Consider the following 56,036-nt stretch of genomic DNA (forward strand, 5'->3'; position numbering starts at 1 on the left):
AAATGGGGTGAGCGTTGAACCTGTACCAGCCGCCGCCAAAGTTGATGCTTGAATATTGGCACCTAAATCAACATTAAGATTACTGCTATTATTATTCACTGTACAAGGTGAAGCAACGACTACCCCCGTAATATTAATATTTGTTGGATCTGCCTGAGAAATATCAATCCCAAAAACCATACCCAAGGGTACTAACATGGCCCATACCATCAATTTTTTCATCGCAACACCTTTAATATTTAAAAAAAACCCATTAGACACCAAACAAGCAACCTACTACCGTCAGTTATAATACACAGTAATCGTAAGGGAAGAATTAAACACCCCTAAAGCAGCCACACTCTTAATCCAAGACAACTCAGCGGCAAATGGAATATCTATAGAGTTATTTACTGAAAGGTCAGCAAAGCTATTGATATCACCATATTGTATATAGGAATCAGTCATGATATTTTTAATCTTGATCCCTAATCCATTCCTCATATCCAACGTATCCGCACCAAATTTATCTGCAGGCGAACTATAAATAGCTGTTAATTTAAATGGCGAGCTACAATCTTTTGTCACCGTTGCTTTAAAATTACTGGATTTGGCAAGCTGCCCAACCTGTACGTTTTCCGGCACCACAATAGTGCCAAAATTAATATCACTTGGCGTAACTGAAACAGTTGTATTACAATTTATAAATCTGACATTACGCATACCGGAGATATTATATATGAAATTTGAGTTTGGATTTGTATTTAATCCACCAGCGCCGTCGATTTGGAAAACGGGAAGATAATTATCCGCTCCGTAGTAATCACCAAATAAATCACCCACCTTCGAAATGTATACATAATAATTCCACGTAAAGGTTACGGATGCATTATCCCTACACCAATCCGCCCCCTGATTGCAATAAGGGACAATGACATTTGGAATTATCATACGGTAGTTATTCATATCGATAGTCTGGCCATTAGCCACAATTCCTATGGATATCCCATATCCACGTTGAAAGCTAGCATATGGATTAAGATAGGTATATACGTTCTCAGCCTCCGCTTCTAGCCCACCATTCCCTGCCTGGTCTTTCCAACATTTAACAGTCATGGTCCTATTTTCTGAACGCCAAATTACTGTACCGTTGGGTGCTGATTTGGGTACGGAAGCAGAGGTAAGATTATCGGTTAAATAGGCATTTCCATCAGTTGCATTTTTACAAGCTAACGCATAGGCATTATTTGCTGTAAACAGCCCAATAACCAATAAACCAAGTAGCTTGAACACCAGCCTGCATCGAATAATCTTTGAAATTAGCTTATTAATTCTCATCATTTTACTCCAGAAATCCATAATGAAACGTCGTGTCGATTTTTTAAATCAATGACACATTCCATTCGTTGTCTGAATACCGGTATCTGTTGATTGTGTTGTCAGGGAGTATTTCACCTGACACTGTTGCGAATTCTCATTACCCCATTTGGCGATCAATATGCCACTGGCCGCTAAACCGGTCAGATACACTTGCCCACTGTCACCAACGATAAACGCCTGGCTATTTTTCTGCGCAGGATCGGTGAGCGTCGCGCCAAATGGCAGCGGTGCTCCTTCATGTAATATCGTCATCAGTGCACGCTGGCCGACGTTGGCGTTAAAGCTCGCCCGTACCACGGCACCGCGCGTGGGAACCACGTTTTCGCTGGTCAGAGCCAGATCTACGTCTTCGGGCAGCGTTTCGGTATTTAACTGCACCTGATTTTTGCGATAAGGCGAGGCATAAGGCACCACGGCATAACCCCGCCAATCGGTTTTCACCCCGGTCTGGTTGCTGACACCGACGCCAACCGCTCCCGGTGCCTGCACCAGCGCAATGGTTTCACCCAGTGATTGCCCCAGCGTCACGCCATTTTCATGTACCACCACCCCGCCCTGCACGCCATAATTCAGCCGTTGGCTGTTTTGGTCGTAGGCATAGCCGCCATTGACTTCACCATAGGTGCCACGGTAGTCGGCATTCATATTGGCGCTATTGCCAACCCCCTGGCTGCCATAACCTTCCTGTACACTCCAGCTCAGGTTGTGGTCTGCCAGCGCTGAACCATTCAAGCCCAGGGTATTCGTCGTTCCCCCTTTCTGGCTGGTATTCATGCTGTAGGTGGCATAGCTATTGTTTAACCAGCGGGACAACGGCACGCTGATATTAAAAGCGAACATCTGATCGCGATCGTAGATCCGCCCACTGCTGCTACTGCTGCCGTTGTTATCACTGTAATTGCTGCCCGCCGTCGAATTTACGTTGTAGCTATAATTCAGCCCGTAGCTGATTCCATTCCAGCTGTTGTTATAGCCCACACCAGCGGACTTCATGTTGCGGCCACTGTTCCAGTAATCTTCACTCACCAGGCTTATCGATAGCGATCCGGCGTCCTGCCACAGGTTTTGGTTTATGGTCAGTTCAGCACGGTTACGCCTGCGCTCGGTCAGCGGGCTGCTGTTGCCATCACGATAGGTATCCAGCACTTCCTGCATGCTGTAATAACCCGCCGTAGAATAGCGGTAACCGGCAATCGCGAAGTTGGTGCCGGTCTGCACCAAGTTCTTGCTGTAACGAATGCGCCAAGACTGGCCGCTATCTTTCGCCAACTCCTGCATAGTGGCCCAGGCTTGGGTAACATCCACAGAGAGCGCACCAAAGTCACCGAGGTTATTCCCCATCCCCATCGCTAACGACTGATATTGGCTGGCAAATTGCCCACCGCCGTAGCCGGTAAAACCAAACGGCAGGCCATAAATGGCGGTGCCCTGGCTAAACGGCGTTTTGTCTACATCGCTATCGTAGGAACGATACTGCCCGCCGGTCAGGGAAAATTTTAAACGCCCTTCGCGCTGCAAAACCGGTAGTGACGCATAAGGAATAACCAGTTGCTGTTCACTACCGTCGGCTTCTTTAATGGTGACGTACAGGTCACCGCTACCGCCGGTTGGGTACATATCGGTAATTTCAAAAGCACCCGGCGGCACATAGCTCTGATAAATCATATAGCCGTTCTGACGGATGATGACCTGTGCATTGCTACGCGCGATCCCACGGACAACCGGCGCATAACCCTTCATGCTGTCCGGCATCATATCGTCATCCGAGGCTAGCTGTGCGCCGCGGAACGGGATGCTGTCAAACACCTCTGATGGCGAACTGCTGTCACCCAGCGTCAGCTGGCTTTTCAGCGCCAGAATATTGCGTTGGGCATAGGTATAGACGGAGCTGAACTTATCCTGAGCATTGTTGCTGCTGTTGTAAGTCGAGTAATTACGCAACCGCCAGGCCCCAAAGTTTATGCCCGGGCGCAGGTTGACATATTGACTGCTGCTATCGCGCGCGTTGTTGTTACGCGCGTAGTTATTGGCACCGGACATACTGTAGTTCAGCAAAAATGCCGCAATGCCATCGTCCCACATGTCGGGAGAGACATAACCCCGTGCTGCCTGCGATACAGCCGCCTGGGGGATACTGATCAACAGTTGCTGCGCACCGAAGCGTAGCTCCGCACTGGCCTGCGGAATTGCGCTTAGATCGGCACATTTCCCCTCCCCCAACCCTGGGAATAGCTTGGTTTTTATGCCCATCGCCTCCAGGTCTTTAGTGCTCAGGCAAGGTTGCAGATCCTTTTTATCCGCAGAGATAATAAAGTCGACATCACGTGTATCTACCCTGTCGTTATTCATGTAAATATCAACATGGTAGGTTCCTGGCGCCTGGCTCCCGCTGTCTTCGTACACCGACAGGTCTGTCTTGCCCTGCTGTGGATTATCAACCTGCAGCAGTTCAGGATTAAAGTAGTCACGTGCCATAACGCTAAAAGTAAGACCGCTCGTTAACAAGGTAATCAACCAGGCCAGTTGGCTAAGGCGCGGGGTCTTGCGCCCTATTTTTTTGTGTTGTGTGCTGTTCATCCGTTACTGCTCCAAAACGTCAAGGCCCGATGATTGATGTGTTCCTACTGCCCTGTAAGAACGCTTGCTTGCACGGTCTTACAGTCCGCCGGTATGGAGCGCACCAGTTCCGCCGTAATCGCTGATAATTTTCCAGGTCACGCTGCCGTTGGTCGCCCCCGCAGGCAGGGCAAAGCTGGCTCTGCCCATTGGCGCTACATAGGTCGCACTCGTCACTTCTTTACCTGCCAACGTTACCTGTTGAAAATTCATGTAAAAGGGGGTTGGATTAGTTACTTGTAACTGATTACCAACGCGCTGCCATTTCAGGTTTTGTGCAACCTCTTCAGGGATCCCTTTCAAACCTTGAGGGCGGTAAATCAGTTTTAGGCGTGCCTTTACCGCCACCTGTAAGGTGTTCTTGCCTTCTTGTTTCTCCGAAGACGGGATGGATTTAATGTTTATCCAATAAAGAGATTCTTTGTCTCCGGCTAAATTTCCGCCGGCACGTATCACCCGTAGGATATTTTGCTGCCCGCCCTCAAGACGGAATAAAGGCGGTGTGATCATAAAGGGGGCTTTCTCAGCACCACCGTCAGTGACATCGACCCAGGACTGGATCAAATATGGCACTTTGTCCGGATTGTTGACGCTCAGTGAAGACTCCTTTTTTGCCCCATCATAGATCAGCCTGGTGCCACCAATAATAACGCCAGCTTGTGCAAACGAAGCAGTCACAAATAAAGTAACGGCCAGTGTGGTAGGTAATAATTTCATTTTATAGATCCACGTAAATATTAAGAAGAACGGTTCAGCGGCTAATGCCGCTGAACCGGATATTCATCACCGTGGGTTAGGCACCCTGGAGAGAAATATTAGTTGTAGATAACAGAGAAGCTGGCTACAGAGTTTGCCGGACCAGCATTAACGGTATCTGACGTAGCAATGTAGCGTGCTACGAAGCCCAGGCTGTTAACCGCAGTACCAGCAACCAGCGGGTAAGACGTTGATGCAGTGAACAATGGCAGAACCGCATCTGACGCATCAGACAACTGGATACCAACGCCGGTAGCCACACCAGTTTCCTGAGTCAGCTGCAGCACGTTATTGTCGCCAGCATCAGCGGTACCATCAAACTTGACCGCAGCTTTGGTCACAGAATCCGGGCAGTTTTGCAATTGCAGGATGAACTTCGTTGCTGCAGTAGTTGAGCCCGCGCCAGTGAAGGCTGTTTTAGCAACTTGACCCAGGGTCACGTCCAGCGGGCTACTTACGTTATTCACTACTTCGCAAGCGGAATCGATGATTTCGCCTTTGAAATTAACTTGACCATCAGCAGCCATTACAGAAGCAGCAGACAGAATGGCAGCGGAAACGATAGCAGCAGCAATAAGATTCTTTTTCATAAAAATATTCCTTAATAATAAAATGTTCGCCAATAAATGAAAACAATCTCACTGCCAATTTTGAAAGTGGGTAGTCATTCACCTGGCTTTTCCATGATTGATATTTTTTTACAGCCAACCAGCAAGCGCCCTCTCAGCAATAAATCGAAACCTAATAACATAACCACGGTAACAATATTATGGTCATCGCAAGATGTTTCTCGTTTTACTTAGCAAGCTCTTACCTGTTGCTGCGTATTATCCATAGCATCAAAAGCATCTCAACCTATTTCAGGTGCAAATGTAGTATAAGAATCCACTATTGGACTTTGAAGTTTATTTTATTACCTAGCCACACCAGCAATAATAAGACAAATACACCGAGCCTAAATAATTGCATTACGCTTCAAGGTTATATCAATGAAAATAACAAGGCAGGCCGACAGGAAAAGTAATTAATGAAAAGTTTATAAGATGTTAAATTATATCATGGAGTCTGGGAATCGACTTGAATTGCCCTTGCTAATGTTTTATTCCTACCGGCCAGGAATAGTCGCTCCGCTCCCTTTGCCGTCAATCTGCCTGATAACGGCAGGCCGGATCGGCCCGGAAAGGATCGTTATGCAGAGCATAAGCCAAACAACGCAGTCCTCCCCGGCAGTTGGTTCGATAAAGGCAAGACTGACATTCTGGCGGCGCGCTAAATCCTCTAAGCTGGCGTAACCGTGGGGCTTGATGATAGATCTCCGCCAGCGGGCGTTGCCAGAGGTTGCCGACGTTAATCGGCATTCTACGGCAAGGCAATATGCTACCGTCCGGCATAATAGTGATCAGCTCCGCGCCTGCGCTGCATCGGTAAGGCTGGCTCCCGGCTTCCTGAAACTGTAAGGCACGGATCATGGCAATCTCGGTCTGGTTTCCCGCTTTGGCCTGAAGGCATTCTTTGGCCAATGCCATTTGCTGGAAGTAGTCTGAGCTTTGCTGCACATCCAGGGTTAATGGCGCATCACGGTGGTCGGTGGGGATCAGGCGATCGGACCATAAGCGGTTTACTTTCGCCTCATAAGCCAGTTCGGCAACCTGCATAAACTCCTGGCTGTTCTGGCTGTGGGCAGTGAAAGACCAAAGCACCCGCACTCCGGCATCGGCCAAATGCCTGGTGGCCTTCAGCACCTGCTGAAAATGCCCGCGCCCACGGATCGCGTCATGGGTCTGTTCTGTGCCTTCCACACTAAGTTGAACAAACTTCACTTTTAGCCTGGCGAATCTTGCAGCCCATTGTTCGTCAATAGCGGAACCATTGCTCAAAATGGCTAACGACGGTGCACTTGGCTGAGCCGCCAAATACTCGAGCAGCGCCGGAAAGTCTGGGTGTGAACAGGGTTCCCCGCCGGTTAACGTCACTTGCAGCGGTATCGGATTGCCGCCCCCTACCTGCCGATGCAGTTCAAAAATCTGCTGCGCAATCTGCTTCATGCTGGAGAGATCCGGGCCATGGTGGCGATAGCTTTCCTGATAGCAGTGCTGACAGCGCAGGTTACACCGATCGGTGATGTGCCACTGCACCGTTAGCCGGTTAAGCCTGATGGGATTAACCGAATCTAGCTGGCGACAGGCAATGCGTTGCTCATCAATCACCGCCGCACCCACCGCAGCCTGAACATCCGCTTGAACTGCTTGAATCGCTGCTGCTACCTGAATCAGAACTGCTTGGTGACGAGGAACCGTCACCTCCTGCTGCACTACCGACCACTGGCATTAGAAAGAGTGCATAGGCCTGCCGCCCAAAAGGACAGTTAGAATAGACCTGCCGATCGTCATCGAGCGCGACGGCGACCATGGCAATATCCAACTGTTTAAGGGATTTTTTATCCTTTGGCAACGTGGCGGATAACTGACTGAGCAGCTTTTCCCCTTTGGGGGTCAGTTGGGCCTTACCCGCTCGGTTGCGTAACAAAATCAGATAATAGATCCAGCCGAAAAACAGCATTAGCACAATCAGGAACCCGACGTTGTGATGGCCCTTCAACCAAGCCACGCTCAGCTTATACCCCCCCATGCCAAGCATCAGCCCCAAACCAGCCCACAGCATCCCGAGGCTGGTTCGCTGGTAGCTGGCGGGATAGGTATAGCCTTCCCGCTGGGCCTGAGCATCGAACTCCCGATAGAGCGGGCGCAGGGAAGAAAATGCCCACGCTTTCTTTTGCTCCGCCCCAGGCTCGAAGCACAGCAGCACCGAATGTTCCAACCGGCTGAGCTTTTGCTCTCGCTGGGCGGCTTTTTCCTGATTGCTGGGGTACGGCCGGGTAAAGGTTTTGCCTTTTTGCCGTCCGGCCGTTAATAGCCCTTCATAAGAGAGGCGCATCATGGCCAGTTTGAGCACGTGATCGATGCCGCCTCTGAGCCAGGCTATATAGTAAGGATCGATTTTTGGCGGTAGCGAAATTGAAGCAGAACCAGAGGGAGCGAATGAGCGAAGGTAACGACGCCGGGTGCGTGATACCAACCACATCAGCAGGATGCAATAGGTCAGATAAAACGCCAGAAACCAGGGGCCATACATATCGGCAATAGGGTTACTGTAGACTGTCCATGTCATAGGGTTAATTCCGTTTAAACCTGACTCTTCGCGATGTGGATATCATAACTCAGCTGTGGGTGTGATGCGATTCGCATCTCTTGAGCAGGACTCACAATATCATTGGCGTTTGGGCGCAATTCAAGGATAGCCGAGATGGATCCGCTGCATGCAATAACCCTGACGATCGGCCTGTTTGTATTAACCTTTTTCAACCCCGGCGCTAACCTGTTCGTCGTGGTACAAACCAGTCTGGCCTCCGGTAGCCGGGCAGGCATGTTGACCGGGTTTGGCGTGGCGCTGGGCGATGCGATTTACTCGGGGCTGGGGTTGTTCGGTATGGCTACGTTGATCACCCAATGTGAGGGGATATTCTCGGTCATCAAGGTCGTTGGCGGGCTGTATCTGCTGTGGTTTGCCTATAAAAGTATGAGTAAGCAAACCACTCCACATTCCTCTGCGCTGCAACAACCGCTCAGTGCACCTTGGCATGTCTTCTTTCGCCGGGGCCTGATCACCGATCTCTCCAACCCGCAGACAGTGCTGTTTTTCATCAGCATCTTCTCCGTGACACTAAACGCTGCAACGCCTACCTGGGCCAAACTGAGCGCCTGGTTAGGGATCGTGCTCAGTTCGGTAATCTGGCGCGTTTTCCTCAGCCAGGCATTCTCTCTGCCAGCGGTACGGCGCTCCTATGCCAATATGCAACGGGTAGCCAGCCGGGTCATCGGCGTGGTGATTGGGGCATTCGCCGTTAAGCTGATTTATGAAGGCCTGACGCGCAGATCTCTCTAGCGGGTTCACCTCTTTGATCATCGGAGCCATCTGCTTGGCACGCCATCGAAAAAGTACGTGCATTTTCTCCCTATATATTTTAGTGTTTACTAAATTTAGTAAACACTAAAATAAACTATGAATGAAGAAAACGCCTCACTGCTTGCCAGTGCCGATGCCGCAGCCACCCTGCTCAAAGCCATGAGCAATCCCCGCCGCTTGCTGATCCTTTGCATGCTGGTGGATGCTCCAGGTACCAGCGCCGGTGAGTTGGCGTTAGCTACCGGGCTTAGCCCTTCCGCCACTTCACAGCATCTGGCCAAGATGCGCGAAGAAGGGTTGATTGCAAGTACCCGAGACCGGCAACGCATCAACTACTCGATTAAAAATAGCGCCGTGCAGCAAATCATCAGCACGTTAAAAGCCATCTATTGCCCCTGAGGACGCCATGAACGTAGAAACCATCACAGCACAGCAAGCGCAGAAATTAATCATGCAGGGAGCACGGCTAGTAGATATACGCGGGGGGGATGAATATGCCCACGAGCATATTGCCCAGGCCAGCTTACTCTCGTTGCCCGATGTTGAGAAAGGTGGGAATCCGCAGGCGCTTAGCGAACAGGATGTGGTGATTTTTCACTGCCAGTCTGGCCGCCGTACGGCACAAAACGCAGCGCTTTTGGCAGCGGCCGCAACACCAGCAAAGGTTTACCTGCTGGAGGGGGGCATCAATGGATGGAAACAACAGGGATTGGATGTTGTGAAGGGTAAGAACCAGCCGCTGCCCATCATGCGACAGGTGCAGATTGCTGCGGGTTCCTTGATTCTGGCAGGGACGATCTTGGGCTATGCAAGCTCTCCCCTGTTCTTCCTGTTGCCCGGTTTTGTCGGTGCCGGGTTGCTGTTTGCCGGGATCAGCGGGTTTTGCGGCATGGCGACACTATTGGCCAAAATGCCTTGGAACCAGCCAAAGTAAGCTGCTAGCCCAACCCTACTCGCAAGGTTGGGCACACTTAAATAAGATCCAGTGAATAGACCCGTGATGACTCACCCCACGGGTGATAACCAGGCCCGTCAAAATTGAAACCCAATCTTTCGTAGTAGCCAACATGGTCAGTGCACAGATGCAAACGGTGAAATCCCAGTTCGCCAGTGACCTTGGCTACGTGATTGACCAACAATGCGCCGCAGCCCTGCCCACGATAACGCTCATCGACATACAGCGCACACAGCCACGGATACAGTTCCATGCGGCTGATAAAGTCATTGGTGATAAGCCCTACGCAACCCACAACGTTTTCCCCATCCAGCAATAAATACCACTGTGGCAATGGATTTTCTGCGCCGATACAACGGGTAATTGAATCTTGATAGAGCATCATGGTCTCCGGCGAGGCCCACTGACGCTGGAAATACTCGATAGCCATATCGAGATAGGCTGGCTCCCGACGCACCGAAATAATGTTCACCCAAACTCCTGATTTATTCTGTGGTAGCCCTATTATGCCCTATTTTTGTTGGTAGTCGGATTGCCGAACGAATACCATTAACACACCGCACTACTATGCGGTTTATTGAATACGGGAGACGTTATGTCACAAAATATCTATGACAATCAGACCTTCTTCGACGGCTATGCACAACTCAGCCGTTCGGTGCAGGGGTTGGATGGCGCGCCGGAATGGCCAACCATCCGCAGCATTCTGCCAGATTTACAGGGCAAAAAGGTGGTCGATCTTGGCTGTGGTTACGGCTGGTTCTGCCGCAGCGCTCGTGAGCAAGGTGCGGATCGGGTGCTGGGAATGGATCTTTCAGAGAAGATGCTGGGCAAAGCGAAGGTGATGACCGAGGATCCGGCGATTGAATACCGCCAGCAGGATCTGGAAGCGCTACAGCTCCCGGCGGCCAGTTTCGATTTGGTTTATAGCTCGCTGACGCTGCACTATATCGAAGACCTCGGTAAGCTGTTCGCAACCGTTTATCAGGCATTGGTGAATAGTGGGGAGTTTATTTTTACGGCCGAGCACCCGATTTATACTGCGCCAAAGCATCAGGGCTGGTTAGTGGATGAGGTAGGGCAAAAGTCCTGGCCGATCAATGGTTATCAGCAAGAAGGAAAACGTATTTCCAACTGGCTGGCGGAAGGGGTGATCAAACAACACCGTATGCTGGGCACCTACATTAATTTGCTGGTACAGCAAGGATTCACCATCCGTTACTTAAATGAATGGGGTCCATCTGCTCAACAGATCGCCGATAACCCGACACTGGATGAAGAAAAAGAGCGTCCGATGATCTTTATCCTGGCGGTACAAAAACCCGCTGCGTAATGGCTGTTCACTGCGTTAAACATCGTTAAAACATCCAATATTGGGGAGGCTGCCTCCCCCCAATACTGTTCAAACTTGTTCACGGCAAAACGGTTCTGGGCAACGACAGAACAACACCGTTTCACCGCCAATACCACTTACTCGGCTGTCATTTCACCGTCGTTGCTTTCTGGTTCTGGTTCGCACTGAACCTCCTCAACCGGCGGCATTTCCAAACGCAGATCGATCCAGCGCCCTTCCGGAATATCCATCGGCTCGCCAGCAACAATCGCTGCGGTATCAATATCAAAGCGGCGTTTGCTGACCTTGACCGTGATCGTGCCGTCTTCGTCGGCTTCGGTCGCGACAAAGCACAGGCGATTGCCATTGACGTCCTGCGGGACTTCGATATTCCAGCCTTCCAGGGCGAAACCTAGCGAACCTGTCACTTTGTATACGCCGACTGAGACTCGCTCAGCGGTAACACCTGCGGCTTCGCCATTGACCGCCGCCAGCCCGGACAGGGTGAAACCATCCAGGAATTCGTCTTTCATTTTTTCTGGGTTGCTGGTTAGGCGTGCGATCGGGGAGGCTTTTTTCAGGAAGCCGTTGGCGTCTACGGTGGTATTTCCAGTTGTGAAGAACTCATAATCCTTTCCACCATTACCATAATAGCGATACCCCATCCGACCATTATTACTGAGAATAATATCAACACTTTGGGTAAGAGCAGAGTTTGCTCTAAGAATTCTTAAACCGAATCCCCAAGTATTATTACTTATCCATGCAGGAACCGGTAAACCAGCAGCAACTGTAGCCGTTACACTTGACGCTTCATAAGAGAAAAATGTAGTTTCCGCCTTGCCTGTCGTATGGGTAAACCTATACGTATCGCTTAAGTTATTAGCGCCTAGTACATCTCCACCGAGACCATAATCACCTGATTTAATAACGCTCTTAGTCCCAATGTATAAATTATTTAAAACGTGCGCAGTCCCTGCTCTAGCATTAACAAAAAAAACTGGTTTCCCCTGTTCAACCCCTGCCCCTAAACCATTTGCAATTGTAGGAATAACCGAAAATCCGTTCCAAGTACCAATGCTATAATTATTGGGTTTATCAAACCCAGAATAATCTGTACCACGAAATGTTATTGGTGCGCTGTTAGCCGCAACTATATCAATAACATCCTGGGGTGTTGATAATGCAGTTGCTATAATATGGCCTTTAGGTACTGAGACCAGACCATCTGCGCGACAAGCCATTGTATAGGCCGTGCCATTCCAGCGGATATTCATGGCTCCGGTATCTGTTTGGGCGTAAACAGCCCCTTTCTCTACACCAGAAACATCTTTTAACCTGATTAGCAAATTAGGTGTCGTCGCCCCAGCTTGCATAACCTGATCGCCAGTTGAGATTAACCCACCAACGGTAGTTATGTATCCATTAGGGCTTATTTTTGCTGCCAAGTTGGTAGTTGTGCCATTACTGTTCCAAAAGTTCCACCCACCAACTCCGTTACCTCTATTGTTAATAAAATCTGTTGCGCCATTATAGCCTTCCGTATCGCCCGCACCAACACGCCCCCAGCTAACCCATGCACCCTGCGTTGATGGGGTAAAACCGATAGTCGCGATTGATGACAATCTGGTTGGCTTTGAAAACAAGACAGTACTGGCTACTTTTTGGTCATCGCTCAATGTCCTGGATACGGAATCCGATTGGATCTTCGCCAACGTCGGCACAACCAATTTTGTACCGTCATCTTTAGTGAAGGTCATATCCCCTGAGCCGGTAAACCAACTTACCGTATCATTGCGACTGCCTTGGAAGAAGGTCAGCATTGCCGCAAAACGGGCGGAGAACTGGCTAATATCACCCTCGTAGGTAGTGATAATCGCATAACTTTGCCCGCTGGCCGTTGAACCTGCATAATTGCTGTTTAGCGTCAGTGAGGTATTGCTATTAACCTGTTTAACTTCATACAGCTTATTATCGGGGGCCAATAAAATCATACCTGGCATCACGCCGAATTTAGCATCGGCCCACGCAGTGCCTATACCAGTTACGGTTGTGTTATTGGCGGTTAAATTGATAGTGCCTGTTTTGTACCACATAGATATTAACTCCAAAAATATAAAAACCGCACTCGGCGGGTTATACTTAACTTACCTTTATAAAGATTTATGATTTATCAAACCAAAATAAAAAGATGAAAATCGTTAAAAAAGATATTGAAAATATAATTAATACGACACCTATTCTATTTTATACGTGAGCATCAAAGAAATTACTCTGGTTTAACTTTATCAATTACCATTAACTTGGAACTGATTCCAGATCACATATTGGCTCAAGTTCATCAATTACTGGCATTTCAACACGTAAATCAATAAATCGCCCTTCAGGGATATCAATCGGTGTACCATCCGGCATCTCAATAAAGATCGGCTGCTTTTGCTGGCCAACCTCTCCACTATCCATAGCCTCGATATTACGCGCTGGATATGGGCCGGTGTCATACGTACGATGATACGTACGGATCTCGATATCACCATCTGGTAAAACTTTGGGTTCTACCCATACTAACGGGCGTTTGTTGTCATCAACCGGGATTTCGATGCCGTTTCCAGCGCCGCCCCAGGCCCCGTCAGCATTAAAGCCACGAACGCCGGACACACGATAAACCCCCTTGCCGATACGTTCAGTGGTAACACCTTGGCTTTGGTCATTCAGTTCGCTCTCACCGGTACCGAAAAGTTTAACGATTGGTGAAGCTGCTTTAATAAAGCCGTTAGCATCTACAGTTGTGTTCCCACTGTGCCGTAAGGATAACCATGATGAGAGAGTACCATTTGGCGCTCTTACTTGCGTTCTCAGATCTACAGTTGCCGAGCCCATGGCCCATGCCATTTTAAAACGGGATGCTCCATCATACCCACCCATGACACCAGCCCATGCGCTCGCACTTGGCGCACCTGAAGTATTCGCATTAAAACGGAAAAATTGGTTAACACCTGCAGCAGTATTATCCGTTACTGTTTGCGAAGTTGAACCTCCAATCCCACCATCTCCAGCCTTTAGAACTGACTGAGATCCTACCTTGATGTCATTAAGCGCATAAACGATGCCAGAACGAGCACTGACAGAGAAAACGGGTTTTCCTCTTTCAACTCCTTCAGCCAATCCATCTTCTGATGTAGGGACAACAGCAAAACCAAATGGAGTTCCGATATTTACCGTATTCGGGGTTCCAGAAGATATTCCCCCGGTATTTGGCCCCCTAAAAATCACAGGTAATCCGCCGAGATCAGGAACTGATGCCGCTGTATTATATGCCGTATTAAATGTCAGACCGTTAGACAAGGAAACAAAGCCATCAGTTCTAAAAGTAGCTGAGTTTGCCACGCCATTCCATCGAATATTTAACTGCCCTGTGTCTGTCTGCGCATAAATAGAACTTTTTTCAACATTAGATTGATCACGAAAACGCAACAAGAGATTAGACGTACTTGCACTCGCTTGCATATGCTGATCGCCAACAGACGTTAAGGCTCCTTTAGTTGTTATATTCCCTGTTGAACCAATTATGGTTAGAATATCAGCTGTTGTACCATCAGAGTTCCAAAAGTTAAAACCTCCCGGGCGAGTCCCTTTGTGGTTCATAAATTCAGTTGCACCGTCTGCATAGCCAGGTGTTGCTTGCATTCGATTCCAACCTACCCAAGCACCTTGCGCACGAGGTAAAAAACCAGGCGAAGTACTAAGAGACACCCCCATCGGCTGGCTAAATGATACAGATCCGGCTACATGTTGATTAGCCGTTGATGACCTAGATAGATAGTCTGACTGGATCTTCGCCAACGTCGGCACAGTCAATTTTGTGCCGTCATCCTTGGTAAAGATCATATCCCCTGAACCAGTGAACCAGCTCACCGTATCATTGCGGCTACCTTGGAAGAAGGTCAGCATTCCCGCAAAGCGGGCAGAGAACTGACTGATATCACCCTCGTAGGTGGTAATAATGGCGTAGCTCTGCCCGTTGGCCGTTGAACCTGCATAGTTGCTGTTCAGAGTCAGCGAGGTATTGCTATTAACCTGTTTAACTTCATACAGCTTATTATCAGGGGCCAATAAAATCATACCTGGCATTACGCCAAATTTGGCATCTGCCCACGTAGTGCCAGTTCCGGTTACAGTTGCGTTATTGGCGGTTAAATTAATAGTACCTGTTTTATACCACATAGAATTACGCTCCTCTTAATAAAGCAAAAAAAATATTTAGCAAATAATTATTTACTTATTGAAGTCTTAATTTCGTTACAATGTAAAATCCAACGTTCAGTTTTTTCTGGAAGTGCCATCCCATTCTCTTTAAGCTTTTTTACAACTTCCAAAATAGCATCCAGTTGATCACCCACATCCATATATACCTTACGCCGTTCCTCTTTATAGTCTTTTCTCGCCGTTAATTTCATAGTCAACAATCACCTCAAATCGTTTAGCTGGAAATGGATTAGATGAAATCCTATAGTTACCGGTATGTTTAAAATTAATTTCTACATCAGTTCCGTCTGAGACATACTCTTGCTGATCGATAAGGAAAACCGTGCCCTTAGGTACACCCTTTAACCTTCCATTATCAAACCTGATTAAATCAGGCCGTGCAGTTTTATTATGATTAAGAAAATAGAATTCCTCGCCGTCAATATGGCCATCATAAAAAAACCATTTATTGAATTGCGCGGTTAGTTCTGCATCACATCGACGGCATGTGGCAAATTGTCTAATCAATCCATTACCATCATAGAACGTGAATTTCTCACTCATCGCATAGCCCCCCACACGGCTAATGTCGCCTTATTTAAAACCACATCCTTCCACGCCCACCATTTTATGGTAAACCGATGTACGCCAGCATTGGCATAGGTTGTCGCCATCATGACAGGGCTATCATTAGGGGCTCCAGCAGAAAAATCAGCAACCTGGCTACCATTCAAATAGAGCATCGCCCTCGTATGTCGCTCAGTATTAAAGTAACTTTGCCTTAATGCCGCCACCATAATCAATTGGGCACCGTAGTCCAACGAAATCACACCATCAATAATGGTATATTCAGTATCGTTAGCATATGCCCCCCCTTGCCACTCAAATGCCGCAGGTACGATAACTGAATTACCTTTTATTCTTAACGTATCTACTTGAGCATCACCAATTTTGGCCGTGGTTATTGCTGCGTTACTGATTTTCGCATTAGTAATCGTCCCATCTGCAATAAACGCCGAGTTAATAAACGTCTGGCCATTTTGCACGGCAAAAGGAACTGCCACATTCCCTTCGTCTTTGGTTACCAAGGCAAATCGGTCAGCCCGCACCAGGAATTGTCGATTCCCTGCGTCATCCACCCCCAATGCCAAGCCGGCAACGCTGCTTTCCCCCTTCTTGCTGGTTTCAACTTTTACTGACCAGGTTGCCGATACCTTGCCATCCAAAGTAGCCTGCGCAGAACTCACCTGCTGGACCGCAGCCTTGTTATCACCCACCGCCGTATTCAATAGCTTGATATCGTTAGCCGTTGCCGATTGGTTATCGGTCACGGTTTTCGACAGCGAGATAATGGCCGAAGCATTGTCACCGGTGGCGGATTGCAAAGCACCGATTTGCTGAGCCGTCGCACTATTGCTATCGGTCAGCGTTTGGCTCAGGGAGGTAAGCGAAGCCTCATTCATCCCTGTTCGGCTGGTCAGATCGCTTATCAACTTGGCTTGGGCACTGTCCGTATCCACCAGCACCTGCAGTTGCTGATTGAGTTGGGCATTGTTGTCCCCAACGGAGCCTGCGAGCGCGGTCACCTGCTGGGATAACGCCTTGTCGGCTTCCGCACGTACCGTCAGTTCCGTCATCAAACGCGCATCAACATCACCAAAGCTCGCCCGTAATTCGGTGATCTGCTGCGCTTGGGCGCGCTGATCGTCCGCCATCACGTTTTGCTGAGTTTTGATCGATGCGGTGACGACATCATTGCTGATAACGTCTTCAGCCTGCTTTAACGACTGCTCAATATCCGCCTTGGCGATGGCCTCTAAAGAGCTGCTGAGCGTGGCCTGCGAACCGGCCGAGTCGCTCTGCGCCTGCTTCAGTTCACCGATCGCTGAGCTGTTCTCGCCTGATGTTGCCGTCAGTGAACCAATTTGCTCCGCCATAGCCGAGTCTTGATTGGCCAGCGTCTGTAACCGTTCATTGATGGCCGCCGCATTTTGCCCAACGGTAGAATCCAGCGAGTTCAATTGCCGGGAAAGCGCTTCATCCGCCGTAGCCCGTGCCTGCGATTCAGTGGCAATCGCGGCTTGATTCTCGCCACTGGCCGCTGCCAGCCCCGTGATGAGCGAGGCTTGCGCACTGCCGCTGTCTACCAGCGCCTGCAAACGCTGATTCACCTCGGCCTGATTGCTGCCGACATCTGCGCTAAGGTGGTCAAAGCGTTGCGACAACGCGCCAGTCTCGCTGGCTCTGGTGGTGATCTCCTGCTGCAATTGCGCAGATACGTCACCAAAGTTCGCATCCAACTGCGTGATCTGCTGAGCCTGCGCCTGCTGCCGATCGGCGAAAACGGTTTGTGCCGTAGTTAGCCGGGCGCTACTTTCGTCCAAACGTTGGACATCATTATCCTGCTTGAGCGCCTGTTCGATATTCGCCTTAGCCGTAGCCTCCAAAGCCTGTTGCAGGCTAGCCGTGCTGCTTTCGGCATCGGTTTGCGCCAGTCCAAGACGGGTGATGGCGGCCGCATTGTCCTGGCCGGTAGCCTGGATCACATCAACCCGCTGGCTTAACGCACCGTCGGCATCGGCTCGGGATTTCGCCTCTGCCTGAATAGCCGCGCTGTTGCTGCCCGCGCTGGCTTGCAACCCGGAAATCTGCTGAGCCTGGGCCGAATCGGTCGCCGCCAACGTTTTCAGTTGCTGGGTGACCTCTGCACGGTTCTCGCTAAATTCAGAAGTCAGCCCGCTGAGCTGCTGGCCCTGCGTTTTCTGCTGATCGGCCAGTGCCTCAGTTTTCTGCGTGACCTGCGAATTAACCTTATCCTGCTCAAGCTTGTTGGCACCGATCGTCTTGGCATTGGCGGAGACGTTGGACTCTACTTTAGCCAGTGCCGAATCAGCATCGGCCTGCGCCTGCTCCAGCTTGATAATCAAACCCTGCTGATTATCCGCCGTGGCTTTAACCGAGCTGATATCCTTGGCCAACGCCCCATCGGCATCAACACGCGCCGCTTTCTCCTGCGCGATTTGCGCGGCGTTCCCGTCAGCCTTGGCAATCACCACGTCAAGCTTGCTGGCTAACTGCTGGTCGCCATCCTGCAATTGGGTGATTTGCGAAACGACCTCGGCTATAGCCGCGTTGGTGCCACCGGTAAGAGCATCGACCTTGGCTTGCAGTTCAGCATCCGCACGCACCAGGTTGGCTCGAGTGCTGTCAATTTCCCCACGGGCGTCCTTGATGTCGCTATTCAGCGCCTCTTGGGCCTGCGAGAGGTTTTGGCGGTTATGCTCGATGGTCAGGCTATTTTCGATGGCGGCTTTGCCCAGCTGCGTCAAATCCTGTTGCAGCACCTCGACGGCATTGCTCAGATCGGCATTCCTGCCGGCCAGCTCGGCGTTAACCTTGTTCAGCGCCGCTTGCAGGGTGTCGACATCTCCTTGCAGCGCGTCCCTGTTCGCCTCGATATCGGCCTGCGCCTGGGCAATTTTCTCGGCCAGATCCTGGACGTTCTGATCCGAAGGCAGGCTGTTGATCTTCTCCAACAGATCTTTGCCCAGTTCGGTTTCGGTAATGCTTTGCGCGATTTGTGCCAGCACCACGTCCGCGCTATCCGAGGCCATCCCACGTACAAACTCACTCCAATCGGACTGGTTGCCGGTTTTGTCGGTGAATGCCGCACGGAAGTACAACACCTGCCCGGCACGCAGTCCCTGCATGTCATAGCGATGCTGTGGGTAAGGCACGTCGGCCAGCAAGCGTTCGTCGGCGAAATCTGGCCGGGTGGCTACCGTCAGGGTGGTTTTCAGGCCGTCGGCAGAGTTCTGGCCAAATCGCCAGGACAGCTGGATGCCGAACACCACGTCCTTGGTTGCCGTCAACGAGATAATAGTGGGTGGTGAACCGGCTTTCCCTGCCAGATAGCTCGGTTCGGCGTGGCCCCACTGCGAGGAAACGCCCACCGCATTCACCGCTCGTACCCGTACGTCGTAGTTACCGGCATAAATACCGTTAACATCGAACCCCAGCGAAGGCGTTGATCCTACGTTCACCCAGTTGCCATTATCTTTGCGCCACTGGGCCTCATAGTTCACCGCACCGGCAACAGCACGCCACTGCACACGCATCGAGGCAACGTTAATCCCCTGGCTGACGTAGTCGTAACGCGAGATGACGATGTTCGCCGGAGCAGGCATCGCTCCTGGTGGCGTGACGGTGATCGGCGGCGTATCCAGGCGAACGCCGTTATCGATAAACTCGTATTTATCCGGATCGTGCTCAACGGCGTTAATGGCGAAAGTGCCGTCATCGTTGGACTGTACCGACACCACGCGGAACTGCTGGATCGCCAGGCTGTCGGAATCAATACTCCAGACCGCTTCAGCCTCAGGCTGCTGGCGGAACGGAGCGGTCAGCGTTACGGTCAGCTTATCCGCGGCAATACTGGCGATGGTGCGAGTTTGTGCCGTGCCGTCCGGCAGATTGACGATCAGGCGATCGCCCTTGCCAAAGGTCACCTCACGATCCAGCACCACCACGCGATCCTGCGCGGAATGGATGCGCCCACCGTTAGCCTTGCCTGCCAGCATGGCATCCGCAATACCGATGATGCGCGCAGGCAACGGAATATTGCCGTCCAGGCCAACGGTAAAGCTGACGGTACGATCTTTGGCGTTACTCAGGATCGCCCAACGCCCACGGCGGTGAGCCTCTGTCCGCCGCGTGCAACCGATGGCAGTGATTTCGGTCTGATTGACGCCGTAGCGCTTCACCAGTTCGTTGTCGTAAGCCGCTTCCACTGCGTCAGCGTAATGGTTGGCCGGATCCCCCCATTTCACCAATGCCGAGGTATAGCGATTTTTGTAAGAACCAGATGCATAGGCAAATTCGCCACCGATGACGTTAGCCCGCGAATAGACGAAATCCACATCGCGTGGCATGTCAGCATAGGCAAACAGCTGGTCGTTGCCCCAGTAGGTGATGCCGCGGAAGATGGCGGCGATATCGCGTAATACGGTATAGGCATCCTGCTGCGACTGGATATATACGTCGCACATAAAACGCGGCTCTTTACCTCCGCCCCCTAAGCCATCATCAATCTGCTGATCGCAATACTGCGCAATGCTGTACAGCCCCCATTTGTCGATCTCGGCGGCGGTGATCCGATTGCCTAAGCCATAATTCTTGTCCAGCGCAATGTCATAAAACACCCAGGCCGGGTTGTTGCTCCAGGCCCACTTGAAGCTGCCATCCCAATTGCCGCTATAGGTCCGCGCCAGCGGATCGTAGTTGGCCGGTACGCGGATGATTTTACCCTTCGGCTTGAGCGTAATTTTTGGCACTGAACTGAACTGCTGGGCATCGAACTCGATAAACAGCAAGGCGGTGTTGGGATAGCGGAACTTGGCGTCCACGATCTCGGTGTAGGTCTGGATCTGGGTGGTGTTTACCAGCTTGCTGCTGGTTGAGTCTGGGGTCATGCGCTTGATGCGCAGCGTCCAGCTAGTGCTCGCTTTCGGCAAATTAATCCGGTGATCGCGTTCGTACAGGCTGGTGGTTTTGCCCTTTAACGTGCCGGTGACCACGGTTTTATAGGCTCCGCCGTCAGTAGAAAGCTCGATCAGATATTCCACCTGCGAGCCGTTCATATCCCCGTTATCTTCCTGCTGGAACAGCGCCGGGAAACCCATGCGAATGCGTAGCGCATCGATATCGGTATTGGTGAGCGTCTTGGTCCAGACGTTGGTGGTGGTCAGCTTGACGTTGACCGGCGTCTCAGACTCCACATCCGGCATACCCTGGATATAGTCCTGAGTCTGGGTACCGTTACGTACCTCCCATTTCAGGCCGGTAAAGTTTTCGCTGCCGTCGGGATTATGTACCGGGGTGCCATCGAGCAAGATGCGTGTGCCGTCCAACTCACCGGCAATCTCCCCTTCGGACAGCGCCAGCAGGATTTTGATTTTAGCGTTGGACTGCAAATCATCGGGGGATTCAACCGGCGTATGCGCCGATCCACCACCGCCCTTGCGCCCATGAATAAGTATCTTTGTCATATTGCGCCCATAAAAAAAGGTCGCGAATGCGACCTGGAGAAAATTGCCCTAAAGGGAGTTATTGCTGATTTTCGGCGTAGATACCGGCAGAAATTACCGCACCACCGATTTCCCGTTCGCCGTACAACACCGGCACCGGGTAGCCCTGCGCCGTGGTGTTGACCGGTGAACCGAAGGCATAGGACGGCTTGTTTTCTACCGACTGGGAAGAGGACATGCCGAAGTTGGGCTGTGGTGTCATCAGTTGCATTACACCGCCTAGTACCATCGTTGAACCCAACAGGGTTAAGTTGGTAACGGCCGCGACGGCGGAGGCACTGAGCGTCGCTGTCGCTCCCGAGGCACCAAGAGCACCACTCCACGCACCCAACGACCAACCTGCGGTATAGAATGCCCCGACCAACGCCGCCACGCCGATCACGATCTGGAACATCCCACCGTTTTTACTCCCGGCAATCACCGGCATAATGCGAATATCAGCACTGCCTTTAGAGGTGGCAAACTCGGCCAGGCCGATATTTTGCGGGCCATTGAAGAAGGCAAACTGCACGCCGTCCTTATGGGCATTCATCATGAATTTCTCAAAGCCGGGCAGCGTAATACACAGCGCGCGCAGCGCTTCGCGCGTATCCGCCACCACCAGCCGATGAGTTTTGCCGAACTTTTTGCCCAGTTGGCCGCCCAACCGGATCAGTCTTGTTGTTTGCATCATAGAAGCTCCTTCCTGCGGACTACTCGTACCGTCCGCTCCTGAAAATATCCGCTGTAGGGATAACGCTGGCTGAGCTGGCCGAACAGGTGATGCAGCATCATATCGTCACCCAGATAGATGCCCGCGTGGTTGGTGACCGGGGCCGAAACCTGCATCATGATCATGTCGCCCGCGCGCATCGGCCCCTGAAACTCCCGGAACCCTTCGTCGTACCAGTGATCGTCATACAGGCGGGTTTTGCCGTCGATCCACCATTCGTGTTCCACCGAGTAATCGTTCAGCGCGATACCGTGTTCCTGGCGATAGTAATCGCGGATCAATGACCAGCAGTCGGCATGACCCAACAGCCAACTACGCCCCACCAACGGGCGCTCACCGCGTGGCACCACCTCGGTATAATCCCCTTCGGGCCAAGAGAGAATGCCCCAGACAATGCCCGAATGATCGCACTGTAGGCGATCCATCTCTGAAGGGATCAGTACGGGCACATCAGGGTGGCTGTGGATGATGCGAATGATCTCGCCGTGATCTTCCGCCAGCGCGTAGTCCTGTGGCGAAATAACAAAGTTATCCAACGCGTTTTCCGCTACATTGCGGCAAGGTAGATAGCGTGCCTTACGTCCGTTCTGCACCACAAAACCGCAGGACTCATTGGGATATTCCGCTGCGGCATGCTCACAGATGGCCTGCATGATGTCAGCCTGCATCATTACCTCCCTAGCAGGTTGGAGCCTGGGAAGCCACCAAAGGACAGGGGTTGCGCATCGCCAAAGCGTTTTTTACATGAGGACACCCGGCCGCCACAGACGTCCAACGCCGGATCGTCGATCGGTTTGTCGTCCTTATCAAAGCTGGCGCTGCCGCTGTAATCACAACCTCTGCCGCTGCGGTACCAGCCCCGGATGCACCAGGTGCAAAGCCCGTGAATTTGCCGTGATGGCAGTTGCTGGCCTTGCAGATCGAACGGCGTACAGAGCTGGAATTCCACCACGCTGTTGGTTTCGGTGCTTTTGCTGTCGATATAGAACACCTGCACCCGCTCCTGCGAAGCGTCCGCAAGGGCATTTCCCGCGGGGAAATTGACCGCATCCAGGTATTTGGCAAAGGTGTCATGCACCCGCACTTTTGCCTGCACCATATCGTTGAAGGTCAGGCACAGCGAGGTCACCAGATTGCTGAGGTTGGCAACGCTGAGCCTCGGTGTTGGCTGCGAACCGTCACTGGTTGCCGCCAGACCGGTGATCTCGTAGGGATAGGCTTCGTACTCGTTGCCCTGCCACCAGATCGACTTCGGTTTCAGCCGCTGGGCATCGTTGCCTGCCGCCGCGATCTCGGCCTGCGTGTGGGGAATATTGTGCGCATGGAAACGCATGATGGCCGCGCCAAAGGCGGTACCATCAATTTCGATCAGCTGGATCGCCTCCCCTGGCACCAACTTTTGCACTTCACTGTTAAATGACATGATTGCACCTATACGCCGAAGGCTTGTTCAAAGGCAAAACTCAACGCTTCCACATTGCGCGCAATCGGCGTGACAGAAATCGAATCCGACTTGACGCGAAATAGCGCTTTCTTGCCGTTGGGCGGCGTCCAGAAAAAGGCCACCAGAACGTGTTGATTTAAAAAGGTCAGCATCGACTGCGTCACGGCAGGATGGCCGGTATAGGCCAACTGCCACTGCTGTACCGCCTGGTTCAGGCCATTGCTGCTGACCTGTTTATAGCCGTCGCCAAACTGCGCACTTCTGACGTTATGGGCAAAGTTGCCGGTAGGCGAGGCCTGCGTTTGCCATTGGAAAGTATCGATAAGCATAAAAACTCCGAGCAGTAATAACCGCCAGTCACCGTATGGCCCCCTCACCCTAACCCTCTCCCACAGGGAGAGGGGACTGACCGTGCTACAAGTGAGCTTCTGTACCTGACCACAGCACCGCAGCAGCTCCCTCTCCTTTTTGGGGAGAGGGTTGGGGTGAGGGGGAGATAAGGAGAAACTAGTCAGGGTTGGAGCCAGACTGCGGTTGTTACTATTGATGATTTAAAAGGGAATTCAGCGAGCCCCTGAAGCATTCCAGATCAGGCCGCCCGGTTTGAGCTCTTTGCCCAGGCGTTCGGTGATCGCCTGATTGACGATGCCCTGCACCAGTTTGCCCATGCCGCCACCGGCAGAAGAGCCATTGGCCGCATTTGATGGGCCGTCATTGTTCATTACCACGGTGCTGTTAACCGTAATTCCGCCGCCCTGCTCTGCCGCCAAGCCGTACATCGGGGCTTTGTTGCCTACCAGCCCGCCATCTGCGTAACCACGCATCATGGCGTAGAGATTGCCAACGCCGATACGCTGGGTCGCTTCTTTGGTCATCACGAATTCACCACGGTGCACTACACCCGCCTGATCGTATTTGCCGCCGTCGCCGGTATAGCCACCTGAATCAAACGATAAGTTGTCGTATGTGCCCAAAGAGAAGGCGTTATTTGCCGATCCTGCGTCCGCTGCGGGACTGAACGCCCCCTTGATCCATCCCATCGCTGCTTGTATGGCATAAGCCACCAGCATTTGGTTAATGACCTGGACAATCATGGTGATCATCGACGTGCTAAACTCCTTAAAGTTGGCTTTACCGGTCGTCACCAATTCGGTCAAATTGTCAGAAAATCCTTTGTGGAACGCTTGGCCAATGATATTGAGCTCTTTATAACCATCGGTGACGCTTGCGAAATACTCATCCCAGCTTTTCAAATCACCGTTCAACTTCTCTTTGGTGGAGTCACCTGTTGCTGCTCCGCCCTCAGCCTCCGCCAAAGCAGTTGCATCGGCTCCACTCGCTGGCATTTTGGCAGCATTTTCCGTAGCCGTTTTATTAGGATCCGCCGCAGGGAAAAAGGTTGAATCGATCCATTTCACCGCCTTATCAACCGCAAACCCGCTAATAATTTTGCTGAATAGCCCGGCGGACATCTGCAAAATAGAAGAGGAAAAGGTGTGGAAGCTAAATCGGCCGGTGGTCATCAATCGGGTGAGGATTTCAGTCAATCCTTCATGGCTGGCTTTCGCCACCTGCACCACCGCAGCAGAAATATCGGTCGCGGTTTCCACATAGCTCTGCCAGCTTTTTCTAGCGGCCTCTGCCTGTTTATCTGAAATATAGTCACTCAGCAAACCAGGTTCTTTTTTCGGTTCGGCTTTAAGTTCATAATCCGGCAATCGACGCAATGATTTACGGATATTTTCTTGTCTGATCCTATCCCCATTGATTGTTTTCGTTAAATCATGCAACGCCGAAACCAATAGCATTCCACCAGGGCTGGAACTCTCAGTAGTATTCCGGATCCCAAGTTTAAATAACTCGCCCGTCGCTTTCATCGTGGTAGTGGCAGCCACAAAGTTGCGTGCAACAAGAGATAAATCTTTATTGTTCTGCTGCATCTCCTTGATGTTCTGACGCAGCAACATAGAATCTGAGTTAGCCATACGGCCCTCCGACCAGCTCAGCGCTGGTGCAAGTAGTTATTTACTGTGAATGATCTTAAGTGCTGCGTTTTCCATTACGCGAATATCACTGAACGCGCTTGCCTCATCGCTCACGCCATAAAGCGTCATCAGCCAGGGCAGGCAGTTATAATCCAACCCGCTGACGCCCTGCATACCTATGCGCCACTGCGTTCCCATGGCCTGAAAAACCTGAAACGCCGGCCAGATATCGGGCCAGATTTCAACGATCACCGGATCATAATCGGCAACGCTCAGGCCAAAGGCGCCGAGATCTTCAATGGCGGGCTCTGGCGTATAGAACGCTTCGGCAAGCGCTATCAGTTTTTTCCGCGTGCGGCCATCAGTTCGCGGGTAAACAGGGTGGCAATGGAATCAAACGCCCGCGGGTAGTTGTCCAACAGCACCAACATGTTTTCGCGATTGAATTCGTCAGGCAGAGCCCAGCCCGCGCAGATTTCCAACAAGAAATCCGCCATCGGCTCATTGCTGTAAATACCCGTTTCACTCTGGTGATCCAGGGTTTCGCGCAAGGACTTTTCCAACTGCTCAAGCTGGGTACGTTTTTTATGTTTAAACGTAAAATTCAGAACGCCATCTTCTTCCCCCGGGCGTGGAACGGCGACATCCGCCTTAAAGGTCGGGTTTGGATTTAATTTAAATTCAACCATGATTTCCTCGTTTACAGGTGTTAACTGATCCCTATTAGCCCCTCGGGCAACCCAGCCTGAGGGGGAAATAGACGGGTTTAAGCAGTCACTTTATAGAACGTCATATCGCAAGACTGCACCGCCAGCGCCACCTGCACGGTTTCCACCTGGTTTACCGCAGTGGTTGGCTGCGGATCAAAAGCCGGCACCGCAGACCAGTAGCGCAGCTCCTTGGCTTTCGGCACATGCATATAGAACGCCAGCGTAACGCCATTGCGATCGGCATCCTGCAGCAGGCTGTAGATCGGCTGGGAAGCATCGTGCGCAAAGGTAAAGGTCTGCGTTTTGGCCGCCTTGAAGGTAGCCAGGTTGCGCTGACGATCGTCTTCCAGGAACTGCACCTGCACGTATTGCTGATCGCCGCCGGACTGTGCGACCTCGGTAATCTGAGGGATTTGCGTCCAGCTGGAAATCTTCTGCAAGGAGCCTTTGCCGCCACCGGCCGGGAAGAAGCTCACGTCGGTGGTATTAATCGCGCCAATGGTGACACTGGTATCCACCTGAGCGGTGATCTTGGCCACCAGGCTGTCGATCAGGCCCCAGCCGGAGCGCACCAACACGATGTCACCCACTTTCAGAGTGTGGCCGGTGGCCACGGTAAATACGGCGCCGTTAGCATTGCTGACTGCGGTGGTGACTACGCCCGGTGCTGTTGCCGCGCCAGCAAATACGGTGGCGCCATTTGGTAATGCAAAACCCATGGTAATTCTCCAATTTCAGATATAAAAAAACCGCCGGATGGCGGTGGGGTTGATTTGCCGGAAAATATTTTCCCAGCGATGTTGACTACTCTATTGTAGCGTTAATACCCGGCCCAATAACCGATGGTAACCGGCAGGGTATATAATTCATCTTTGGCAATCGCCGGCAGGATATTCCCGCCAACATTGACGTAACAGTTAAACGCCTCATCCGCCAGCACCAATCCTCTGGGGAATAAGGTGATAATCTCCTCCGCCAGTTGGTAGCCCGTTTTCGCGCCAGCGCCTTTTTTGATCACAATATTAATCTGGTAATTCCCGCTGTAGGTCTGTACCTCTTGGGAAATACCTAGCGCCACCGCAGGCTCGGGAGCAATAAACGGTTCCAGATGCAGGTCGTCTTGCTCCGTAAAGTTCACATTAGCCAAGGTGTATTTAATATTATTCTCATCTGCCCAGGCTGTTAACCTGGATTCAAATAACTCATTGATACGCAAGGTGCTCATAGCGCCTCCAGATTTAACCCTATTGATAAGAGTGCATCACCTTGGGTTAAACCAGTAATAGCACTCTAGCTGATATATTTCGTAGCGAGAAGCCTATTTCTTAAAAATATTTTTATCAACTGCGAAACGCAATAACCACGCTATCAATTTACTAGATAAAACTCGTAGCGAATACATTTTTATTAAATTATTTTTTGTCATTAATTTAAAATAACAAAACCACCCCGCATTGCGGGGTAGTAATTAATACAATTTTAAATGTCGTTATTTTTATTATCGTTAACTATTTATCTATCCATTTCCAAACGAATATTCTGACTGACCAGACACCCCTCAATAAAGCTTTCTGCTACCTGCATCTGCTGCCTGACCCGGCCTTCCGAACATTTCCAGCCGCGAGCAATAGCGGATTTGGACTGACCATAAACGTAATAACGCAAGATCAGCTCCAACTCCTCCGGCTGGCGTATGGCTTGCAGGTGAGCCACCGCGCGATCCACCACCAAGCCATCCTCATCACAGCAAGAAGCCTGCTGTTTAGTGCTACCCGGCAGCAGCCCTTTAAAACCGGCGGCGATATGTGAATATCCCAGAGAAGAGCTTTCCCGTGCCCACACACCCCAACGCCCCAAAACCTGTTGAATGTCCCGCATAAGACCTCCTTATTTTTCTTGGCCCTAGTGTAACCAGACGAGGAAGCACCTCCCATCGAAGGCCGTTGTAGGGAACCTCACAGGACAAGAGGCAATATAGAGGAGGAAAGATTGATGAAAAAGTGGCTGAATTTGTTGGGATAGCAATATTATATGCTATCTAACTCATTGATTACATAGACGGGCGCAGCTTGCAGCGCCCCTTCGTGTAAGCTGGTTGGATCAGATCAAGACATGGCGAACTGCTCAAGCACCTTACCTTCCATACGATAGCGCACCCATTCATCCTGCGGGGCGGCACCAATGCTGAGGTAAAAATCAATCGCGGGCTGGTTCCAGTCCAGCACGCTCCATTCCAGACGCCCACAGCGGCGCTCGCAGGCAAGCTGGGCGATATGACGCAGCAAGGCTTTGCCCGTTCCCGCCCCACGGAACTTGGGCGTGATATACAAATCTTCCAGGTAGATACCGTTCTTGCCCAACCAGGTGGAATAGCTCATAAAGAACACCGCATAACCTGCCGGTTCGCCGTTCACACTACAGATCAGCGCCTCAGCGCAGGCGTTGGGGCCAAACAGGCTCTCCTCGATCTCTGCCTGGTTGGTGCGTACCTCATCGCGGGCTTTTTCATACACGGCCAGTTCAATGATCATATCCAGAATCAACTTGGCATCGGCTTTTACCGCCGGGCGGATTTCAATCGTCATGAGAGTCCCTAAACAGAGTGATTAATCTGCCATCAGCATAATACTTAACCAATTCAGGTACAAACGTCATTTCAACGCGAGCTCAGCCCGCAGTGCCGCTACGCAACAATATTTTCTGCGACCTCCTATACTCAGTGTTTCCCCCAACAGATCAGGAGCAGAGAGATGTCATTTACCGTGGGTGATTTTGTACAGCGTAAGACCGGTGGGCCAAAGATGACCGTTATCGACGAGGACGGAGAGGCGTTGATCTGTAGTTGGGTCGAACTGGGGGTTGAGCAGCGCACCGAAGTGCAGGCCAACGAAGTGAACCTGTATCACGAGGACGATGACTTCGGCGTCTGTTGAAATCCCGTTAATCCCCTTAGGCGGCCTCCCTAGATAAAATGTGAAGTTGATCTACTATTTACCAGGTACAGCGACCTATTTTGGGTAGTGGCAAAGGGGTTAACAATGAGCGAAAGTATAAAAGACGGCACCATTCTGTTGTCCAGAATCTTGCTGATGATCCTGTTTCTTATTTTCGGTTGGATGAAGCTCACCAACTTTGGTGCCACGGTTACGGCGATGGAGGGCTACGGTACGCCGATGCCTTACCTGGCCGCGGTGATCGCCGTGGTAGTGGAGTTCATTTTTGGTATCTTCATCGTGCTGGGGGCCTTCACCCGGCCGATAGCCATCATTTATGCGCTGTATGTGCTGGGCACGGCCTTTATCGGCCACCCGTTCTGGCGCATGAGCGGGGCTGAAATGATCGGCAATGAAATCAACTTCTTTAAAAACATCAGCATTATCGCCGGCCTGCTGCTGCTTGCCGTCACCGGTGCTGGCCGTTACTCTCTGGATTATAAGTGGTTTAAACGCTAACTTTCCCCTATGGCGGCGTCGCAAAACGCCGCCATTTCCTGGCCTTCTAACGGGGTTGCAGACAGTTCTCCTCCTTCCAGCCATAGAGCCATTCCAACGCGCGGTAGAACTCTGCCTGCGATTTGCCCTGCCACAAAAGATTGCGCACCGAGCGCTCGACGCCTTTGGCGTGATATAACCGCCCCATTTCACGGGTAGACCAGACGATACGCGCCGTACGCGGGATACGCACCGACTCATACAACGCAAAAGCGGCCGCAAAGTCTCCGTTGCAATGGGCGATGGCTTCCCCGAGCGTCACGGCATCCTCCAGCGCCATGCAGGCCCCTTGCGCCATATATTGCGCCACCGGGTGCGCGGCATCTCCGACCAATGTCACGCGCTGGTTGCCCCATTGACTCACCGGCTCACGGTCGGCCGTTGCCCACCGACGCCAGGTGGTCGGCTTATCCAACATCTGGCGTGGACGCGGATGAATGCCGGCAAAATAGGACAACACCTCCTCTTTACTGCCATCGGTAACGCCCCACTCTTCCGCCTGGCGGCTGTGGAAGGTCACCACCAGATTATATTGCGCTCCGCCGCGCAGCGGATAATGCACCAGATGACAATGCGGCCCGGCCCACAGCACCGGCGCGTTTATCTGCAAATCCTCTGGCATATCCGCCGCGTCAATCACCGCACGATAAACCACATGTCCGGTCACCCGTGGGCTGTCATTCAACAGTGAGGCGCGCACTACCGACTTCACGCCATCGCATCCCAGCAGGATATCGGCCTGATAGCGGTTGCCCTCGCTATCGAAAACTTCCACATCGTGCGGGTTGATACGGATATCCACCACCTGCGTCGAAGTTTTATAACTCACCAGCGGATTCGCCAGTGCCGCCTGCCAGACCGCATCGTGGATATCGACGCGATGGATCACCGCATAAGGCCCGCCAAAATGCTCGCGGAACGCCTGCCCGGTATCAATACGCACCACTTCATTACCATCGACCGCATCCATCATCGAGATATGATCGGTAAACACCGCGCGCTGACGAGCAACTTGCCCCGCCCCCAGGCTGTCGAGTGCCGAAAAAGCGTTAGGGCCAAGCTGAATGCCAGCCCCAATTTCACCGATCTCATGGGCACGCTCCAGCAGCAACACCTTGATGCCCTGTTTCGCCAAAGACAGCGCCGTAGCTGCGCCACCAATCCCACCTCCGACTACAATTGCCGTTGCCTGTTTGCTCATGATTTTTCCCCAATGTTTGCCCTACGCATTTCCAGCCGCCGTCAGCAGCAGAAAACTTGTAGGGTCTCATTATTGCTTTAAGCCGGGATAACGTCCTGCTGCTGTTCTGGCGCCGCTGCAATAAATGCCGCCAGCGCATTGCAGGCAAGATAAACCCTGGCGCAGCGTGGATAAGCCGACAAATCACATCCCATACGTAACGCATTGGCCCACTGCGGGATCAGGCAGCAATCCGCCAAGGTAGGGGCATGGCCTACGCAATAGTCACCGGAGTCCGCTTTCTCCAGCAGCTTCTCGACGGCAGCCAGCCCCTGCTCAACCCAATGGGCATACCAGGTTTTCTTCTGGGCCTCTGAAATCCCCAGCTCATCGGTCAGATAGCGCAGCACGCGCAAATTGTTGACTGGATGAATATCGCAGCAAATCGCCAGGGCGATCTCCAGCACCGTAGCTCGCGCGCGTTCTTCCTGCGGCAATAGCGGCCGTTGTGGGTAACGGCGATCGAGATAATCAATAATCGCCAGTGACTGACCAAACGCCAGCCCGCTATCATCCACCAGCGCAGGAACCAGCCCAATGGGATTCAACTGTCGATAGGCCGGGTTCAACTGCTCGCCTACGCGGATATTGACGGCTTCACTCTGGTAATCCAGCCCCTTTATCGCCAGGGCTATACGTACCCGATAAGCAGCCGAACTGTTAAAAAAACTGTAGAGCTTCATGCTGGCCCCCTGTCAGGCAATAGTGACCTGGATGGGCGTCAATCCTGCAACTGCGCCGTCGATCCGATCGCCGCGAACCACCGGGCCAACGCCTTCCGGAGTGCCGGTATAAATCAGATCGCCCGGTTGCAGTTCAAAGAAACCGGACAGATAGCTGATGGTTTCCGCCACCGACCAGATCAGGTTACCGATCCCGCTGCGCTGGTGATCCTCACCGTTGACCGTCAACCAAATCTCTGCCTGATCGATATCTTTCACACTGCCTGCCGGATGGATGGCAGCGATCGGGGCAGAATAATCGAAAGCTTTGCCAATCTCCCACGGGCGCCCCATCTTGCGCATCTCCATCTGCCGATCGCGGCGGGTCATATCCAGCCCGGTGGCATAGCCGTAAACATAATCCAGCGCCTGCTCGACCGGAATATCGCTACCACGCTTGCCGATAGCCACCACCAATTCGATTTCGTAATGATAGTTGTCGGTTTGCGCCGGGTACGCCAGCGTCAGGCTTTCCCCATCGGCTACCGGCACTACCGCATCCGCGGGTTTGCAGAAAAAGAATGGCGGTTCACGATCGGGATCAAACCCCATCTCACGCGCATGGGCCGCATAGTTACGGCCAACGCAATACACGCGGTGCACGGGAAACAGGCTGTTGCTACCGACGACGGGAACGGCGGTGATAGCCGGGGGAGTAAACAGATATTGGCTCATAGTGATTTTCCTTTAATGATGTCGTTCAAGTTATCCACGTGCTTCACGCAGCAGCCCAAGCGCTTGCTGAACTGGCCGATCGGAGAAGCTGAACAGCACGCTTTCGCTGTTGGTAACAAAGCTGAGCGGTTGCCAGGAAGGAACGACGAAAATATCTTTGGCGGCATAGGTAAATGTCTGACTGCCGATGGTGACGGTGCCTTCCCCTTCCACCACATGGTAGATCGTGCTGTCCGTAGTACGGATTTTCGCGCTGCTGAATCCGTTGGGTAGTAATTGCAGGAAGGCCGCAATGGTTGGCATCGGCGAACCGCCGGTGGCTGGATTGACATAGCGCAGCTTGATGCCGTCACATTCATCTAACGGGCCATTGCGCAGCAGTTGATCCAGGGCTTCACGGCTGCGGTCATAGCGATAGTTGAAGATCGGCGACGAGTTGCCAACCTGATGGCGCATTGGCAGCATATTGGCCGCATAGCGTGGCTGGTAGTCATTCTCCGGGCGCGTCACCGGCTGCTGTTCCTGTGGGAAGCCTTCGGCGAACGCGCAGCCGAGATAGTTCACCAGCGGCAAATCCAGCCCGTCCAACCACACCACCGGCTGTTCGCCCGGGTTGCCATGATCGTGCCATTGCCACTGCGGGGTCAGGATAAAATCCCCTGGATGCATGGTGGTTCGCTCACCCTCAACGGCGGTAAACGCCCCTTGGCCTTCAACAATAAACCGGAGCGCCGATTGGGTATGGCGGTGGCTGGGCGCGATCTCGCCGGGCATGATCAATTGCAAACCGGCATACAGTGATTGTGTAATGGAGGATTTGCCCCGCAGTGCCGGATTTTCCAGCACCAACACCCGGCGGATCGCCTCTTTGGCGCCAATCAGTTGCCCGCTGCGCAGCAGGAAAGGCCGAATTTGCTGATATTTCCATAATGCGGCCACGCACCCGGCATTAGGTAAGGGGGTAACCAGGTTGTGCAGAGACTCCCACAGCGGCGTGAGATCCATCGCGTCGATTTGCTGATAAAAATCGGCTCGCTGCTGCTTTACTGCCGGTGTCAACTCAGACATCACATGCTCCTTTTGGGTTATCAATACTTCATCCACGGGCGATCTGCGCCTTGGCAATCTGGCGGACACTGCGTACCTGGCTGAACAGCAAGGCCAGTGCGACGGCGGCTAACAAAGCCGGGATGGCGATAAACATGAAAATGGTGGAAAACGAGAGGTTAAACGACAGCATCACCCCACCGCCGAGCGAGCCGAAAATCGCCCCGCAGCGGCCAACGGCGTTGGCCCAACTGATCCCGGTGGCGCGGCACAAGGTTGGATACAGGGAGGCGGACAGTGCATTCAGCCCCACCTGCGAACCGCTGATCCCAATGCCCGTCCCCAGCACCGCAAAGGCCATACCCCACATCGTCCCTTGTGAAAGACTGATCAGTACGATAAACAGTGCGCCGATGGCGTAGCTGGTCGCCAGCACCCAATAGGGATTGCGGCGATCCATCAACTGGCCGATGACGATGGCACCAATCGTGCCGCCAACCTGGAACATGGCGGTGATCCATGAAGCGTGCTGCAAATCGATACCGCTGTTATTGAGCAAGGTTGGCAGCCAACTAGACAGCAGATAGACGATCATCAGGCTCATAAAGAACACGCACCACAGCAATAGCGTGACGGGCAATACACCGCGTTGGAACAAAGCCGATACCGAGCTTTTCACCGCAGGTTGTTCCGGCAGGTAGAACGTGGCATGACGGTAATCTTGCCCAGTGATGTTGTGCAGCATGGCTGCGACCCTATCCGGCCGACGATTACGCAGCACCAGATAGCGGGGGGATTCCGGTAGTGCGAAACACAGCACCACCAGCAAGGCCAGCGGCAGGACGCCACCAATCACCAAAATGCCTTCCCAACCTATCAAGGGGACCAGTTGCGCGCTCACCACCCCACCCAATGCCGAACCGATGGTGAAGCCGCAGAACATCAGCGTCACCAATCCCGCCCTCCGCCGTTTGGGCAAAAACTCCGAGGTCAGGGTGATGGTGTTCGGCATCGCGCCCCCTAATCCCAAGCCGGTCAGAAAACGCAGCCACGTCAGCGTATTCATATCGGGTGAAAAGGCAGACAGCAGGCTCATCAAGCCAAAGAACGCCACGCAAAACTGCATGACCTGCTTACGGCCAAAACGATCTGCCAACGGGCCAAATAGCAGCGCACCGAGCGTCAGGCCGAATAAACCGGCACCGAACAGCGGAGCCAGATGCACCGCATCCAACTGCCACTGCTGGCGAATAGCCGGAGCAATGAAGCCGATGGCGGCGGTATCAAAACCGTCGATGGTGACCACCAAAAAACAACATGCCAGTACACGCCACTGAAACGCCGAGACTGGAGCTGCATCAATTACATCCTGGATATTAAGCCGACAAGTAGGATTCATGACCGATTGCCTCATTGGATATAGGGTCTTTTATTGTTTTTGTGATGCGTGTTGCTAACTTGTTAATACTATGTGGGAGGCTAATGTGAAAAGATAATGGCATTTCCGCCCTGGCGATAACCTGGAGGTTATGACAAATGGCAGACTGGACTCAGCGCCTCAAAATCCATCATCTGCGCCTGCTGATGTGTCTCGGTGAGCAAGGCAACCTGACTCAGGTGGCCAAGATGATGAATATCACGCAGCCTGCGCTGTCGAAGTGGCTGTCAGCCTTGGAGGAAGATGTGGGTATCACGTTGTTTGAACGCCACAGCAAAGGGCTACGGCCTTCCGAAGGCGGCAAACTGCTGCTGGAGCACGCGCGGCGTATCCTTAACGATCTCGATCGCTCGCGTGAAGACATCATCCGTTTCAAACAGGGGGGCCAGGGTAGCCTGCTGATCGGCTGCTCACCGGTAGCGACCGACTGCGTAACCCAAGCGATTCTGGCGGTGGTCGATGATTACCCCAGCGTGCACCTGCAAATCGTGGAAAACGTGATGACGCCACTGCTGCAAAACCTGCTGTCGGGCAAGATCGATGTGGTGGTTGGCCGCATTGGCGGTCACGCCCTGCAACTGCCGCTCAATTACCGCGTGCTGTATACCGAACCGGTATGTTTCGTCGCGCGCACGCAGCACCCGCTGGCCAGCCGCAGCAGCATTGCCTGGGAGGAACTGATGGCCTATCGCTGGATCGTCTGGCCAAGCGGTACGCCGATCCGCGTCAGTATCGATAACGCGCTGGTGGAACAGGGTGTGATGTTGCCCAGCGATCATATTGAGTCGGCATCAATGAGTGTGACTTTAGGCATGACTCAGAGCAGCGAGATGATTTCCATTCTGTCATGGCGGCTGGCCGCTCGCTATGCCGCTCAGGGCCAGCTCACTATTCTGCCGCTCCCCCGTCTCGAGCAGAAAGGCAGCGTCGGGGTGTTCTGGCGCAAGAACGATTTTCCTTCGGATGTCCTGCAACGCTTCCTCAATCATTTGATCAGCGATGCTGCCGGAGATGCGGCTTAACGGCTGTGTTTGGCGTGGCGTTCGAAGTTATCGGCCTTGGCCTGTGCAGACTTACGCAAGGTTACGTAGCACGCCCCCTCTCCACCATCGCGCGGCAATGCCCGGCAAAATGCCTGCACCTGTTCAAACTGCCCCAACCATTTGGCCAGATAGCTGCGGATGATATTCGGATGACTTTGATCCGTACGCCCGCGGCCATGCACGATCAGCAACGAGCGCAGGCTGTCTTTCTCCGCCTGGATGATAAAGCGGAACAGCGCCTGGCGGCAGTTCTCCACCGGCTGGCGCAGCAGATTGAGGCTGACGTGTGGTGGATAATGCCCGTGGCGCAGCTTGTCCAGCACGCCCTGCTGAATGCCTTCGCCCTTATATTCCAACGGCGTATCGCAGGGAATGATGTCCAGAAAGCCGGTGCTGAGGAAATTCTCAAACTGCAACGCCTGAGCTTCCCGACGCGCACGTTTATCGACGGTATCCTGCTGCTTGAGGTACAGAGTGGCTTGCCCCTTGGATAACGGCTGGACATCGGCCATCGCCTGTTCAAAAACATCTTTCTCTTCGTTACTCATTGCGTACCACTCTCGGGAGATTTGACGAAACGGGGGATCTTCTATTGCGGAGAATGTGTTGATTGTATGACGCCTTGCCGAGGTTGCAAGAGAGGAATTCGCGGCAACGGGTGAGGTTATGAACGGTTTTCGCTATACTGCAGGCCATTATTGAGTGCCGCAGAGGATCCAACCCATGACTATGCGCGAGCTGGAAATCCAGTTTCAGAATGCAATGAATGAGTTACAAGCCAGCTTCGAAAAGCAGCACCGGGAATGGCAGCAAGGTTATCAGGCCCTGCAACAGCAGTTAGCCGAAGCGCAACGGCGTGAAACCACCCTGCGCATGCAGAATCAACAGCTGTTAAACAAACTGAGCACCGCCAGTTCAGTGCCGGAACAGCATGCCCTGGTCAAGCAGATCAAGATGTTGGGCGCGCATCTGGATGCGCTGGCACAAGATGCCGCCACCTTTAATCGCCATGTCCATAATCAACAACGGGCCGCAGACAATTTCAGCGGCGAGCAACACTGACAATTTCGGGCGCGTAAGCTGCGCACCAAGACGGTAAAAACTGACATGACGTGGATCATCATCGCCGCCCTGATCGTAGTTTTCATTATTGGTTATCGTGTCCTGACTTCAGACACCCGCAAGGCGATAGATTCACTGGCGCATTTGCTGAAAATAAAGCCAATGCTGGTGGAGTCCATGCTGCAAGAGATGGGCAACCGCCATAGCCAAAGCTTTATCCGCATGTTGAACAACGGCTACACCGAAGAGATGCATCAGGCTGCCTATTTGCTGTTTATCTACCTGACGTTTGTCAAACAGGCGGATGATGAGCAGATTGGCCTGTGGCGGGAAACGCTGATACGCGCCGGGCTGTCGCCGGAGCTGCATGCCGAGCATACCGAAGCGGCACTGTTTTACTTTGCCGAGCTGGATCTGGATGCGTTTGAGCTGGCGCAGTTCCGTCGTGCCTATAACGAACGCTATAACCGGGAAGCGCTGACAAACTGGTGAAGCTTTCCCCCGGCAACGGGGGAGAGTTTACATGTACATGCTGTAAAGATAGCGCGAGAGCGCATCGCGGGAGCTGAAACCATGAGGAATACCGTAACGCGCGTTGGGCGTGTCGCCGCTTAAATCCAGCGGGAACTCAAGATATTGCTCGCTGGTGCGCACCGCCGAGGTGGGGGTGGCAAAATGGATACTCTTCTCTTTTAGCGCCGGGTGGATCACCAGCGCCATTCTGCCCATCCGCGCTTCGCGATTCACATAGACATAATGCTCGCCCTTGCGAAAGCCGTAGGCCTGATCGGTGACATAATCACGCTCAAAACCGGTACTCTCTAACACCTTAGCCACTTCATCCGGCCGTAAATACATCGATTTCTCCTCTCAGTTCTGGATAGCCAAGCGACCTTACCGCAATCAGGAGATGAAACAATTAATTTATCCGTATGGATTCTGGTTTAGGAATAATCTGTGGCTATAGGTCTCCCAACTGCCGTTTACGCCATTCACTGGGGCTCATCCCCTGAACCCGCAAAAACTCACGGTTAAAGTTGGACTTGGTGCTAAAACCGGCCTCCAGCATAACCTCGGTCACCGGACGATCGCTGTTGCTCAGCATCAGGGCCGCTTGCTGAATGCGTAACTGGTTGACGTATTGGGATACGTTCATCCCCGCCTGCTGGTTGATCGCCTGAGAAACTTTACGTGCGGGTATGCCCACCTTGCGCGCTAACCGGGCCAGATTCAGCGCCGGTTCCAGATAGAGATCGTCTTGCCGCAGCCGTTGGTTAATCCGCTCAAAGCAGTGTTCGTCATCCTCGGTTACGGCCTCTGAAGCAATAGCTGGCTGGGGCAGTTCCTCTGGTTCAGGCTGTTGGCGATCACGGCCAAGTACCAATCCGACTCCCACCACCACCATCACATTGCCAAAGGCTGCCAGAGCACCAGCATGGCTCCCGGCAAACAGCACATAATCCAGATCGATCGCCAGTTCGCTAAAACCACAGACGATCAACAGGGCACCTAAACCGCACCATAAGCGATAACTCAACCAACTCTCCGCCAGCGGTACCTGCTGTAAGGCATTCTCACCGCGCCGCAGGTATAGCAAGATAGCCGCGCCGTAGCCCAAATAGCCGATAATGATCAGCCCATCCAAGGCGATCAACGCTTGCCACTGCGCCAAGATCACCAACAGCGGCAACGCCAGATGCCCAACGATGCGCCAACCCATCGGCCCACGTGCGTGCAACATCAGTACCAGATAACACAGCGGTGGGATCAAAGCCGCTCCCAAAGGTTGCAGCGTGGCCACCCAAGTTTGCTGATAGCCAAAGCGGATCCCCACCAGCAGGCTTTGCCAGGCGCAGATCAACAGCAACAGCTGTAACAACCAACGGCGCGGCTGCGGCCAACCAAGACGTACAATCAACGCCAGGCACAACAGACTGAACAGAAAAGACAGCGGGATAAGCGGCATGAAACCTCGGTGATTAATCGGCAACGCCCCAGTGTAGAGAGCATAGTCAGCTAAAACAATTGCTTAACGACCTAGATCGCGATCGAGGTCGCGCAAAGAGAACGCCGATGCGAGGGTCTGGTTTTGCCTTTTAAGGAGCAATGATGAAAAAGTTTTGGATCCTGTGCCTGCTGTTTAGCAGTGTCGCCACGGCGGCCCCCTGGCAGGTTGCCAGCCGTCTGCAAACGTTTTATAACGGCGATCGCCCCTTGGTCAGCCGCATCTATTATCCCACTAGCGCCCAAGGCCAGCCGCAACAGGTCGGTGGCAGGCCGGTATTTGCAGGTACCTCAGCGCTGCCGGACGCCCCACCCGCCACCGGGCATTTTCCACTGCTGATTATCAGCCATGGCAGCGGAGGCAACAACAGCAGCCAAGCCTGGCTGGCGAGCGCATTAGCGCAACAAGGGATGATTGTGATCGCAGCCAATCATCCGGGCAGCACCAGCGGTGATTCCATCCCGGTAAAATCAATCGAACTGTGGCAGCAAACGCGCGATATCTCGGCACTGATCGATGCGATGCTCAAGGACAACACCTGGCAGCCGCGCATCAACCCGCAGGCCATTGGCGTGGCGGGTCATTCCAAAGGTGGCTACAGCGCCATCTCCGTGATTGGCGGTCAGGTGGCGTTAAAGGATTTCATCGCCGGTTGCCAACGCCAACCCCGCTCTCCTAACTGCCTGTTTTATGCCGGTGTGAACAAAGAGAGTCTCTCTGCCTCGGCGTTTGATGCCAATTATACCGATGCCCGCATCCGCTTTGCCATCGCCCTGGACCCAGGTATGGTGCCTTATCTGCAACCGGCCAGCCTGCGGAAAATCAGTGCGCCGTTGCTGATCATCGCCGCACAGCACTTTATGCCGGGCAACGATCCCGAAACTCTGGGGGCTGAATCGCTGGCAACCTATAGTGGGCAGCAGCCGATCAAGGCCATCGTATTGCCGGGCAGTAATCACTTCGATTTCCTACAACTTTGTACCCCCGCCGCCACAGAGATATTAGCGGAGGAAGGGGAAGCCTTTATCTGTGGATCTGCACCTGCCGAGCGTGAACGCGCCCACCGGCAGGCCATCGCGGCTGTGCTGGCCTTTATTCAGCCGTGGCTACCCGCGCCCGCAGGAAATCAATAAACCCCCGTACCTTCTCCGGCACATGGCGTGTATTGGGATAGAGCGCATAGATGCTCTGGGCCGGGAACTGGTGATCCGGCAGCAGGTGACACAATTGCCCGTTAGCAATAACGGGCCGTACCAGCCATGCCGGCAACAGCGCCACACCGGCCCCCTGTAAGGCGAAAGTCAGCAACGCTGTAGCGCTATCGGCCATTAGCCTGGCGTCGCCTTCCACCTTGAACAATACCGCCTGCCGTTCAGGGGTAAGCACTTGCCAACTCAGCGGCGAAGCGAGACGGCTGTGGGCCAACCAACTGGCCTGAGCCAGTTGAGGCAATGACGAAATCGGCTGGCCAGTCAGATAGGCCGGAGCCGCCACCGGCACAATTTTGAAGTTGTCGATGAGCGCCGCATGATGGTTGGAATCCGCCAGATGCCCCAGGCGGATAGCCACGTCAAACCGCTCGGAAATCAGATCCGCATGGTAGGAGGAAGAAACATGCTGAATACGTAAGCGCGGGTGCAGCTGTGCAAAAGCAGCCAACGCAGGCACCACCACCTGAGTTCCATATTCCGGCGTACTGGTGATACGCAGAACGCCACTCAAGCCATGATGATCGCGGCGCACGTCGTCGAGCAGGTATTCCGCATCTTGCAACAACCGTTGGCAGCGCGGATAAAAACGCTCTCCAGCATCGGTGAGTGACAGCCGCCGCGTACTGCGCACCAACAGCGAGACGCCTAGCTCATTTTCCAACTGCTTGATATTAAAACTGACTACCGCTTTGGTTTGCCCTAACGCCTCTGCCGCGGCGGTGAAGCTGCCGCTATCGACCACCGCGATAAACATCGCCAATCTAGCTAAATTCAACATTGCCTACTCGCCAACTGTCAAAATATTTTTGACAGTGTAATCGCTCAGCGCCGATTTATCAGCCCTTTGCTGCCCGCTACACTGCACGCCTTCAACCGGAGGCTTCATGGCTTATCGCACTAAAGTAGCAATCGTCTATTTGCTCGGCTTCTTTGTCGACCTGATCAACATGTTTATCGCCAACGTGGCCTACCCGGCGATCGGCCACGCCTTGCAGGCGAACATCAGTCAACTGGCCTGGGTCAGCAACGGTTATCTGCTTGGCCTGACGCTGGTGATCCCGCTCAGTGCCTGGCTGGCACAGCGTATTGGCGGACGGCAAGTGTTTCTGCTGTCATTGGTGCTGTTTATGCTGGCAACCACGGCGGCAGGCAGCGCAGGCTCTATCGAAGCCCTGATCGGCTGGCGGGTGATCCAAGGAATGGGCGGAGGGTTGCTGATCCCGATAGGTCAAACGCTCACCTATCAGCTGTTTCGCAGCCATGAACGCGCCGGGCTTTCTGCCGCTATCATGCTGGTGGGGCTGCTTGCTCCGGCATTATCCCCGGCACTGGGCGGCTTGATCGTCGATCACTTCAACTGGCGCTGGGTGTTTTTCAGCAATCTGCCGCTGGCGGCGTTGGCTCTGCTGCTGGCTATTTGCTGGCTACGTAACGAACCTTCAACCAACGTAATCAAGCGGCTGGACGTTGTCGGGCTGTTCAGCGCTTGCCTGGCACTCACCCTGATCCTGCTGGGCCTGACCCGTTTGAGCGAACCCCAATCACTGTTGCAGGGAGCAACCCTGCTGCTCGGCGGGTTGTTGGTGTTTGCTCACTATCTGCGGCACAGCCTGCGCCATCCGCACCCGCTGCTGGATCTGCGGCTGATGCAGGATGCGCAATTACGGGTCGCCATGATCGTTTACCAATGTATTCCTGGCCTGTTCATCGGCGTCAGCCTGGTGACCATGCTGTATCTGCAAAACCAGCTGGGTATGTCGGCTACTCAGGTTGGTGGATTGATGGTTCCCTGGTCACTGGCTTCTTTTGCCGCCATCACCCTGACCGGCAAGGTTTTCAACCGCTGTGGCCCGCGCCCGCTGTTTATTGCCGGCTGTGCTTTGCAAGGATTGGGAATGCTGGCCTTATCGCAGATCGTTGATGCCGGGCAGCATAGCTGGCAAATCTTCGCTTTTGCCCTGATGGGATTGGGAGGCAGCCTGTGTAGCAGTACGGCACAGAGCTGTGCCTTTCTCACCGTTGCCGACACCAGGTTGGCCGATGCCAGCGCCTTATGGAATATCAACCGCCAACTGAGCTTTTGCTTTGGCGTAACCTTGCTCAGCCTGTTGCTCAATCTGTTGCTCAGCCATAACGAGCCACTCTTGGCCTATCGTTACTGTTTTTATCTTGCCGCAGCCAGTACGCTGATCCCGATGCTGCTCTGCCTGCGTATTGCCAACCGCACGATCGTGCGCCATCTCAACGCCAAACAGGAAGCCTGATGAATCGTTATTTTACCGAAGTGATTGATGCCCATGTCGCTATCGCCAACTGGCTGGGCAAGGGGACCGGGGAACCACAGGCGCTGCTGGGGCGCTTTCAGGATGATTTTTGCATGATTGCCCTAAATGGCAGCAAGCTGGGGTTTGAAGAACTGGGGGCATTTTTCCAGGCGCAGCGGTCAGCCAAGCCGGGGCTGGAGATTGTGATCGAGGAAATGACGATGGTCGCAGAATGGGCGACGGGTGCCGTAGTCAACTATCGCGAGAAGCAAACGCTGCCAGGCCAACCGGCAACCCTGCGTTATTCTACCGTGGTGTTTACCCAGACTGCCGCAGGATCTCGCTGGCTGCACCTGCACGAAACGCCTATCACGCAATAATTACAGGAAGCTGCTGGCCAGGAACAGTTCCCAGGCGACGACCAGCCCACATAGCGTCACGGCACTGAAGATCACTTCAAACAGGTAGCGATTGAACATGATATAGCCCCAAAAAAAAGACACCCGGAAGTCCGGGTGTCAGAGTATTCAGCGGATGATGCGCGAGCCTGACGGCTACGCAATCTTCACTTATTTAGCAGCTGGAGCAGCGGCTTTTTTGCTTGATTTGTGGTGTTTTTTAGCAGCCTGGGCTTTCTGAGCAGGTTTGGTTGCTGCTTTGTGATGCTTTTTAGCCGCCTGAGCTTTCTGAGCTACTGGCGCTTTGGTTGCTGCGGCTTTGTGGTGCTTTTTCGCTGCCTGAGCTTTTTGGGCTGGTTTGGTGGCGGCTTTATGATGCTTTTTAGCAGCCTGGGCTTTTTGAGCTACTGGCGCTTTTTTGCTGTGCTTTTTAGCGGCCTGAGCTTTCTGCTCTGGGGCTTTTTTGGTCGCTTTTTTATGCTCTTTCTTGTGGTGAGTCGCTTTAGCTGGTGCTTTCTCAGCCGCAGGAGCCGCAGTAGTAGGAGCCGCAGTGGGTGCCGGTGCAGCCGCAGTATCAGCAGCGAAAGCAACAGAAGACAGGCCCATGGTGGCAGCAACGATCAGCGCTAATACTTTCTTCATCTTTAAACCCTCGGATTGTGTTTTTCGGTAAGCCCGGTTGGGCCGTTGAGGAGATAATAGAGGAATCAATCACCCGCTTCCGTGAGTGATTGGTTTCGCTGAGTAACCAAATGTACAGCGCCCGTAGCCAGGGCCTCAGGCCGGGATTTAGCCCAAAAAATACCTAGTTTTTCGCGGGGATAGCAATTGATTAACGTGATCGCCAGCACATTTCCCAAAGTGGTCTACACTTAAAGGACATGTGTCGCAACGGAGAGTCGAATGTTTAAGAAGACCGATAAAGTAGAACGAGACATCGATCAGGACGTGAACCTGCTGGCCGATACGCTGGATGAAGTTTTACGTGATTCCAGCAGCAAAACCAAAGAAGAACTGCATGAACTGCACAGTAAGGCGAAAGGCGTATTACGCGATGCCCGTGCACGCTTCAGCGGTTCCAGCAGCCTGACACAACACGCGCGCGACGTAGCTGGCAATGCCGATAGCTATGTGCGAGACAAACCTTGGCAGGGCGTAGGTATTGGTGCCGCTGTAGGTATCGTGCTCGGCGTCTTGCTGGCCCGGCGTTAACCATGTAGTCGCAGTAACCATAACAACAGATGTGCGTCTGGCCCACGGTTTTCCGTGGGCCGCTTTATTTTCAGCGCTCGATAATCGCCGCCAGCCGGGCTACCGCGCGCTCTGCCTCGTGGTAACTGGTGAAGTTGGCAAAGCCCAGCAGTAAGCCATTCTCAGCTGACGCTGACATCTGCCAATCCGATAACGCCTGTATTGACAGCCCCTGTTGCCAGGCTTTCTTCGCCAGCTCACTATCATTGAACGCTGCTTTCAGATGAACCAGCATCTGGATACCGCCAGCCTGTGGAGCCACCGTCAAATAGTCTGCGAGTCGCTGTGTCAGGGCCTGTGCCAGCCAGGCTCTCCTCTGGCGATACAGCAGCCGCATGCGCTTCAGATGACGGTAGAAATGCCCGCCGTTGATAAAATCGGCCACCCCGGCTTGCAGCAACGGTGGGCAGCCGCAACCTCGTAACTGGCTACAGCGCTCAAAAGCCGCCACCTGTTCTGCTGGCACCACCAGGTAGGCCATGCGCAGCGCCGGAAACAGGGTTTTGCTGAAGGTCCCGGCGTACAGCACGCGCCCCTGGCGATCGAGACTTTTCAACGGCGGTAAGGGTTTTCCGTAGTAACGGCATTCGCTGTCGTAATCGTCTTCGACAATCCATGCCGATTGCCGGGTTGCCCAATCCAGCAACATCATACGCCGGGCCAGGCTGAGAGTGACTCCTAACGGGCTTTGGTGAGTTGGCGTCAGCACCGCCATGCGGGCATTGGGCCGGGCAATCATACCGGCGCTGATGTCCATGCCTTGTTTATCCACCGGCACCGGGACAATTTGCATACCGGCGGCGCTAAACATCGGCTGAGTAACCGGATAGCCAGGATCTTCTAACCACACGGCCTCTCCCGGCTGCAACAGCGCGTTAATTACCAGCTCTAACAAGGCCTGATAACCCGCGCAGATAAATACCTGCTCCGGCTGGCAGACGATGCCACGGGAAAGGTGCAGGTAGTGCACGATTGCCTCACGCAGTTCCAGCAGGCCGTTGGGGGGAGGATGCGCCAGTGCGGCCATCGTGGTGCCACGCAGTTGCCGGGCAACGATGCGCTGCCATAGCGCCCGTGGGAAGGCATCCAGCGCGGGCAGGCCAAGCTGGAAAGGCTGAATCGGTCCTGCGGGATGAGACTGGAATGCGGACGGAGCCGGAGTCGACAAAGTAGCTACCGCTGACGATTCGCGGCGCTCAGGCACTTTCAGCAACTGGGCAGAAACATAGGTTCCCGCCTGGCCGCGGCTTTGCAGAAAACCTTCGGCCATCAGGGCTCCGTAGGCATTCTCAACCGTCGCACGCGCCACTCCCAGATCGCTGGCCAGGCCCCGCACCGAAGGTAAACGGCTGTTAGCCACCAGGGTGCCCTGCACGATAGCGTCTTTGATCCGCAGATAGATCTGCCGGTAGAGCGGCTCGGCCTGTTGGTGATCCAGCCGTAGGGAAGCAAGGAAATGACGTGTCATGGCCTGATGTCCCCCCTCACCCTAGCCCTCTCCCAAAGGGAGAGGGGACCGAGCGTGCCACAGATTGGCAACGGCACCCTACAGCGGCTCCGGGCTAGCCCCCTCTCCCCACACAAGTGTTCGCTATGTAGCTCGAACCGTATATTGGGTTGGGGTGAGGGGGAGCTGGGCAAAGGGCTACGCATCATGGCCTGGTTAAATAATCATTTTATGGCTCTATAGCATAGACCATATCGCCGCTAAAGTAGCGCCATACATTTGTGATGTCGCAACTCCGAGGTAGAACATGATCAAGCAACGTTTGCAGTACGCCGAACTGTCACCGGCCCCTTATAAAGCCATGCTGAGCGCCTTGGGCGGATTGGAGAAAGGCCCGCTGGACAAGACGCTCATCGAGCTGATGTTTATGCGCGTTTCACAGATCAACGGCTGTGCCTTCTGCCTGGATATGCACGGTAAAGCGCTGCGTGCAGGGGGAGCAAGCAACGCCAAGCTGGATACGCTGGCGGGATGGCGCGTCAGCCACGAATTCAGCGAGGCGGAACGTGCCGCGTTGGAATGGGCCGAAGCGGTCACCCTGATTGCGGCGAGCGGCGCACCGGACAGCGCCTTTGACGCCCTGAAAGCCCATTTCAGCGACGCCGAAATCAGCGATCTTACCTTTGCCATCAGCATTATGAACGCCTTTAACCGCCTGGCCGTCAGCATGCGGCAGTAATTTTACTGGCCGGGACAACCCGGCCTGCTCAATCCCCACCGCAAAAAATATTTCCCCAGCGCTTTTCCAGCCTCGGCGCGGCCTGCGCATCAAAAACCGAAAAACACCACATATAGTGATGTTGATAAAATAAATATCCACATATAGTATTCATTCATCGCCACAGGGGAAAACGCCCAGGCTGGTGACACCGTCAGAAACGTCCATGTAATGCGCCGTTCTCTGAGCTATCCGCCTTTCCTGCCAGATAAAAGGTAAATGCGAATCATGAGTATTATTATTTACACCAAACCGAATTGTGTCCAGTGCAATGCCACTTACCGCGCGTTGGATAGACAAGGGATCGACTATCGCGTGGTCGATCTTACCCAGGATCAGCAGGCGCTGAACCACGTTAAATCACTCGGCTATCAGCAGGTTCCGGTGATTATCGCCGGTGACGATCACTGGTCTGGTTTCCGTCCGGACAAGATTGGCGCGTTAGCCAACGCCCTAACCTCCTGAGGTGTGCCATGGATCCGCTGGTTTACTTCTCCAGCAGCTCGGAGAACACCCACAGATTCGTTGAGAAATTGGCCCTGCCAGCGATACGCATCCCGATCGCTGGCAGTAAAAAAGTGCTGATGGAGCACCCGTATATCCTGATCGTACCCAGCTACGGCGGCGGCAGCAGCGTCGGTGCCGTACCGATCCAGGTGATCCGTTTTCTCAACAATCCGCAAAATCGCGCTTACCTGCGCGGTGTGATTGCCGCAGGTAATACCAATTTCGGCGCAGCGTATGGCATCGCCGGTGACATCATCGCCAAAAAATGCCAGGTACCGGTGCTTTATCGTTTTGAGCTGCTCGGCACCACACAAGACGTCGCCACCGTTCAACAGGGAGTCACCGCATTTTGGCAACGACAGAACTGACCAGACCCGCCAGCGGCACGCTGGATTACCATTCGCTCAACGCGATGCTCAACCTTTACGACGCTGAAGGACGTATCCAGTTCGATAAAGATCGGCTGGCGGCCAGGCAATACTTTTTGCAACACGTGAACCAGAACACCGTGTTCTTCCATAACCTGGAGGAGAAATTACGCTATCTGGTGGATGAGGGGTATTACGAGGCCGCGGTGCTGGCACAGTATGAGTTTGCCTTCATCAAGCAGCTGTTCCAGCAGGCCTATGCCAGGAAATTCCGCTTCGAAACCTTCCTCGGTGCCTTCAAGTATTACACCAGCTACACGCTGAAAACCTTCGATGGCAAACGCTATCTGGAACGCTATGAAGATCGGGTCTGCATGGTGGCGCTGCGGCTGGCGGCTGGCGATACCGCTCTGGCACAGGATCTGGTGGAGGAGATCATCTCCGGGCGCTTCCAGCCCGCTACCCCTACCTTCCTCAACTGCGGTAAACAGCAGCGTGGCGAGCTGGTTTCCTGCTTCCTGCTGCGGATCGAAGACAATATGGAGTCGATTGGCCGCGCGGTGAATTCGGCGCTGCAACTCTCCAAACGCGGCGGCGGTGTGGCCTTTCTACTGAGCAATATCCGCGAGGTGGGTGCGCCAATCAAGCGCATCGAAAACCAGTCTTCCGGCGTGATCCCGATAATGAAAATGCTGGAAGATGCCTTCTCCTATGCCAACCAACTGGGTGCTCGCCAAGGGGCTGGGGCAGTGTATCTGCACGCCCATCACCCCGATATTCTGCGCTTCCTGGATACCAAGCGGGAAAACGCCGACGAAAAGATCCGTATCAAGACTCTGTCGCTGGGAGTGGTGATCCCGGATATCACCTTCGAGCTGGCCAAGAACAACGAAGAGATGTACCTGTTCTCGCCTTACGATGTGCAGCAGGTGTACGGCGTGCCGCTTTCAGAGATTAGCGTCAGCGAAAAATACCGTGAGATGGTTGACGACAAGCGCATCCGCAAATCCCGTATCAACGCGCGCGAGTTTTTCCAGCTGCTGGCGGAGATCCAGTTCGAATCCGGCTATCCGTACATGATGTTTGAAGATACGGTCAACCGCAGCAACCCGATCGCCGGGCGCATCAATATGAGCAACCTGTGCTCGGAGATCCTGCAGGTCAACAGCCCCAGCCGTTACCATCAGGATGTGAGCTATGCCGAGATCGGTAAAGATATCTCCTGCAACCTCGGCTCGCTGAACATTGCCAAAGTCATGGATGCCCCCGACTTCGGCAAGGCGGTGGAAACCGCGATCTACGGGCTGACGGCGGTAGCGGAGATGAGCGATATCGGTTCGGTGCCGTCCATCGCCGCCGGTAATCAGGCTTCGCACGCCATTGGCCTCGGCCAGATGAACCTGCACGGCTATCTGGCGCGCGAACGTATCTTCTACGGCTCGGACGAAGGGATCGATTTCACCAATATCTATTTCTACACCGTGACCTATCACGCGCTACGCGCCTCTAATCAGTTGGCGATAGCCCGCGGCAGCAGTTTCGGGGGCTTTGAAGACTCCACCTACGCCAGCGGGGAGTATTTCGGTAAATACATCGAGCAGGAGTGGCAGCCAAAAACCGCGCGAGTGCGTGAACTGTTTGCCAACGCCAATATCAGCATTCCAGGGCGTGAGGAGTGGCTGGCGTTACGGGCCTCGGTGATGATGCATGGGCTGTATAACCAGAATCTACAGGCGGTACCGCCAACCGGTTCGATTTCCTACATCAATAATTCGACCTCCAGCATCCATCCGATCGTCTCACGCATCGAGATCCGCAAAGAGGGCAAAATTGGCCGGGTTTACTACCCTGCCCCCTACATGACCAACGATAACCTGGAGTATTACCAGGATGCGTACGAGATTGGTCCGGAAAAGATTATCGATACCTACGCCGCCGCCACGCAGCACGTGGACCAAGGGCTGTCGCTGACGCTGTTCTTCCGCGATACCGCCACCACCCGCGATATTAACCGCGCGCAAATCTATGCCTGGCGTAAAGGCATCAAAACCATTTATTACATCCGCCTGCGCCAGATGGCGTTGGAAGGCACCGAGGTGCAGGGCTGCGTGTCCTGCGCGCTGTGAGGAAATTATGACAATGCAACGAGTGCAGGCCATCAACTGGAACAAGATTGATGACGATAAGGATCTGGAGGTGTGGAACCGCCTGACCAGCAACTTCTGGCTGCCGGAAAAGGTGCCGCTGTCGAATGATATCCCGTCCTGGGCCACGCTGACCGCCAAAGAACAGCAGCTTACCATCCGCGTTTTTACCGGGTTGACGCTGCTGGATACCATCCAGAATACCGTCGGCGCTCCGGCGCTGATCGAAGACGCCATCACGCCACACGAAGAGGCGGTGTATTCCAACATCAGCTTTATGGAAGCGGTACACGCCCGCTCCTACAGTTCGATATTTTCTACCCTGTGCCAAACGCGGGATGTCGATGAGGCTTACCGCTGGAGCGAGGAAAACAGCACGCTACAGAAAAAGGCCAGCATCATTCTGGCGCACTACCGCAGTGACGATCCGCTGATGAAGAAGGTCGCCAGCGTGTTTCTGGAGTCGTTCCTGTTCTATTCCGGCTTTTATCTGCCGATGTACTGGTCGAGCCGGGCCAAGCTGACCAACACCGCCGATCTGATCCGCCTGATCATTCGCGATGAAGCGGTACATGGCTACTATATCGGCTACAAGTTCCAAAAAGGCCTGGAACAGGCCAGCCCGGCCCGCCGTCAGCAGGTGAAGAATTTTGCCTTCGATTTGCTACAGGATCTGTATGACAACGAAGTGCGTTATACCGAGGAGCTTTACGACGGCGTGGGCTGGACGGAAGAGGTCAAAACCTTCCTGCACTATAACGCCAACAAGGCGTTGATGAATCTGGGCTACGAGGCGCTGTTCCCACCGTCAATGGCGCAGGTCGATCCGGCAATCCTGTCGGCGCTGTCGCCCAATGCCGATGAGAACCACGATTTCTTCTCCGGCTCCGGCTCTTCCTACGTGATGGGTAAAGCGGTAAATACCGAGGATGAAGATTGGGAATTTTGAGTGATGATTACTCAGGCGCTTTCCTACAACGGGTAACCTAGCTCTTTCTGGCTACGGATGGCCAGAACAAACGCCGTATCAATATCGGGCACGTATTTGTAGAGCGCCAAGTACCCTCGTGTTTGCTGACCAATAATCAACTCCCGCGTTCCTGACTCAAGGGGTCGGCCAATCAACGGATTATGTTCCAGTACCGAAATCGCCTGGAGGATTTCCTGAATGCGCAACCCTGAGTCTGCCACCGCATAATGCGCCAAATGCTCGAGAATACGCTCGATATCGTCCCTGACCTCTGGCGCCAGCTCGATCTTGGTCATCGTCCCCCCAGCTTTTTAACTACTGGGCGAGTTGCCTTACTATCCCCCGCCACATAGCTTTCCAGATAACTGCGCATATCGTCCCAGGAAATGGTCTCCCCGGTAGCGACAATGTTGGCATAACGCTTTTCCGCCTGATCCTCGAAATCACGGCGTAATTCTGCCCGCTGTGTTTTTTCGGTGATTGCCTGCAAAATAAAACTGTGAGAGCTCACACCGATTTTCTCTGCAGCGGCCGCAACGCGAGCTTTAAGTTCTTCAGCCAGGCGGATAGTAGTAGTCGACATGGTCAAACCTCGGCGATGACAAAAAAGGTGTAGCTCAATTGTGCTACACCACCATCGATTACTCAATAGCTCTGCCTATTTATTCATCACTAAGGATCAAATAATTCCACCATTGGCGCGCAGGGTTTGGCCATTGACCCAGGCACCGTCGGCACCAGCCAGGAAAGACACCGTCGCGGCAATATCCACCGGCTGCCCCAAGCGTTCCAGCGGGGCCATTTTCGCCAGCCGTTCGATCAGCTCGGGGGATTTACCATTGAGGAACAGATCGGTGGCCGTTGGCCCCGGGGCGATGGCGTTCACGGTAATGGCACGGCCACGCAGCTCCTTTGCCAACACGCTGGTCAAGGCCTCTACCGCCGCTTTGCTGGCGGCATACATGCCGTAGCCCGGCTGCAACAGCCCTACCACACTGGAGGAAAAGTTGATGATGCGGCCATTATCACGCAGCCGCTTGGCCGCCTCTCGCAGGGTATTGAAGGTGCCTTTCAGGTTGATGTCGATCAGGCGATCGACCTGGGCATCACTCATCTGGGCCACCGGAGCCAACTCGATAACACCAGCGTTGTTCACCAGCACATCAACACCGCCAAACGCCTGTTCAACGCGGTCAAACAGTTGGCGTACCGCCTGCGGATCGCTGACATCGGCTTTGGCACTCAACGCACGGCCCCCTCGCTGTTCGATGTTACGTACCAGCTCATCTGCCAGTTGCTGATTGCCCGCGTAGTTGATAATCACGGTAAAACCGTCGGCGGCCAGGCGTTCGGCAATGGCGGCCCCAATACCGCGCGATGCTCCAGTTACCAGGGCTACTTGCTGTATGTTGTTAGTCATTTTTCGATCCTTATCGGGCAGCTAAACTCAGTGCTGACATCATGCACCTTTCGCCAACGCGAATAATCCCCTAATCTTCAGCATAACTATCCGAAAAATGCGAATAATCAGATGGACAGAATCGATGCGATGCGGCTGTTCACCCGCGTGGTGGAACAGCGCAGCTTCACCCAGGCAGCCCAGGCGCAGGGTTTGCCCCGCTCCACGGTCACCGATGCCATCAAGCAGTTGGAATCCCGTCTCAATGTGCGTCTATTGCAACGAACTACGCGGCACGTCAGCCCAACGCTGGACGGAGAGGCTTATTACCAGCGCTGCCTGAGCATTCTGGCGGAGATTGAAGACGCCGAAACGGCCTTTGCCGGGGCCAAACCACAGGGGATGTTACGTGTCGACGTGCACGGCACATTGGCCCGTCACTTTCTGCTACCGGGGCTAAGCGATTTTCTGGCGCTGTATCCCGACATTGAATTCCATATGAGCGAAGGGGATCGGCTGGTGGATCCGGTGCGTGAAGGCATCGACTGCGTGGTACGGGTGGGCAGACTCAAAGACAGCGATATGGTGGCGCGCAGGTTGGGAGAGTTGCCTGAGGTCACCTGTGCCGCTCCAGGTTACCTGCAACGCTTAGGTACACCTGCTTCTATCCAACAGCTAGCTGGCCATCGTATGGTCGGCTTTCGCTCCTCACAAACCGGCACACTGCTCCCATTGGAATTCGCAGTGGAGGGCGAGGTACAGCAGCTGACATTACCTGCCAGCGTAGTGGTCAGCGGTGCAGAAAGCCTGGTTGAAGCGGCACGTCGTGGGCTAGGGATTATCCAGGTGCCTCGCTACCATCTGCGCACCGATCTGGCTAACGGCACTCTGGTTCCTATCTTGCCCCAGTTCCCTTCTCCTCCTTTGCCGGTATCGCTCCTTTACCCGCGCAACCGCCAGTTATCTCCTCGGGTGCGGGTGTTTATTGACTGGTTCAGCCAGGAGTTTACGCGGCGTAATCAAGCATAAAAAAGCCCCGCATCCTGGCGGGGCAAGTCGGCAACACACTAATCAGAAGAAATGCGCTAACACCAGCAACGACAGCGAAACGTTGATTGCCCCGCCAATGCGCGTCGCGATCTGGGCAAAAGGCATCAGCGACATGCGATTGCCCGCCGTCAGGATCGCCACATCACCGGTTCCGCCCTGCCCGCTCTGGCAACAGGAAACGATGGCTACGTCGATCGGGTGCATGCCGATCTTCTTGCCAACCAGAAAACCGGTACCCACCAGCGTGCTTACCGTAGCCACAATAACAATCAGATTCTGCACGGTGAAAGCATTCACCAGCTCCTGCCATGGGGTGATAGCCACGCCCACGGCAAACAGGATTGGGTAAGTCACGGCGGTGCGGAAGAACTTATACACCACCTGCGATCCTTGCTGAATGCGTGGCGAAACGCCATGTGCCAGCTTCACCGCCACTGCGGCAAACAGCATACCGACCGGTGCTGGCAAGCCAACCATGCGATGCAATAACATGCCCACCATATACAGTAGGATGGCCAGCAACGCACCGCAGGCGATAGTGGCGACATCCACATTACCGCTCAACTTCTCGGTCGCCGCGATCTCGCTCTCGCCCGGCTTACTCGGCATCAGGGTGCCTTCACCGGTCAGGTGCGGATAACGTTTACCCAATTGGTTCAGCAGGCCGGCAATCACGATCGCCGTCAGGCTGCCCAGCATCACAATCGGCAGAATACGCCCCAAGGCCACGCCCTGTTCCATATGCAAAATGGCGGCATAACCCATCGACAATGGGATCGCACCTTCCCCCACGCCACCGGCCATGATCGGCAGGATCAGGAAGAAGAAGATCTGGAACGGATCCAGCCCCAATGCCATGCCCACCGCCATTCCGACCAGCATACCGGCCACTTCACCGCACAGCATCGGCACAAAGATGCGCAGGAAGCCCTGGATCAGCACCTGGCGGTTCATACTCATAATGCTGCCAACGATGATGCAGCAGATGTAGAGATAGAGAATATTGGTCGACTTGTAGAATTTGGTGGTGGCATCAACCACTACGTCCGGCAGCAGGCCGTAGTGCACCAGCGCGGAAGGAATAAAGGTGGCGCAGATGGCAGCCGCCCCCATTTTGCCCACCAACGGCAGGCGTTTGCCAAACTCACCGCAGGCAAAACCAAAGAACGCCAACGTCGCCACCATCACCACGATGTCACTGGGCAGTTTCCCCTCCAGACAATCTAACAGGATCAGCACGCCAGCCAGCATAAAGAATGGCAGCGGAATAATCCCTATCTTGTAATTATCCTGAATGTGCCACCACCTTTCACGCAGCGGAATATCGGCGGTTTTATCTTTGGCAATGAGGTAGGAATCATCGGTTGTGCTCATAATCTGGCCTCTTATTGTTTGTCCGGCCATCATAGAGAAACGCTTGGCGTCACCGCTGTGATTGTGTTCAAAATAAACAAGGGTTTTTAATGGGGGTTATGGTTTCTATGGTGTTAATAGCCATTATGTAAAATAGCCCGTGGAGTTAATGGTGTTAATAATAGGCTGATTTTAAATTTTATTTTTTTTATCGTAGCCTTGGCTTACGCCACGCTCAGAGGCAATATTCCCCTTACAATAAAGCCGTGCAACTGCTCACAACTTGATCTTGGGCAATATTACTTCAGGTGCGACTCATGATAGGGTAAGCGCTCAGACGGACTTTAGGATCAACGGCACACCATGCGCATCAAGCTCTCATTTCATATCAAACTGTTCCTGTGCCTGGTTGCCTTTTCCTGCGTGCTATTGACGTTAATCGGTGTTTATACCTACTACCAGTTAGATGCCCAGCTTCACCGGGATTTGGGGGCTCGAGCACAGGTGCAGGCACGTGAGATTGCGCTGATCCCCTCTCTGGTCACTGCCGTTGAAAATAACGATACGCAATACATCGCCACGCTGATGAAAAAAATCCGCGCCAGCAGCGATGCCAGCTATATTGTGATCGGCGACCGCCAGACCCTGCACCTTTACCATTCCGAACACACCGATCGCCTGGGAACCCCGATGGTGGGTGGTGATAATAAAGAAGTGTTGGAAGGCAAAAGTATTATCTCCATCCGTAAAGGGGGGATCGGTATTTCATTGCGCAGCAAAGCACCGATCATGGATGATAATAACCAGGTCATTGGCATCGTTTCCGTGGGCTATCTTAAATCCCATATTGACAGTTTAAATGCCCGCACGTTAACCCAGATCGTTGCCTCAATCGTGTTGCTGTTGATGGCGCTGTTTATTTTTTCCTGGCTGTTATCGAAAAACCTGAAACGCCAGATGTTTTCATTGGAACCCAAAGAAATCGCGCTGCTGGTACGCCAACAGAAGGCGCTGCTGGAAGCCATCTATGAAGGCGTGATCGCCATAGATCCGCAACTGCGCATCATCACCATTAACCACGCCGCCCGTGAGCTGCTGGATCTGCGCCAACCCGCCAATAATCTGATGGGGCAGCATATCGGTGAGATCATCCAGTCACAGCCCGATTTCTTTGCCACTGAACAGTTGGGGCACGACACCCACGATGAAGTGTGCCGCTTCAACCATGTGCGGGTGATCGCCAGCCGGGTACGGATTATGCAGGAAGATGAGCTCCAGGGCTGGGTGATCAGCTTTCGCGACAAGAACGATATCAACACGCTCAGCAGCCAGCTCAGCCAGGTGAAACGCTATGCCGACAACCTGCGCATCATGCGCCACGAACAGCTCAACTGGACTGCCACGCTCGCCGGGTTGCTGCATATGCAGCGTTATGATGAAGCCATCCGCTATGTGGAAGCCCAGTCGGAAGGCGCACAGGAGATCCTCGATTTTATTTCCCAACGCTTCAGCTCCGCCGCGCTGTGTGGCCTGCTGCTGGGCAAATACTCCAGCGCGCGGGAAAAGGGCATCGAACTGCGTTTCGATCCCGCCTGCCAGTTGCGCCAAATCCCCGCTGCGCTGAACGAAACCGAACTGATGTCGATTATCGGCAACCTGCTGGATAATGCCTTCGATGCTACGTTGCGTTGCCCGGCACCACACCAAGCGGTCGAACTCTATATCAATGACAGCAGCAACGAGCTGGTGATCGAAGTGGCCGACCACGGCACCGGGATTGCGCCGCAGGTTCGTGATACGCTATTTGAACAAGGCGTGACGACCAAAGACAAGGGCGACCACGGTATTGGCCTGCATCTGGTAGCCAGCCATGTTGCACAGGCACATGGCAGCATTGAAGTGTCGGACAACGATCCACACGGCACCATTTTCTCGCTGTTTATCCCCAAAGCTTAAGCACCCGGAACCCACCTATGCAACCTGAGACGTTAGACGTTCTGATCGTGGAA

Annotated in this window: 61 protein-coding genes (2 of these 61 running past the window's edge); 21 read left to right on the plus strand and 40 right to left on the minus strand. The window is 53.4% G+C overall.

Annotated elements, in window-relative coordinates:
- From ACRDCA_RS28050 to ACRDCA_RS28080, 7 genes are all read right to left on the minus strand, one after another.
- A protein-coding gene (locus ACRDCA_RS28050; RefSeq protein ID WP_438692423.1) for a fimbrial protein crosses the window boundary here: on the minus strand, positions 1-222 show its beginning. The gene continues 300 nt to the left of window position 1, outside the view; the window shows 222 of its 522 coding nt (coding positions 1-222); the start codon lies at positions 220-222; the stop codon falls past the left edge of the window.
- Between the two features lie 60 nt (positions 223-282).
- The gene (locus tag ACRDCA_RS28055) at positions 283-1,320 is read right to left on the minus strand and encodes a fimbrial protein (RefSeq protein WP_438692424.1); all 1,038 of its coding nucleotides are present in this window, start codon (positions 1,318-1,320) and stop codon (positions 283-285) included.
- A gap of 45 nt (positions 1,321-1,365) precedes the next feature.
- Entirely contained in the window at positions 1,366-3,936 is a 2,571-nt protein-coding gene (locus ACRDCA_RS28060; RefSeq protein ID WP_438692425.1) for a fimbria/pilus outer membrane usher protein, read from the minus strand.
- 78 nt (positions 3,937-4,014) lie between these two features.
- Positions 4,015-4,692, minus strand: a complete 678-nt coding sequence (locus tag ACRDCA_RS28065; protein ID WP_438692426.1) for a fimbrial biogenesis chaperone — start codon at positions 4,690-4,692, stop codon at positions 4,015-4,017.
- Between the two features lie 98 nt (positions 4,693-4,790).
- Entirely contained in the window at positions 4,791-5,321 is a 531-nt protein-coding gene (locus tag ACRDCA_RS28070; protein WP_438692427.1) for a fimbrial protein, read from the minus strand.
- Positions 5,322-5,873: 552 nt separating this feature from the next.
- The gene (locus tag ACRDCA_RS28075) at positions 5,874-6,938 is read right to left on the minus strand and encodes a radical SAM protein (RefSeq protein WP_438692428.1); all 1,065 of its coding nucleotides are present in this window, start codon (positions 6,936-6,938) and stop codon (positions 5,874-5,876) included.
- Positions 6,931-7,899, minus strand: coding sequence for a TIGR04222 domain-containing membrane protein (locus ACRDCA_RS28080; RefSeq protein ID WP_438692429.1), 969 nt, complete (start codon positions 7,897-7,899; stop codon positions 6,931-6,933). Before ACRDCA_RS28080 ends, ACRDCA_RS28075 begins: the two co-directional genes overlap by 8 nt.
- Before the next feature lie 135 nt (positions 7,900-8,034).
- Here ACRDCA_RS28080 and ACRDCA_RS28085 point away from each other — a divergent pair, with 135 nt between their 5' ends.
- The 3 genes from ACRDCA_RS28085 (at position 8,035) to ACRDCA_RS28095 (ending at position 9,628) form a co-directional block, all read left to right on the plus strand.
- Entirely contained in the window at positions 8,035-8,673 is a 639-nt protein-coding gene (locus tag ACRDCA_RS28085; protein WP_438692430.1) for a LysE family transporter, read from the plus strand.
- 117 nt (positions 8,674-8,790) lie between these two features.
- Positions 8,791-9,093, plus strand: coding sequence for an ArsR/SmtB family transcription factor (locus ACRDCA_RS28090; RefSeq protein ID WP_438692431.1), 303 nt, complete (start codon positions 8,791-8,793; stop codon positions 9,091-9,093).
- A gap of 7 nt (positions 9,094-9,100) precedes the next feature.
- Positions 9,101-9,628 (plus strand): rhodanese family protein, encoded by a 528-nt coding sequence (locus ACRDCA_RS28095; RefSeq protein ID WP_438692432.1) that lies wholly within the window; start codon positions 9,101-9,103, stop codon positions 9,626-9,628.
- 37 nt (positions 9,629-9,665) lie between these two features.
- On the opposite strand, the gene ACRDCA_RS28100 is transcribed toward ACRDCA_RS28095, so the two are convergent.
- Positions 9,666-10,121 carry a GNAT family N-acetyltransferase gene (locus tag ACRDCA_RS28100; RefSeq protein ID WP_438692433.1) on the minus strand — a complete coding sequence of 152 codons (456 nt, stop codon included), beginning with the start codon at positions 10,119-10,121 and terminating at the stop codon, positions 9,666-9,668.
- A 123-nt stretch (positions 10,122-10,244) separates the two neighbouring features.
- Here ACRDCA_RS28100 and ACRDCA_RS28105 point away from each other — a divergent pair, with 123 nt between their 5' ends.
- Entirely contained in the window at positions 10,245-10,982 is a 738-nt protein-coding gene (locus tag ACRDCA_RS28105) for a class I SAM-dependent methyltransferase (protein WP_438692434.1), read from the plus strand.
- A gap of 137 nt (positions 10,983-11,119) precedes the next feature.
- Here the strand turns inward: ACRDCA_RS28105 and ACRDCA_RS28110 are convergent, their stop codons facing one another.
- The 16 genes from ACRDCA_RS28110 to ACRDCA_RS28185 all read right to left on the minus strand — a co-directional run bounded on the left by ACRDCA_RS28110 (position 11,120) and on the right by ACRDCA_RS28185 (position 28,749).
- Positions 11,120-13,078, minus strand: a complete 1,959-nt coding sequence (locus tag ACRDCA_RS28110; RefSeq protein WP_438692435.1) for a hypothetical protein — start codon at positions 13,076-13,078, stop codon at positions 11,120-11,122.
- Positions 13,079-13,280: 202 nt separating this feature from the next.
- On the minus strand, positions 13,281-15,206 hold the full coding sequence (locus ACRDCA_RS28115; protein WP_438692436.1) for a hypothetical protein: 1,926 nt from the start codon (positions 15,204-15,206) through the stop codon (positions 13,281-13,283).
- 47 nt (positions 15,207-15,253) lie between these two features.
- The gene (locus ACRDCA_RS28120; protein ID WP_438692437.1) at positions 15,254-15,439 is read right to left on the minus strand and encodes a hypothetical protein; all 186 of its coding nucleotides are present in this window, start codon (positions 15,437-15,439) and stop codon (positions 15,254-15,256) included.
- Positions 15,411-15,791, minus strand: coding sequence for a hypothetical protein (locus tag ACRDCA_RS28125; protein ID WP_438692438.1), 381 nt, complete (start codon positions 15,789-15,791; stop codon positions 15,411-15,413). The genes ACRDCA_RS28120 and ACRDCA_RS28125 overlap by 29 nt, the downstream gene beginning before the upstream one ends.
- On the minus strand, positions 15,788-21,274 hold the full coding sequence (gpJ, locus tag ACRDCA_RS28130) for a TipJ family phage tail tip protein (protein WP_438692439.1): 5,487 nt from the start codon (positions 21,272-21,274) through the stop codon (positions 15,788-15,790). Before gpJ ends, ACRDCA_RS28125 begins: the two co-directional genes overlap by 4 nt.
- 58 nt (positions 21,275-21,332) lie before the next feature.
- Positions 21,333-21,983: a tail assembly protein gene (locus ACRDCA_RS28135; protein ID WP_438692521.1), complete on the minus strand. Its 651-nt coding sequence runs from the start codon at positions 21,981-21,983 to the stop codon at positions 21,333-21,335.
- Positions 21,983-22,693, minus strand: coding sequence for a C40 family peptidase (locus ACRDCA_RS28140; RefSeq protein ID WP_438692522.1), 711 nt, complete (start codon positions 22,691-22,693; stop codon positions 21,983-21,985). Before ACRDCA_RS28140 ends, ACRDCA_RS28135 begins: the two co-directional genes overlap by 1 nt.
- Positions 22,694-22,695: 2 nt before the next feature.
- Entirely contained in the window at positions 22,696-23,448 is a 753-nt protein-coding gene (locus ACRDCA_RS28145; RefSeq protein ID WP_438692440.1) for a phage minor tail protein L, read from the minus strand.
- Between the two features lie 8 nt (positions 23,449-23,456).
- Complete coding sequence (locus ACRDCA_RS28150) at positions 23,457-23,798, minus strand: phage tail protein (protein ID WP_438692441.1); 342 nt, start codon at positions 23,796-23,798, stop codon at positions 23,457-23,459.
- A gap of 234 nt (positions 23,799-24,032) precedes the next feature.
- On the minus strand, positions 24,033-25,454 hold the full coding sequence (locus ACRDCA_RS28155) for a phage tail tape measure protein (protein WP_438692442.1): 1,422 nt from the start codon (positions 25,452-25,454) through the stop codon (positions 24,033-24,035).
- 36 nt (positions 25,455-25,490) lie between these two features.
- Entirely contained in the window at positions 25,491-25,793 is a 303-nt protein-coding gene (locus ACRDCA_RS28160) for a DUF1799 domain-containing protein (protein WP_438692523.1), read from the minus strand.
- Positions 25,793-26,146 (minus strand): phage tail assembly chaperone, encoded by a 354-nt coding sequence (locus ACRDCA_RS28165; RefSeq protein ID WP_438692524.1) that lies wholly within the window; start codon positions 26,144-26,146, stop codon positions 25,793-25,795. Before ACRDCA_RS28165 ends, ACRDCA_RS28160 begins: the two co-directional genes overlap by 1 nt.
- Positions 26,147-26,220: 74 nt before the next feature.
- Positions 26,221-26,883, minus strand: a complete 663-nt coding sequence (locus tag ACRDCA_RS28170; RefSeq protein ID WP_438692443.1) for a phage tail protein — start codon at positions 26,881-26,883, stop codon at positions 26,221-26,223.
- A 101-nt stretch (positions 26,884-26,984) separates the two neighbouring features.
- Entirely contained in the window at positions 26,985-27,389 is a 405-nt protein-coding gene (locus ACRDCA_RS28175) for a phage tail terminator-like protein (protein ID WP_438692444.1), read from the minus strand.
- 287 nt (positions 27,390-27,676) lie between these two features.
- Positions 27,677-28,042: an antiterminator Q family protein gene (locus ACRDCA_RS28180; protein ID WP_025119677.1), complete on the minus strand. Its 366-nt coding sequence runs from the start codon at positions 28,040-28,042 to the stop codon at positions 27,677-27,679.
- A gap of 227 nt (positions 28,043-28,269) precedes the next feature.
- Positions 28,270-28,749, minus strand: coding sequence for a GNAT family N-acetyltransferase (locus ACRDCA_RS28185; protein WP_024530931.1), 480 nt, complete (start codon positions 28,747-28,749; stop codon positions 28,270-28,272).
- A 165-nt stretch (positions 28,750-28,914) separates the two neighbouring features.
- Here ACRDCA_RS28185 and ACRDCA_RS28190 point away from each other — a divergent pair, with 165 nt between their 5' ends.
- Positions 28,915-29,097, plus strand: coding sequence for a YodC family protein (locus ACRDCA_RS28190; RefSeq protein ID WP_438692445.1), 183 nt, complete (start codon positions 28,915-28,917; stop codon positions 29,095-29,097).
- A 105-nt stretch (positions 29,098-29,202) separates the two neighbouring features.
- Positions 29,203-29,616, plus strand: coding sequence for a DoxX family protein (locus ACRDCA_RS28195; RefSeq protein WP_438692446.1), 414 nt, complete (start codon positions 29,203-29,205; stop codon positions 29,614-29,616).
- A 46-nt stretch (positions 29,617-29,662) separates the two neighbouring features.
- Here ACRDCA_RS28195 and ACRDCA_RS28200 read toward each other — a convergent pair whose 3' ends face one another.
- The 5 genes from ACRDCA_RS28200 to ACRDCA_RS28220 form a co-directional block, all read right to left on the minus strand.
- Positions 29,663-30,856, minus strand: coding sequence for a 3-hydroxybenzoate 6-monooxygenase (locus ACRDCA_RS28200; RefSeq protein ID WP_438692447.1), 1,194 nt, complete (start codon positions 30,854-30,856; stop codon positions 29,663-29,665).
- 77 nt (positions 30,857-30,933) lie between these two features.
- Entirely contained in the window at positions 30,934-31,578 is a 645-nt protein-coding gene (maiA, locus tag ACRDCA_RS28205; RefSeq protein WP_438692448.1) for a maleylacetoacetate isomerase, read from the minus strand.
- 12 nt (positions 31,579-31,590) lie between these two features.
- Positions 31,591-32,292: a fumarylacetoacetate hydrolase family protein gene (locus ACRDCA_RS28210; RefSeq protein ID WP_438692449.1), complete on the minus strand. Its 702-nt coding sequence runs from the start codon at positions 32,290-32,292 to the stop codon at positions 31,591-31,593.
- 30 nt (positions 32,293-32,322) lie between these two features.
- Positions 32,323-33,360, minus strand: a complete 1,038-nt coding sequence (gene gtdA, locus ACRDCA_RS28215) for a gentisate 1,2-dioxygenase (RefSeq protein ID WP_438692450.1) — start codon at positions 33,358-33,360, stop codon at positions 32,323-32,325.
- 28 nt (positions 33,361-33,388) lie between these two features.
- Positions 33,389-34,738, minus strand: a complete 1,350-nt coding sequence (locus ACRDCA_RS28220; protein WP_438692451.1) for an MFS transporter — start codon at positions 34,736-34,738, stop codon at positions 33,389-33,391.
- Positions 34,739-34,875: 137 nt separating this feature from the next.
- On the opposite strand from ACRDCA_RS28220, the gene ACRDCA_RS28225 reads away from it, so the two are divergent.
- On the plus strand, positions 34,876-35,799 hold the full coding sequence (locus tag ACRDCA_RS28225) for a LysR family transcriptional regulator (protein WP_438692452.1): 924 nt from the start codon (positions 34,876-34,878) through the stop codon (positions 35,797-35,799).
- Here the strand turns inward: ACRDCA_RS28225 and smrA are convergent.
- On the minus strand, positions 35,796-36,368 hold the full coding sequence (smrA, locus tag ACRDCA_RS28230) for a DNA endonuclease SmrA (RefSeq protein WP_438692453.1): 573 nt from the start codon (positions 36,366-36,368) through the stop codon (positions 35,796-35,798). The two genes, ACRDCA_RS28225 and smrA, sit on opposite strands and share 4 nt — an antisense overlap.
- Positions 36,369-36,543: 175 nt before the next feature.
- Here smrA and ACRDCA_RS28235 point away from each other — a divergent pair, with 175 nt between their 5' ends.
- Positions 36,544-36,882, plus strand: a complete 339-nt coding sequence (locus tag ACRDCA_RS28235) for an MbeD/MobD family mobilization/exclusion protein (RefSeq protein ID WP_438692454.1) — start codon at positions 36,544-36,546, stop codon at positions 36,880-36,882.
- 45 nt (positions 36,883-36,927) lie between these two features.
- Complete coding sequence (locus ACRDCA_RS28240; RefSeq protein WP_438692455.1) at positions 36,928-37,374, plus strand: DUF1198 family protein; 447 nt, start codon at positions 36,928-36,930, stop codon at positions 37,372-37,374.
- A gap of 27 nt (positions 37,375-37,401) precedes the next feature.
- Here the strand turns inward: ACRDCA_RS28240 and ACRDCA_RS28245 are convergent, their stop codons facing one another.
- On the minus strand, positions 37,402-37,740 hold the full coding sequence (locus ACRDCA_RS28245) for a DUF2002 family protein (protein ID WP_438692456.1): 339 nt from the start codon (positions 37,738-37,740) through the stop codon (positions 37,402-37,404).
- 103 nt (positions 37,741-37,843) lie between these two features.
- A complete protein-coding gene (locus tag ACRDCA_RS28250; protein WP_438692457.1) occupies positions 37,844-38,848 on the minus strand; it encodes a helix-turn-helix domain-containing protein in 1,005 nt (334 codons plus the stop codon).
- A gap of 143 nt (positions 38,849-38,991) precedes the next feature.
- On the opposite strand from ACRDCA_RS28250, the gene ACRDCA_RS28255 reads away from it, so the two are divergent.
- Entirely contained in the window at positions 38,992-40,020 is a 1,029-nt protein-coding gene (locus ACRDCA_RS28255) for an alpha/beta hydrolase family protein (RefSeq protein ID WP_438692458.1), read from the plus strand.
- Here the strand turns inward: ACRDCA_RS28255 and ACRDCA_RS28260 are convergent.
- Positions 39,980-40,876 carry a LysR family transcriptional regulator gene (locus ACRDCA_RS28260; RefSeq protein WP_438692459.1) on the minus strand — a complete coding sequence of 299 codons (897 nt, stop codon included), beginning with the start codon at positions 40,874-40,876 and terminating at the stop codon, positions 39,980-39,982. The genes ACRDCA_RS28255 and ACRDCA_RS28260 overlap by 41 nt on opposite strands.
- 106 nt (positions 40,877-40,982) lie before the next feature.
- On the opposite strand from ACRDCA_RS28260, the gene ACRDCA_RS28265 reads away from it, so the two are divergent.
- Both ACRDCA_RS28265 and ACRDCA_RS28270 read left to right on the plus strand, forming a co-directional pair.
- The gene (locus ACRDCA_RS28265; protein ID WP_438692460.1) at positions 40,983-42,362 is read left to right on the plus strand and encodes an MFS transporter; all 1,380 of its coding nucleotides are present in this window, start codon (positions 40,983-40,985) and stop codon (positions 42,360-42,362) included.
- On the plus strand, positions 42,362-42,742 hold the full coding sequence (locus ACRDCA_RS28270; protein ID WP_438692461.1) for a DUF4440 domain-containing protein: 381 nt from the start codon (positions 42,362-42,364) through the stop codon (positions 42,740-42,742). Before ACRDCA_RS28265 ends, ACRDCA_RS28270 begins: the two co-directional genes overlap by 1 nt.
- Here the strand turns inward: ACRDCA_RS28270 and ACRDCA_RS28275 are convergent, their stop codons facing one another.
- Complete coding sequence (locus tag ACRDCA_RS28275; RefSeq protein WP_438692527.1) at positions 42,743-42,865, minus strand: hypothetical protein; 123 nt, start codon at positions 42,863-42,865, stop codon at positions 42,743-42,745. It abuts the gene before it with no gap.
- 66 nt (positions 42,866-42,931) lie between these two features.
- Entirely contained in the window at positions 42,932-43,402 is a 471-nt protein-coding gene (gene asr, locus ACRDCA_RS28280; RefSeq protein ID WP_438692462.1) for an acid resistance repetitive basic protein Asr, read from the minus strand.
- A gap of 261 nt (positions 43,403-43,663) precedes the next feature.
- Here asr and ACRDCA_RS28285 point away from each other — a divergent pair, with 261 nt between their 5' ends.
- The gene (locus ACRDCA_RS28285; protein WP_438692463.1) at positions 43,664-43,972 is read left to right on the plus strand and encodes a DUF883 family protein; all 309 of its coding nucleotides are present in this window, start codon (positions 43,664-43,666) and stop codon (positions 43,970-43,972) included.
- 70 nt (positions 43,973-44,042) lie between these two features.
- On the opposite strand, the gene ACRDCA_RS28290 is transcribed toward ACRDCA_RS28285, so the two are convergent.
- Complete coding sequence (locus ACRDCA_RS28290; protein WP_438692464.1) at positions 44,043-45,479, minus strand: PLP-dependent aminotransferase family protein; 1,437 nt, start codon at positions 45,477-45,479, stop codon at positions 44,043-44,045.
- Positions 45,480-45,765: 286 nt separating this feature from the next.
- Here ACRDCA_RS28290 and ACRDCA_RS28295 point away from each other — a divergent pair, with 286 nt between their 5' ends.
- From ACRDCA_RS28295 to nrdF, 5 genes are all read left to right on the plus strand, one after another.
- On the plus strand, positions 45,766-46,197 hold the full coding sequence (locus ACRDCA_RS28295; protein WP_438692465.1) for a carboxymuconolactone decarboxylase family protein: 432 nt from the start codon (positions 45,766-45,768) through the stop codon (positions 46,195-46,197).
- A 267-nt stretch (positions 46,198-46,464) separates the two neighbouring features.
- Entirely contained in the window at positions 46,465-46,701 is a 237-nt protein-coding gene (gene nrdH, locus ACRDCA_RS28300) for a glutaredoxin-like protein NrdH (protein WP_438692466.1), read from the plus strand.
- Between the two features lie 8 nt (positions 46,702-46,709).
- Positions 46,710-47,111 (plus strand): class Ib ribonucleoside-diphosphate reductase assembly flavoprotein NrdI, encoded by a 402-nt coding sequence (nrdI, locus tag ACRDCA_RS28305; protein WP_438692467.1) that lies wholly within the window; start codon positions 46,710-46,712, stop codon positions 47,109-47,111.
- Positions 47,093-49,237 carry a class 1b ribonucleoside-diphosphate reductase subunit alpha gene (nrdE, locus tag ACRDCA_RS28310; protein ID WP_438692468.1) on the plus strand — a complete coding sequence of 715 codons (2,145 nt, stop codon included), beginning with the start codon at positions 47,093-47,095 and terminating at the stop codon, positions 49,235-49,237. The genes nrdI and nrdE overlap by 19 nt, the downstream gene beginning before the upstream one ends.
- A gap of 7 nt (positions 49,238-49,244) precedes the next feature.
- Entirely contained in the window at positions 49,245-50,204 is a 960-nt protein-coding gene (gene nrdF / locus ACRDCA_RS28315; RefSeq protein WP_438692469.1) for a class 1b ribonucleoside-diphosphate reductase subunit beta, read from the plus strand.
- Positions 50,205-50,227: 23 nt separating this feature from the next.
- On the opposite strand, the gene ACRDCA_RS28320 is transcribed toward nrdF, so the two are convergent.
- The 3 genes from ACRDCA_RS28320 to ACRDCA_RS28330 form a co-directional block, all read right to left on the minus strand.
- The gene (locus ACRDCA_RS28320; protein ID WP_438692470.1) at positions 50,228-50,521 is read right to left on the minus strand and encodes a type II toxin-antitoxin system RelE/ParE family toxin; all 294 of its coding nucleotides are present in this window, start codon (positions 50,519-50,521) and stop codon (positions 50,228-50,230) included.
- The gene (locus ACRDCA_RS28325) at positions 50,518-50,808 is read right to left on the minus strand and encodes a CopG family ribbon-helix-helix protein (protein ID WP_438692471.1); all 291 of its coding nucleotides are present in this window, start codon (positions 50,806-50,808) and stop codon (positions 50,518-50,520) included. The genes ACRDCA_RS28320 and ACRDCA_RS28325 overlap by 4 nt, the downstream gene beginning before the upstream one ends.
- Before the next feature lie 96 nt (positions 50,809-50,904).
- Positions 50,905-51,645 (minus strand): SDR family oxidoreductase, encoded by a 741-nt coding sequence (locus ACRDCA_RS28330; protein WP_438692472.1) that lies wholly within the window; start codon positions 51,643-51,645, stop codon positions 50,905-50,907.
- A gap of 111 nt (positions 51,646-51,756) precedes the next feature.
- Between ACRDCA_RS28330 and ACRDCA_RS28335 the strand changes: the two genes are divergently transcribed.
- The gene (locus tag ACRDCA_RS28335) at positions 51,757-52,653 is read left to right on the plus strand and encodes a LysR family transcriptional regulator (protein WP_438692473.1); all 897 of its coding nucleotides are present in this window, start codon (positions 51,757-51,759) and stop codon (positions 52,651-52,653) included.
- Positions 52,654-52,695: 42 nt separating this feature from the next.
- Here ACRDCA_RS28335 and ACRDCA_RS28340 read toward each other — a convergent pair whose 3' ends face one another.
- The gene (locus ACRDCA_RS28340; protein ID WP_438692474.1) at positions 52,696-54,048 is read right to left on the minus strand and encodes a 2-hydroxycarboxylate transporter family protein; all 1,353 of its coding nucleotides are present in this window, start codon (positions 54,046-54,048) and stop codon (positions 52,696-52,698) included.
- Positions 54,049-54,390: 342 nt separating this feature from the next.
- Between ACRDCA_RS28340 and ACRDCA_RS28345 the strand changes: the two genes are divergently transcribed.
- Both ACRDCA_RS28345 and ACRDCA_RS28350 read left to right on the plus strand, forming a co-directional pair.
- Entirely contained in the window at positions 54,391-55,983 is a 1,593-nt protein-coding gene (locus ACRDCA_RS28345) for an ATP-binding protein (protein WP_438692475.1), read from the plus strand.
- 17 nt (positions 55,984-56,000) lie between these two features.
- On the plus strand, positions 56,001-56,036 hold the 5' end (the start) of the coding sequence (locus tag ACRDCA_RS28350) for a response regulator (RefSeq protein ID WP_438692476.1). 651 nt of this gene lie beyond the right edge of the window; the window shows 36 of its 687 coding nt (coding positions 1-36); its start codon is at positions 56,001-56,003; the stop codon falls past the right edge of the window.

Origin of the sequence: Serratia sp. (in: enterobacteria), from assembly GCF_051654945.1 — a bacterium.
Taxonomy (GTDB): domain Bacteria; phylum Pseudomonadota; class Gammaproteobacteria; order Enterobacterales; family Enterobacteriaceae; genus Chania.

Coding starts and splice junctions, on each gene's coding strand:
- ACRDCA_RS28055 (WP_438692424.1), bottom strand. CDS start 1,320: ATGATGAGAATTAATAAGCTAATTTCAAAGATTATTCGATGCAGGCTG.
- ACRDCA_RS28060 (WP_438692425.1), bottom strand. CDS start 3,936: ATGAACAGCACACAACACAAAAAAATAGGGCGCAAGACCCCGCGCCTT.
- ACRDCA_RS28065 (WP_438692426.1), bottom strand. CDS start 4,692: ATGAAATTATTACCTACCACACTGGCCGTTACTTTATTTGTGACTGCT.
- ACRDCA_RS28070 (WP_438692427.1), bottom strand. CDS start 5,321: ATGAAAAAGAATCTTATTGCTGCTGCTATCGTTTCCGCTGCCATTCTG.
- ACRDCA_RS28080 (WP_438692429.1), bottom strand. CDS start 7,899: ATGACATGGACAGTCTACAGTAACCCTATTGCCGATATGTATGGCCCC.
- ACRDCA_RS28085 (WP_438692430.1), top strand. CDS start 8,035: ATGGATCCGCTGCATGCAATAACCCTGACGATCGGCCTGTTTGTATTA.
- ACRDCA_RS28090 (WP_438692431.1), top strand. CDS start 8,791: ATGAATGAAGAAAACGCCTCACTGCTTGCCAGTGCCGATGCCGCAGCC.
- ACRDCA_RS28095 (WP_438692432.1), top strand. CDS start 9,101: ATGAACGTAGAAACCATCACAGCACAGCAAGCGCAGAAATTAATCATG.
- ACRDCA_RS28105 (WP_438692434.1), top strand. CDS start 10,245: ATGTCACAAAATATCTATGACAATCAGACCTTCTTCGACGGCTATGCA.
- ACRDCA_RS28110 (WP_438692435.1), bottom strand. CDS start 13,078: ATGTGGTACAAAACAGGCACTATCAATTTAACCGCCAATAACACAACC.
- ACRDCA_RS28115 (WP_438692436.1), bottom strand. CDS start 15,206: ATGTGGTATAAAACAGGTACTATTAATTTAACCGCCAATAACGCAACT.
- ACRDCA_RS28120 (WP_438692437.1), bottom strand. CDS start 15,439: ATGAAATTAACGGCGAGAAAAGACTATAAAGAGGAACGGCGTAAGGTA.
- ACRDCA_RS28125 (WP_438692438.1), bottom strand. CDS start 15,791: ATGAGTGAGAAATTCACGTTCTATGATGGTAATGGATTGATTAGACAA.
- gpJ (WP_438692439.1), bottom strand. CDS start 21,274: ATGACAAAGATACTTATTCATGGGCGCAAGGGCGGTGGTGGATCGGCG.
- ACRDCA_RS28135 (WP_438692521.1), bottom strand. CDS start 21,983: ATGCAAACAACAAGACTGATCCGGTTGGGCGGCCAACTGGGCAAAAAG.
- ACRDCA_RS28140 (WP_438692522.1), bottom strand. CDS start 22,693: ATGCAGGCTGACATCATGCAGGCCATCTGTGAGCATGCCGCAGCGGAA.
- ACRDCA_RS28145 (WP_438692440.1), bottom strand. CDS start 23,448: ATGTCATTTAACAGTGAAGTGCAAAAGTTGGTGCCAGGGGAGGCGATC.
- ACRDCA_RS28150 (WP_438692441.1), bottom strand. CDS start 23,798: ATGCTTATCGATACTTTCCAATGGCAAACGCAGGCCTCGCCTACCGGC.
- ACRDCA_RS28155 (WP_438692442.1), bottom strand. CDS start 25,454: ATGGCTAACTCAGATTCTATGTTGCTGCGTCAGAACATCAAGGAGATG.
- ACRDCA_RS28170 (WP_438692443.1), bottom strand. CDS start 26,883: ATGGGTTTTGCATTACCAAATGGCGCCACCGTATTTGCTGGCGCGGCA.
- ACRDCA_RS28175 (WP_438692444.1), bottom strand. CDS start 27,389: ATGAGCACCTTGCGTATCAATGAGTTATTTGAATCCAGGTTAACAGCC.
- ACRDCA_RS28180 (WP_025119677.1), bottom strand. CDS start 28,042: ATGCGGGACATTCAACAGGTTTTGGGGCGTTGGGGTGTGTGGGCACGG.
- ACRDCA_RS28185 (WP_024530931.1), bottom strand. CDS start 28,749: ATGACGATTGAAATCCGCCCGGCGGTAAAAGCCGATGCCAAGTTGATT.
- ACRDCA_RS28190 (WP_438692445.1), top strand. CDS start 28,915: ATGTCATTTACCGTGGGTGATTTTGTACAGCGTAAGACCGGTGGGCCA.
- ACRDCA_RS28195 (WP_438692446.1), top strand. CDS start 29,203: ATGAGCGAAAGTATAAAAGACGGCACCATTCTGTTGTCCAGAATCTTG.
- ACRDCA_RS28200 (WP_438692447.1), bottom strand. CDS start 30,856: ATGAGCAAACAGGCAACGGCAATTGTAGTCGGAGGTGGGATTGGTGGC.
- maiA (WP_438692448.1), bottom strand. CDS start 31,578: ATGAAGCTCTACAGTTTTTTTAACAGTTCGGCTGCTTATCGGGTACGT.
- ACRDCA_RS28210 (WP_438692449.1), bottom strand. CDS start 32,292: ATGAGCCAATATCTGTTTACTCCCCCGGCTATCACCGCCGTTCCCGTC.
- gtdA (WP_438692450.1), bottom strand. CDS start 33,360: ATGTCTGAGTTGACACCGGCAGTAAAGCAGCAGCGAGCCGATTTTTAT.
- ACRDCA_RS28220 (WP_438692451.1), bottom strand. CDS start 34,738: ATGAATCCTACTTGTCGGCTTAATATCCAGGATGTAATTGATGCAGCT.
- ACRDCA_RS28225 (WP_438692452.1), top strand. CDS start 34,876: ATGGCAGACTGGACTCAGCGCCTCAAAATCCATCATCTGCGCCTGCTG.
- smrA (WP_438692453.1), bottom strand. CDS start 36,368: ATGAGTAACGAAGAGAAAGATGTTTTTGAACAGGCGATGGCCGATGTC.
- ACRDCA_RS28235 (WP_438692454.1), top strand. CDS start 36,544: ATGACTATGCGCGAGCTGGAAATCCAGTTTCAGAATGCAATGAATGAG.
- ACRDCA_RS28240 (WP_438692455.1), top strand. CDS start 36,928: ATGACGTGGATCATCATCGCCGCCCTGATCGTAGTTTTCATTATTGGT.
- ACRDCA_RS28245 (WP_438692456.1), bottom strand. CDS start 37,740: ATGTATTTACGGCCGGATGAAGTGGCTAAGGTGTTAGAGAGTACCGGT.
- ACRDCA_RS28250 (WP_438692457.1), bottom strand. CDS start 38,848: ATGCCGCTTATCCCGCTGTCTTTTCTGTTCAGTCTGTTGTGCCTGGCG.
- ACRDCA_RS28255 (WP_438692458.1), top strand. CDS start 38,992: ATGAAAAAGTTTTGGATCCTGTGCCTGCTGTTTAGCAGTGTCGCCACG.
- ACRDCA_RS28260 (WP_438692459.1), bottom strand. CDS start 40,876: ATGTTGAATTTAGCTAGATTGGCGATGTTTATCGCGGTGGTCGATAGC.
- ACRDCA_RS28265 (WP_438692460.1), top strand. CDS start 40,983: ATGGCTTATCGCACTAAAGTAGCAATCGTCTATTTGCTCGGCTTCTTT.
- ACRDCA_RS28270 (WP_438692461.1), top strand. CDS start 42,362: ATGAATCGTTATTTTACCGAAGTGATTGATGCCCATGTCGCTATCGCC.
- asr (WP_438692462.1), bottom strand. CDS start 43,402: ATGAAGAAAGTATTAGCGCTGATCGTTGCTGCCACCATGGGCCTGTCT.
- ACRDCA_RS28285 (WP_438692463.1), top strand. CDS start 43,664: ATGTTTAAGAAGACCGATAAAGTAGAACGAGACATCGATCAGGACGTG.
- ACRDCA_RS28290 (WP_438692464.1), bottom strand. CDS start 45,479: ATGACACGTCATTTCCTTGCTTCCCTACGGCTGGATCACCAACAGGCC.
- ACRDCA_RS28295 (WP_438692465.1), top strand. CDS start 45,766: ATGATCAAGCAACGTTTGCAGTACGCCGAACTGTCACCGGCCCCTTAT.
- nrdH (WP_438692466.1), top strand. CDS start 46,465: ATGAGTATTATTATTTACACCAAACCGAATTGTGTCCAGTGCAATGCC.
- nrdI (WP_438692467.1), top strand. CDS start 46,710: ATGGATCCGCTGGTTTACTTCTCCAGCAGCTCGGAGAACACCCACAGA.
- nrdF (WP_438692469.1), top strand. CDS start 49,245: ATGACAATGCAACGAGTGCAGGCCATCAACTGGAACAAGATTGATGAC.
- ACRDCA_RS28320 (WP_438692470.1), bottom strand. CDS start 50,521: ATGACCAAGATCGAGCTGGCGCCAGAGGTCAGGGACGATATCGAGCGT.
- ACRDCA_RS28325 (WP_438692471.1), bottom strand. CDS start 50,808: ATGTCGACTACTACTATCCGCCTGGCTGAAGAACTTAAAGCTCGCGTT.
- ACRDCA_RS28330 (WP_438692472.1), bottom strand. CDS start 51,645: ATGACTAACAACATACAGCAAGTAGCCCTGGTAACTGGAGCATCGCGC.
- ACRDCA_RS28335 (WP_438692473.1), top strand. CDS start 51,757: ATGGACAGAATCGATGCGATGCGGCTGTTCACCCGCGTGGTGGAACAG.
- ACRDCA_RS28340 (WP_438692474.1), bottom strand. CDS start 54,048: ATGAGCACAACCGATGATTCCTACCTCATTGCCAAAGATAAAACCGCC.
- ACRDCA_RS28345 (WP_438692475.1), top strand. CDS start 54,391: ATGCGCATCAAGCTCTCATTTCATATCAAACTGTTCCTGTGCCTGGTT.